Genomic DNA, 57,671 nt, shown 5'->3' on the forward strand with positions numbered 1-57,671 from the left:
CAGACGGTCCATCTGCTCGGTATTCGGTACGGCGCGGGCACGATAGCCCTTGCTGACGAAAAAGCGTTCCAGCAGGCTGCTCAGCCCCGGATCGTCGTCAACGATGAGAATTTTTTCGCCTTCAGCAGTTTGTGCAGTGCTGCTCATTGGATGCTCCTTTTAGCTCGGCGCGCATTATGGCGTAGCTGCCGTTATACGCACCGTGTGCATTGTTAGCAGATTTTTCCTTCACTGCCAGAAAACCGGGGCTTGAGCCTACAGACTGTGTCGCCCCCGAATGACAGAACGCTGGTTATAATGCGCGGCCTTTTGTGTCAGGCAACGTCTGAATCGTTACCGAAGGTGGCCGTCCCTTATTTTCATGGGCGCCGCAGTAATTGTTCGATTTCACGGGTCAATGGGATGCCTTTTGACCCAGGCAGCGGCCAGCATCAAGCCGCCCCACCAGACTCCGGGCCTTCATTTACGCGCCTGCGAGCCTGCTTTCACAATTTGTCAGGTGGTTTTATGGACAGCATCAACAGCCGCATCGCCGAGGAACTCGGCGTACGCCCACAACAGGTCGAAGCGGCCGTCGCGCTACTCGATGAAGGCTCTACCGTTCCCTTCATCGCCCGTTACCGGAAAGAAGTGACCGGCAGCCTCGATGACACCCAACTGCGTCATCTGGAAGAGCGTCTGCGCTACCTGCGAGAACTCGACGAACGGCGCATCAGCATTCTTTCCAGCATTCAGGAGCAGGGCAAACTCACCCCTGAGCTGGAGCGCGAAATCAAACTCGCCGACACCAAGACCCGCCTCGAAGACTTGTACCTGCCGTACAAGCAGAAGCGCCGCACCAAGGGCCAGATCGCCCTGGAAGCCGGCCTCGGCGAACTGGCCGACGGTCTGTTCAACGACCCGTCGCTGGCCCCGGAAGCCGAAGCCGCGCGCTTCATCGACGCTGAAAAAGGCGTGGCCGACGTCAAGGCAGCGCTGGAAGGCGCCAAGTACATCCTCATGGAGCGCTTCGCCGAAGACGCCAACCTGCTGGAAAAACTGCGCACCTACCTGAAACAGGAAGCCACCCTCAGTGCCCGCGTGATCGCCGGCAAGGAAGAGGAAGGCGCCAAGTTCCGTGACTACTTCGAACACGACGAACCGCTGAAAAGCATGCCGTCGCACCGCGCGCTGGCGATTTTCCGTGGCCGCAACGAAGGCATTCTCAGCTCCGCGCTGAAAGTCGGCGAAGAGCTGCCGGGCACCCTGCACCCGTGCGAAGGCATGATCGGCCAGCACGTCGGCATCCAGAACCAGAACCGTCCGGCCGACAAGTGGCTGAGTGAAGTGGTGCGCTGGACCTGGAAGGTCAAGCTCTACACCCACCTGGAAACCGACTTGCTCGGCGAGCTGCGCGACGGCGCCGAAACCGAAGCGATCAACGTGTTCGCCCACAACCTGCACGACCTGCTGCTGGCCGCCCCGGCCGGCCCGCGCGCGACTCTGGGCCTCGACCCGGGCCTGCGCACCGGCTGCAAGGTTGCGGTGGTCGACTCCACCGGCAAGCTGCTGGATCACGCCACGGTTTACCCGCACGTGCCGCACAACAAATGGGATCAGACCATCGCCATCCTGGCCGCCCTGTGCGCCAAGCACTCGGTCGACCTGATCGCCATCGGCAACGGCACCGCCAGCCGTGAGACCGACAAGCTGGCGATCGAACTGATCAAAAAATACCCAGCGATGAAAATGACCAAAGTCATGGTCTCCGAAGCCGGCGCATCGGTGTATTCGGCATCGGAACTGGCAGCCAAGGAATTCCCGGATCTGGACGTGTCGATCCGTGGCGCGGTATCGATCGCCCGTCGTCTGCAGGATCCGCTGGCCGAACTGGTGAAAATCGATCCGAAATCCATCGGTGTCGGCCAGTACCAGCACGACGTGTCGCAGCTGAAACTGGCGCGCGGTCTGGACGCCGTGGTCGAGGACTGCGTGAACGCCGTGGGCGTGGACGTGAACACTGCCTCCGTGGCGCTGCTGGCGCGGATCTCCGGCCTCAACGCGACCCTGGCGCAGAACATCGTGGCCCACCGTGACGAGCACGGCGCGTTCAAGACTCGCGCGGCGCTGAAGAAAGTCGCGCGTCTGGGCGAGAAAACCTTCGAACAGGCCGCCGGCTTCCTGCGTGTGATGAACGGCGACAACCCACTGGATTCCTCGGCCGTTCACCCGGAAGCCTATCCGCTGGTGCAACGCATCGCCGCTGAAACCGACCGCGACATTCGCTCGCTGATCGGCGACGCCGCGTTCCTCAAGCGTCTGGATCCGAAGAAATTCACCGACGAGACCTTCGGTCTGCCAACCGTTACCGACATCCTGCAAGAGCTGGAAAAACCGGGCCGAGACCCGCGTCCGGAGTTCAAGACCGCCGAGTTCCAGGAAGGCGTCGAGGACCTGAAGGACCTGCAACTGGGGATGATCCTCGAAGGCGTGGTGACCAACGTGACCGCGTTCGGTGCATTCGTCGACATCGGCGTGCATCAGGACGGTCTGGTGCACATTTCGGCGCTGTCGGAGAAATTCATCAAGGATCCGCGCGAAGCCGTGAAGGCCGGCGACGTGGTGAAAGTGAAGGTCATGGAAGTCGACATCCCGCGCAAACGCGTCGGCCTGTCGATGCGCATGAGCGACACCCCGGGCGAGAAGATCGACGGTGCCCGTGGCTCGCGTCCGGGCTCGGCACCACGCCAGTCGCAAGGTTCGGCGCCACGCAAGGAAAGCACCCCGGCGGCTCCAGCCAATAACGCGATGGCGTCGTTGTTTGCCAACGCCAAGCAGTTGAAGAAACGCTGATGGATATGCCGGCCGGGCTCGTCGAGAGCGCGTTTTTCAAGCTGTTGGGCTGCCGCCTGCACAGCCTGGAAACCGGGGTGGCGCAAGTCGCCCTGGTGCTGGAACCCGAACTGCGCAACCGCGGTGGCAAGCTGCACGGTGGCGCGTTGTTCAGTCTGGTGGATATCGCCATGGGGCTGGCCTGTTCCAGCACCCACGGCTTCGACCTGCAGAGCGCGACCATCGAGTGCAAGATCAACTACATCCGCGCCGTCTCTGAAGGCGAGGTGATGTGCACGGCGCGGGTGATCCACCCGGGCCGGCGCACGCTGGTGGTCGAAGCCGACGTGATGCAGGGCGACAAACTGGTCGCAAAAGCGCAAGGCACGTTCGCTGTCCTGTAGATGTTGTTCATCATTTTGAGTTAATTTCGGCGCTGTGATCGCAGCGTCGGAGTTTTCCTCGCCCGCGTCTGCCAGATTCAGGGACTGAAGTTGGCGTTTCCAATGGGGCTTTCATGGCCCGAAAACCAGGCGAAAACGCCAGTTTCAACTTCACCCTTGTAGACCGTCCTGCCCACCCCCATATTGGGGCGACTGACGCGTGAAGGAATCCAAATTGAGCGAACTTCTCAACCGCCGCCTGGCTCTGCTCGGCGAGCGCGCTAACCTCTCTCTGCTTGAGCAGTGCCTTCACGGTATCGAACGTGAATGCCTGCGCGTGACCGGCGAAGGCCGCCTGGCCCAAACGCCGCACCCTGAAGCCCTGGGTTCCGCGCTGACCAACGAACAGATCACGACCGACTATTCCGAGTCGCTGCTGGAGTTCATCACGCCCGCCCTGCCAGACCCTGCCGACACCCTGGCGAGCCTGGACAAGATTCATCGCTTCGCCTACAGCAAGCTCGGCAACGAGTACCTGTGGAGTCCATCGATGCCGTGCCCGTTGCCGGCCGAGGAAGACATCCCGATCGCCTATTACGGTACCTCCAACATCGGTCAGCTCAAGTACGTCTACCGCAAGGGTCTGGCCCTGCGTTACGGCAAGACCATGCAGTGCATCGCCGGGATTCACTACAACTTCTCCCTGCCGGAAAAGCTCTGGCCGCTGCTCAAGGAAGCCGAAGGCTTCGTCGGCACCGACCGGGATTTCCAGTCGTCTTCCTATATCGCGCTGATCCGTAACTTCCGCCGCTACAGCTGGCTGCTGATGTACCTGTTCGGTGCTTCGCCGGCGCTGGACGCGGGTTTCCTGCGCGGTCGTGCGCACCAGTTGGAACAGCTGGATCCGGACACCCTGTACCTGCCCTACGCCACCAGCCTGCGCATGAGCGATCTCGGTTACCAGAGCAACGCCCAGGCCGGTCTGACACCTTGCTACAACGACCTGGCGAGCTACACCGACAGCCTGCGCAAAGCGGTGGCGACGCCGTACGCGCCGTATGTCGAAGTCGGCACGCACCAGGATGGCGAGTGGGTGCAACTGAACACCAACATCCTGCAGATCGAAAACGAGTACTACTCGAACATCCGCCCGAAACGCGTGACCTACACCGGCGAGCGTCCGATCCAGGCCCTGATGGCCCGTGGCATCCAGTACGTCGAAGTGCGCTGCCTGGACATCAACCCGTTCCTGCCAATGGGCATCGACCTCACCGAGTCGCGCTTCCTCGACGCGTTCCTGCTGTACTGCGCGCTGAACGAAAGCCCGCTGCTGACCAACAACTCCTGCGGCAACGCCACCTCCAACTTCCTCAGCGTGGTCAAGGAAGGTCGTCGTCCGGGCCTGCAATTGCAGCGCGACGGCCAACCGGTCGAGCTGAAGGAATGGGCCGCCGAACTGCTGGAAAAAATCGCTCCGCTGGCGGCGCTGCTGGATCAAAGCCACGGCGGCGATGCCCACAGCAAGGCACTCGATGCGCAACTGGCCAAGGTTAAGGATTCGTCCCTGACGCCTTCGGCCCAGGTGCTGGCGGCGATGGCAGCGCACAAGGAAAGCTTCGCGCAATTCTCCCTGCGCCAGAGCCAGGCCCATGCCGAGTTCTTCCGCAGCGAGCCGTTGGCGGCTGAGGAACAGGCGAAGTTTGAAGAACTGGCGCGGTCTTCGCTGGCGCAGCAGGCTGAGCTGGAGCAAAACGAAGTTGGCGATTTCGACGTGTTTGTCGGGTCGTATCAGGCGAGCATTCTGGCGATCAGTAACTGATCGCTTCCATCCGTGATCTTTGATCGTTCCCACGCAGAGCGTGGGAACGATCACCTTCTCTCCCAACTATCACGTTCTCTCCCTTAGATTTTTCCGCTCATAAGCTCATTCTAAAAAGTTATTTATTTTTAGATTCTTAGATCATTTAGTCTCCTTTCACGCCGACGCTCGGTCGCCTGATATGGAGCTCTTCAATGAAACTGAATTTCCCGCTTCGCCTGCTGGCCGTGGCCTCTCTGGCCGCTGCGAGTTTCCTGGCTCAGGCCGCCGACCTCACCGTCGCCTACCAGACCACCGTTGACCCGGCGAAAGTCGCCCAGGCCGACGGTGCCTACGAGAAAGCCATCAAGGCTGACATCAACTGGCGCAAATTCGATAACGGCGCCGACATCATTGCCGCCATCGCGTCCGGTGACGTGCAGATCGGCTACCTCGGTTCCAGCCCGCTGACCGCCGCGATCACCCGCAAAGTTCCGGTGGAAACCTTCCTCATCGCCACCCAGATCGGCGCCGCCGAAGCACTGGTCGCCCGTGACGGCTCCGGCATCAAGACGCCGCAGGATCTGGTCGGCAAGAAAATCGCCGTGCCGTTCGTGTCCACCGGTCACTACAGCCTGCTGGCCGCGCTGAAGCACTGGAACATCGATCCATCGAAAGTCACCGTCCTCAACCTCGCCCCGCCAGCGATCATTGCTGCGTGGAAACGCGGTGACATCGACGCCACCTACGTCTGGGATCCAGCGCTGGGTGTGGCCAAGGAAAACGGCAAAGTGCTGATCACTTCCGGTGAACTGGCCAAGTTCGGCGCGCCGACCTTCGACGCCTGGATCGTGCGCAAGGACTTCGCCGAGAAGCACCCGGAAATCGTCACCGCCTTCGCCAAGGTCACCCTCGACGCCTACGCCGACTACCGCAAGGATCCGAAAGCCTGGCTCGCCAACCAGAGCAACGTCGACAAGCTGGTGAAGCTCTCCGGCGCCAAGGCCAGCGACATCCCATTGCTGCTGCAAGGCAACGTCTACCCACTGGCAGCGGATCAAGTCAGCGACCTCGGCGCTCCGACCACCAAAGCCATCACCGACACCGCCACGTTCCTCAAGGAGCAAGGCAAGGTCGAAGCGGTACTGCCGGACTACGCGCCGTACGTCAGCGCCAAGTACATCACCAACTGATCGGGAGTGAATCGCGATGGCCTTGCTACAGCTGGAGCGCATCAGCGCACAGTATCCCGGCAGCCCGGAACCGGTACTGTCCGACATTTCCCTGACCCTCGGCCCTCAGCAATTGCTGGTGGCCCTCGGCCCGTCCGGCAGTGGCAAGACTTCGCTGTTGAACCTGATTGCCGGCTTCGTCGAACCGAGCGCCGGCCGCATCACCCTCGACAACGTGCCGGTCAAAGGCCCGAGCGCCGAACGCGGTGTGGTGTTCCAGGACGACGCTCTGCTGCCCTGGCAGGACGTGCTGGCCAACGTTGCCTTCGGTCTGGAACTGGCCGGTGTGGCCAAGGACAAACGCGAACAGCGCGCCCGGGAAATGCTCGCGCTGGTCGATCTTTCCGGTTTTGAACACCGTCGCATCTGGCAGCTTTCCGGCGGCCAGAAGCAACGTGTCGGCCTGGCCCGCGCCCTCGCGGCGGACCCGCGTGTGTTGCTGATGGACGAGCCCTTCGGCGCCCTCGATGCCTTCACCCGCGAACAGATGCAGGAGCTGTTGCTGCAAGTCTGGCAACGCACCGCCAAGCCGGTGTTCCTGATTACCCACGACATTGAAGAAGCGGTGTTCCTCGCCACTGACCTGATTCTGCTGGCGCCGAATCCGGGGCAGATCGTCGAGCGTCTGCACCTCGACTTCGGCCAGCGCTACGCCGCCGGCGAATCGGCGCGGGCGATCAAGTCCGATCCGCGCTTCATCGAAACCCGCGAGCACGTGCTGGCCAAAGTGTTCTCGCAACGCAGCGCCGTTCAGCGGCAGGAGCGCGCATGAGCAGTTACGACGTTTCCGCCACCGCCGTGAAACCCGCCGCCACGTCGGCGGTGATTCCCGTGCGTCGCAGCCTCAGCACTCGCTGGATCAGCCTGTTGACCCTGTTCGCGTTGCTGGTGATCTGGTGGGCCGTCACGGCCACCGGCCTGATCGAACCGCTGTTCCTGCCGCCACCGTCCGCCGTGCTGCAAAAAGGCTGGTTGCTGGCGACCACGGGTTATATGGATTCGACGTTGTGGCAGCACTTGGGCGCGAGCCTGAGCCGCATCGGTCTGGGCCTGGGTTTTGCGATTTTGACCGCAGTGCCGGTGGGCATTGCCATCGGCGCCAACCGCATCGCCCGTGGCGTGCTGGATCCGCTGATCGAGTTCTACCGGCCGATTCCGCCACTGGCTTATCTGCCGCTGATCGTGATCTGGTGCGGCATCGGTGAGTTGTCGAAAGTGCTGCTGATCTATCTGGCGATTTTCGCTCCGATCGCGATTGCCACCGCCACCGGTGTGCGCACCGTCGACCCGGCCAAATTGCGCGCCGCACAGTCGCTGGGCGCCACTCGCGCACAACTGATCCGCCATGTGATTTTGCCAAGCGCCCTGCCGGACATTCTGACCGGTGTGCGCATTGGCCTGGGTGTGGGTTGGTCGACGCTGGTCGCCGCCGAACTGATCGCGGCCACCAGCGGCCTGGGCTTCATGGTGCAGTCGGCTGCGCAGTTCCTGGTCACCGATGTGGTGGTGCTGGGGATTCTGGTCATCGCCCTGATCGCCTTCGCTATGGAGATGGGCCTGCGCGCCCTGCAACGCAAACTGGTGCCGTGGCACGGCCAGGCCCACTGATTTTTCAGCACTGACTACCCCGACAGTTTCGGGGCCCCGGAATTGAAGAGAACCACCATGAGCAGCCTGAACATCACCCCGTTAAGCTCGGCCCTCGGCGCACAGATCAGCGGCGTCGACATCAGCCAGCCGCTGAACCAGGAACAGCGCGACGCCATCGAGCAGGCGCTGCTCAAGTTTCAAGTGCTGTTCTTTCGCAATCAGCCGATCGAACCTTCGCAACAGGCGCGCTTCGCCCACTATTTCGGCGACTTACACATTCACCCGATCTACCCGAACGTGCCGGAACAACCGGAAGTGCTGATCCTCGACACCGCCGTCACCGACGTGCGCGACAACGCGATCTGGCACACCGACGTGACCTTCCTGCCGACCCCGGCCATGGGTGCGGTGCTCAGCGCCAAGCTGTTGCCGGAGTTTGGTGGCGACACGTTGTGGGCCAGCGGAATTGCTGCGTATGAAGCGCTCTCGGCGCCGATGAAAGCGCTGCTCGAGGGGCTGACCGCGACTCACGACTTCACCCGCTCGTTTCCGCTGGAGCGCTATGGCAACACGCCGCAGGCACTGGCGCAGTGGGAAGAGGCGCGGCGCAAGAATCCACCGCTCTCGCATCCGGTGATTCGCACGCACCCGGTGAGCGGACGGCGTTCGCTGTTCGTCAACGAAGGGTTCACGTCGAAGATCAATGAGCTGTCGGAGACCGAGAGCGAAGCGGTGTTGAAGTTCTTGTTCGCGCATGCGACGCGGCCGGAGTTCACCATTCGCTGGCGCTGGCAGAAGGACGACATTGCGTTCTGGGACAACCGCGTGACGCAACATTACGCGGTGGATGACTACCGGCCGGCGCGGCGGGTGATGCAGCGGGCTACGGTGTTGGGGGATGTGCCGTTTTTTCGCTGAGCCTTTAACGCCAGAGCAAAATCAAGAGCCCCCCTCACCCTAACCCTCTCCCGGAGGGAGAGGGGACTGACCGAGGTGTTTTGTCGCTATACACCGACCTGAAATATCGAATCGAACTCGGGTTTGAAAAGCACGGAGATTTGCTCCCTTTCCCCCTCGCCCCCCCCTTGGGGAGAGGGCTGGGGTGAGGGGGGATCTATCTGACCCGCCCCAGTTTCGATCACTCCGCCGTCGAAGGCTTCTCCCAAAGATTGATCCCGCCCTCCTGGGCAAACCGGTCAATCTCCGCCAGTTCCTCAGCACTGAAGCTCAGATTCTTCAACGCCCCGACGTTCTCGACAATCTGCTCCGGCCGGCTCGCGCCGATCAGCGCCGAAGTCACCCGCGGATCCCGCAGTGTCCACGCCAATGCCAGTTGCGCCAGGCTCTGGCCACGACGCTTGGCGATCTCGTTCAGCGCCCGAACGTGAGCGATGTTGGCCTCGGACAAGTGCGAAGCCTGCAAAGAACCACCGCCCGGACGGTTGACCCGCGCATCCGCCGGCACGCCGTTGAGGTATTTGTCGGTCAGCAGACCCTGCGCCAGCGGGGTGAAGGCAATCACGCCAGTGCCGAGCTCGTCGGTGGTGTCGAGCAGGTCCTTTTCCACCCAGCGGTTGAGCAGGTTGTAGGCCGGTTGGTGGATCAGCAGCGGCACTTTCCACTCTTTGAGCAATGCGGCGATTTCGCGGGTTTTCACTCCGGAGTACGACGAGATGCCGATGTACAGCGCCTTGCCCTGCTGCACCGCCGTGGCAAGGGCGCTGGCGGTTTCTTCCAGTGGCGTGTCCGGGTCGAAGCGGTGCGAATAGAAAATATCCACATAGTCCAGGCCCAGGCGTTGCAGGCTCTGGTCGAGGCTGGCCAGCACGTATTTGCGCGAACCGCCACCCTGGCCGTAAGGGCCGGGCCACATGTCCCAACCGGCCTTGCTGGAGATGATCAGTTCATCGCGGTACTGCTTGAAGTCTTCGCGCAGCAAACGGCCGAAGTTGATCTCGGCGCTGCCGTAGGGCGGGCCATAGTTGTTGGCCAGGTCGAAGTGGTTGATGCCCAGGTCGAACGCCGTGCGCAGCAACGAGCGCTGGGTGTCGATCGGCGTGCTGTCGCCGAAGTTGTGCCACAGGCCCAGGGACAGCGCCGGCAGCACCAGACCGCTGCGTCCGACGCGGCGGTAAGGGATGGAGTCATAGCGGTTTTCGGCAGCGGTGTAAGTCATCGAATCCTCTCTTGTCGGTCTTGAATCAGGTGTCGATTGCTACGCAAATCTGTTGCCGGGCCGGGCGAGGCCAAGGTTCTGGCGCAAGGTCCGGCCCTCGTATTCGGTTCTGAACAGCCCACGCCGTTGCAGTTCCGGGACCACGCCGTTGGCGAAGTCTTCGAGCCCGCCGGGCAGGTGTGGCACCAGCACGTTGAAACCGTCCGCCGCGCCCTGCTCGAACCATTCCTGCAAACGGTCGGCAATCTGCGCCGGTGTACCGACGACGCTGTAATGCCCGCGACCGCCAGCGATTCTGCGGCCCAGTTCGGCCAGGGTCAGATGCTCGCGGCCGGCCAGTTCGGTCAGCAGTTTCTGTCGGCTTTGCTGGCCGCTGTCAGTCAGCGGCAATTCCGGCAGCGGCCCGTCCAGCGGGTACTTCGACAGATCGAAGTTGCCCAGCATACGCCCAAGCAGGGCGATGCCCACCTCGGGTTCGACCAATTGCTGAAACGTTTCACATTTTTCCTGCGCTTCGGCTTCCGTCTGCCCGACCACGACAAACACGCCGGGCATGATTTTCAGCGAATCGGCACTGCGTCCGTACTTCGGCAAGCGTCCCTTGAGATCGGCGTAAAACGCCTGAGCGCTGGCCAGTGAGGTCTGCGCGGTGAACACCACTTCGGCCGTCTGCGCCGCCAGTTCACGCCCGGTTTCCGACGAGCCGGCCTGCACGATCACCGGCTGACCCTGTGGCGAACGCGCGACATTCAGCGGGCCTTTGACCCGGAAGTGCTCGCCAACGTGGTTCAGCACGTGCAGTTTTTCCGGGTCGTAATAGGCGCCGCTGGCCTTGTCGCGAATGAAGGCGTCGTCCTGCCAACTGTCCCAAAGCCCGGTGACCACCTGATGAAATTCCCGGGCGCGGCTGTAGCGTTCGGCATGGCCGATGTGTTCGTCGCGGCCGAAATTCTGCGCTTCGGCGGCGTTGTCGGAGGTCACCAGATTCCACCCCGCCCGCCCGCCGGACAGGTGATCGAGCGAAGCGAATTTACGCGCCACGTGGTACGGCTCGTTGTAGCTGGTGGTGGCGGTGGCGATCAGGCCGATGTGCTCGGTCACTGCGCTCAGTGCCGAGAGCAAGGTCAGCGGCTCGAAATGATCGGAACGGGCCATGCGGCTGGCGATGTCCTGGGTCGGGGCGGCGACGCTGTCGGCGACGAACAAGGTGTCGAACTTCGCCGCCTCGGCAATCTGCGCCAGGCGTTTGTAGTGGGCGAAATCCAGCCCGGCGTTAGCCGGCACATTCGGGTGACGCCACGCGGCGACGTGGTGCCCGGTGGCCATGAGGAACGCGCCGAGTTTCAGCTGTCTGCTCATCTCAGAAGTCCTTGCGCAGTTGCACACCGAAGTAGCGCTCGTCGTCGCGAGGTACGGCGCGGTAGATGTAGTTGCCACCGCTGGCGAGCAATGGCGAATACGACTTGTCGGTGAGGTTCTTGCCCAGCAATGCCACGCGCCAGCCATTGGTGTAATCGGCCAGGGCCACGCTGGCATTCCAGAGACCGTAGGCGCCCTGCTTGGTGTCGGCGTTCTGGCTGATGTCGTACTGCACTTCGCTCTGCCAGCTGTAGTCGGTGCCGAGTTCGATATCCAGGCCGTTATCCAGCGGGATGGTGTAGTCGGCCCGCACGTAGCTTTTCCAGTCCGGGCTGAACGGCAGCGGCTTGCCGTTGACATTGCACGACGCCGCCGCGCCCGCCGGGCAGGCGAACTCGTCGATGCGGGCGCGGGTGTAGGCCAGCGCGCCGGAGAACTTCAGTTGCTGGGTCGCCTGCAGGGCGAAATCAAGTTCCACACCCTCGGTGCTGACGCTGCCGGCGTTGATCAGGCGCGTTACGACTTGCCCGGCGACGGTGTCGAAAAAGTTCGCCTGATAGTTGTCGTAGTCGCTGTGGAAAACCGCCAGGTTGGTTGTCAGGCGATTGTTCCAGGACGAGGCTTTGATCCCCGCCTCCCAGGTGTTGGAGGTTTCCGGTTTCAGCGCTTCGGTATCGCGCGGCTGCATGTTGAAGAACACGTTGTAGGCCGGGCCTTTGTAGCCGCGCGAGTAAGTCAGGTAGGTGGTGACGGTATCGCTCAGGTCGTACTGCAAACCGAGCCGGCCGGACCAGCCGTCCTCGTCCACCGAACCGGAACTGCGGGTGGCCGGTTGAATGCCGCTGACGGTGGTGGCGGACGTGGAGACGCGACGGTGATCGTATTCGAGATCGTCGTGGGTGTAGCGCAGGCCGGCGATGCCACGAAAGTCCGAGGTGAAATTCAGCGTGCTCTCGCCGAACACCGCATAGCTGTCGCTGGTGGTGCTGTAATCGGCGACGCCGCGATCAGTGCGCGTGGTGGTCGTCAGGGTGCGCTGATAGGTTTCCTCGTCCTTGCCGTGCATGTAGAACAGGCCGCCGACGTATTCGAGGAACTCGCCTTTCGGCGACGCCAGCCGCAGCTCCTGCGAGTACTGATCGAAGGCCAGATCGCCCTTGTCCGCCGTGCCGGAGAACGCAGCCGTCACCCTGCCGAGGCGGTCGCCATCCTGATACTGAGTGTTGTCCCAGCCGCGCCACGCGGTAATCGAGGTCAGGGTGTAATCCCCCAGTTGCCAATCGAGCTGGCCGGACAGGCCCTTGTTGGTGTCCTCGACGTGGGAACGGGTGTCGGTGTTGATGTCGCGGTTGTGGCTGGTGGCACTGACCGGGCTCAACGCATTGGCGAAAGCCGGGGTCAGAGCCTTGGTCACGACGCCGTTGGGGCCGTCATCGTGGGACTGCATGTAGTCGGCGATCAGGGTGAAGGTGATGTCGTCGTTCGGGGTGAATTCCAGTTTGCCGCGCACGCCACGATGGTTATAGCCGTTGACCTCCTGACCGTTGTGCTGGTTGTCGACGTTGCCGTCGTACGTGCCGAACAAGGTGCTGATCGAGCCCTTGAGCGTGTCCGGAATCAGACTGCCGCCGATGCCGAAACGGGTGCGGCTTTCGTTGCCGCTGTAGTACGACTGATCGATGTAGCCGTGGGTCTCGGCGGTCGGCGCCTTGCTGGTGATGTTCAGCACGCCGGCCGAAGCGTTCTTGCCGAACAGCGTGCCTTGCGGGCCGCGCAGAACTTCGACGCGTTCCAAGTCCAGCAGATCCAGAGTGGACTGGCCGGGACGGGCATAGACCACGCCATCGATCACCGTGGCCACGGTCGGCTCGACGCCTGGCGAGGTGGAAATCGTCCCCACGCCACGCACGAACAACGAGGTGTCCTTGTTCGATGCGCCGGTGCGGAAATTCAGCGACGGCACTTGCTGGACGATACTCGCCACGCTGTTGCGGTTGTCGCGTTCCAACTGCTCGCCGTCGATCACCGACACCGCCACCGGGACCTTTTGCAGCGACTCTTCGCGGCGGGTGGCGGTGACCGTGACGGACTTGAGTGTCGGCTCCTGATCGGTGCTGTCGGCGGCGAACGCGGCCGGCAGCGGCAGCGCAGCCAGCCCGGTGATTAGCCAGCCCGCAGCGCGGATCGATTGCGCCAGTTTGTGTGTCGCCCCAGGAATGTTGTGCATGTTTGCCCGCTCGGAAAGTTGCCCTGAACCGCTGCCGTTCTGCGACGACAGCGCCTGTCTCGGTGTCTTGGGCATTCGCTCGAGCGAGTAGCAGACAACGCGCATTGTTAGCGCTAACATCGCCAGTATTGGCAAGCCGGACATAGACCGTCCAATACTGAAAAATTACTTTTATATGCGTTTTGGTTTTTAAGAAGGGTCGAGCCTTGAGCGAAGAAAAGCCCCGCAAACGCCGTGGCGCCGGCCGCGTGACCCTCAACGCGGTGGCGCGCCAGGCCGGTGTTTCGGCGATCACCGTGTCGCGCTATTTCAACCAGCCGGAACAGGTCTCGCCCGAGCGTCGCGAACGGATCGCGGCGGTGGTCGCCGAACTGGGTTATGTGCCGAATCTGGTGGCCGGCGGACTCGCCTCTGCACGGGGGAAAATCGTCGGCATGGTGATCCCGAACATCTCCGGGCCGATCTTTGCCAACACCATTCAGGGCTTCAGCGACACCCTCAGCCGTCACGGTTATCAGCTGTTGCTGGCATCGAGTTACTTCAGCACCGAGCAGGAAGAAAACGCCGTGCGGGCGTTCCTCGGCTGGTCGCCGGCGGCGCTGGTGGTCACCAGTCACTTCCACAGCGCGGGCACGGAAAAGATGCTCGCCGAAGCGGATATTCCGGTGGTTGAAACCTGGGATTACCAACCGGATCGCGAGCCGATGCAGATCGGCTTTTCGCACTTTGAAGTGGGGGTCAGTGCCGCTCGTTATCTGCATGACAAAGGCTACCGGCGAATCGCCTTCGTGCAGAACAGCGCACCCGGCGACTTCAGCGCACTGGAGCGCCGCGACGGTTATGCGGCGACCGTGCGTGAGCTAGGACTTGAGCCCTGGGTATTCGCACCCGACACCGATCGAGCCCCGTTCGAGGCCGGCAAGCAAGCGATGCAAGCGCTGATGAACGCCTCACCCCGCCCGGACGCGATCATCTTCGCCAACGACAACCTCGCCGCCGGCGGCCTGCTCGCCGGACAACGCGCCGGCCTTAAGATCCCCGAAGACTGCGCCGTCCTCGGCTTCGGCGACTACCCGTTCGCCGAAATGCTGCTGCCGAGCCTGAGCACCATCAAACCGCCCGCGCTGGAGATCGGTGTACTGGCGGCGACGCGGGTGCTGGAAAGTCTGGGCGTGCTGCCGAGTGATGAGGTGCAGCGGTTGAATCTGCTGCAATGCACAGTCATTGAGCGGGAAAGTATCTGACGAATATGGCGTGGGCGGGTTTGGCTATGCTCTAAATGAAACCGAGGTGGCGCCTTCGCGGGCAAGCCCGCTCCCACAGGTTCTGTGTTGCGTACAGAATCTGTGGAGGACACAGAACCCTTGTGGGAGCGGCGGTGCGACGATTCGACTTGCCCGCGAAGGCGCCCGACCAAACACCGACTATGCCGCAGGCCTCCCCATGCACACCGCAATCATCATCTTCTTCGGCCTGATCCTGCTGGCGCTGATGTTCTACATCGGCGAGCGCATCGGTTTCAGTCGGCAGACGCTGGCCTATGGTTTCGCGGCGTTGTGGCTGGCGTTGACGGTGATCAATGGTGCGGTCGGCGTGGTGCACGCCGGGCAGCCGCTGGGGACGGAGATTGCGATCGGCAGCGCCGTGTATGGCGTGCCGCTGGCGGCGATGGTGTTGTTCATGGTGCTGAGCGCCGAGACCTGAAAGCGTCCCGGCGCCCTGCCCCGATCAACGCACCAGATGCAGGAACTGCATGTGCCGTTCGTACTGGTCGAGGATGTCGTTGATGATCTGCTCTTTGGTGTAACCGACCAGATCGTAGTCCTGACTGCCCTCGCTCAGATGCACTTCGGCGCGGTAGTAGCGGCGATTGTTGAGCTGCTTGGAGCCCATGCCTCCGCGGGCGAACGACGGCGTGAAGTAGCCGCGCATCTGCACCTGATAAATAAACGGGTGCTGCTCGCCGTGTCCGATTTCCAGACTGACGCTGTCGTGCGCCGGATCCGGTTGGGTGACCACGTTCAGGCCTTTCTCGGCAAACACGGCCGTCACTTCTTCGATGGCCGGTTTCACCGTGGTGTCCATGAAGCGGTACACCTCGTCGCGCGACGGGAAGTGCACGGCCTGGCTCAGACGCTGACGCCAGCCGCCCTTGCCACGCCGTGAGCCGGACACCGGCGCCAGGGAATGCAGTTGCGCGATCTGCTTCTGCGACTCCAGATAGAACGCCTTGTGCAGGCCCCACATCATCAGCAGCAGAATCAGCGAGAACGGCAACGAGGTCAGCACCACCGCCGACTTCAGCGCATCGATGCTGCCGGAGAACAGCAGCGCACTGGTCACCAGCGCGGTCATCGCGCCCCAGAACACCCGCAGCCATTTCGGCCCGTCTTCATCCGGGTTGCCGCCCTTGGCCGACAGGGTCGAGAGCACCACGGTGCCGGAGTCGGCGGAGGTGACGAAGAACACGAAGCTGATGAACACCGTCACCGCGATGACGGTCTTGCTCCACGGATAGGTTTCCAGCAGCAGGTAGAGGGTCATCGACGGGTTGTCGAGGGCCGACATGCCCAGCGCCGACATACCGTGGTTGAGCACTTGGTCGATGGCGCTGTTGCCGAAGATCGACATCCACGCCAGGGTGAAACCGAGCGGAATCAGCAGCACGCCGAAGACGAATTCGCGGATTGTCCGGCCACGGGAAATCCGTGCGATGAACAGGCCTACGAACGGCGACCATGCAATCCACCAGGCCCAGTAGAACACCGTCCAGCCGCCGAGCCAGTCGCTCGGTTTGTCGTAGGCGTAGAGGTCGAAACTCTTCATCGGCAACGCGCCGAGGTAGTCGCCCAGATTCTGGATCAGGGTGTTGAGCAAATGCTGGGTGGGGCCGGCGAACAACACGAACAGCAGCAGCGCACAGGCCAGCAGCATGTTGATGTCGGACATGACCCGCACGCCTTTATCCACACCGGAGACGGCGACGATGATCGCTGCGCCCATCATCAGCGTGATCAGGCCGACCTGAATCCACTGGGTGTGGGCGATGCCGAACAGGTAGTCCAGACCGGAGTTGAGATGGAGCACGCCGAAGCCCATGTCCGCACCGAGGCCGAACACCGTGGCGATGATGCCGAAGCCGTCCACCGCGTAGCCGATGGGGCCGTTGATGCGTTTGCCGATCAGCGGGTACAGCGCCGAACGCAGGGCCAGTGGCAGATTGTGCCGATAAGCGAAATACGCCAGCGCCATGCCGACAAAGGCGAACACGCCCCAGCCGTGCAGGCCCCAGTGCAGAAACAGAATCTGCATCGCCTGACGCGCCGCCTCCGGGGTGCCGGCCTCGCCTTGCGGCGGCTGAAGCATGTGGGTCAGCGGCTCGGATACGCAGAAGAAAAACAGCGTGATGCTGATCCCGGCGGCGAACAGCATGCCGGCCCAGGACAGGTAACTGAATTCGGGTTCGTCGTGGTCGGCACCGAGTTTGATCTTGCCGTAGCCCGATAACGCGGTGACCACCACGAAGACCAGATACAGGGTCATCGCGAGCATGTAGTACCAGCCGACCGTATTGGCCGCCCAGTTTTGCGCTTCGAGAAGCCAGGCGCCGGCCTGTTCCGGCATGGCGATGACCGTCAGGCCGAACAGCAGGATCACCGTCGCGGCGAACCAGAACACCGGCGGATTCATGCGCACCAGACCGCTGGCGGGGGTGGACGATGCACTCATGAACGGTGCACCTCAAGGGGTTGGAAAATGGCTGAAATGATCGGACTCAGCAAAGGCAAGCCTCCTGTTGTGAGCGGGCAGCGAACCGCCGGTTTAACTTGAATGAACGTTCAAGTTAAACATGGATAGTACGCTCAGGACTAATCGCAGGGCTCAGCGGTACCTTTCGTACGCTAGCTCAAGAGGGGTTATGACGCTGTGGCGAGGACGATCGTTCCCGCGTTGCGCGGGAACAATCAGACAGAAAAATTACTTCTGCGTCCCGTCATCATGCTGCAGATTGGCCTGGGTCAGGTTGCACCCGGCCGGCACGCTGCGGGTCAGCCACACATTGCCGCCGATGGTCGAGCCTTTGCCGATGGTGATCCGCCCGAGAATCGTCGCCCCGGCGTAGATCACCACATCGTCCTCGACGATCGGATGGCGTGGATGGCCTTTCTGCAACTGGCCGTCCTCGTCCGCCGGGAAGCGTTTGGCGCCGAGGGTCACCGCCTGGTAAATCCTGACGCGCTCGCCGATGATCGCGGTCTCGCCGATCACCACGCCGGTCCCATGGTCGATGAAGAAACTGCGGCCGATCTGCGCGCCCGGGTGAATATCGATGCCGGTCGCCGAGTGGGCGATTTCCGAGCTGATCCGCGCCAGCAGCGGCAGGCCTGCACGATACAAATGGTGGGCCAGACGATGGTGAATCACCGCCAGAATCCCCGGATAGCACAGCAGCACTTCATCGACGCTGCGCGCCGCCGGGTCGCCGTGGTAGGCGGCCAGCACATCGGTGTCGAGCAGGCTGCGCAGGCCCGGCAGTGCGAGGGCGAAATCCTGGATGATCCGGATGGCTTCGGCCTCGACTTCAGTGTCGGCCTGGGCGCTGTGACGGGCGACGTAACGCAGCTCGAGTCGAGCCTGGGTCAGCAGTGCATTCAACGCAACGTCGAGCGTGTGGCCGACATAAAAATCTTCGCTTTCTTCTCGTAGATCAACCGGGCCCAGTCGCATCGGGAACAATGCCCCGCACAGGGCTTCAAGGATCTGCGCCATCGCATCACGGGACGGCAATTCGCGCCCGCCCTGCTCGCCGGAAGCACGGCCATTTTGTGCCCGCCACTGATCCCGCGCGGTACGCAGCTGGCTGACGATGGTCTGCAATTGCCAATGGCTGGAACGCTCGCTCACGGTAAAGACTCCTCACGGGCGGCCGGACTGTCTGGCCGCGTCAACGGCGACTACTTTACGGCAAGCCCACGGGAGCGAATTAAGAACCGATAGTGCTGGCTTAAGCACATTTGGCTATAAGCGATTGGCGGTTGCCCCGGTAAATCGGCGTGCATATAGTCCTGACATCTCCTTGCATCAGTACGGAACCATGGCCACACAACCGATCAAACAACAGCTGCAACGCTTCAACCGCCTCGACCTGCTCGGCCAACCGACCCCACTGGAAAAACTCGAGCGCCTGTCCACCTGGCTCGGCCGCGATGTCTACATCAAACGCGATGACCTGACGCCGCTGGCCATGGGCGGCAACAAGCTGCGCAAGCTCGAATACCTTGCCGCCGATGCCATCGCCCAAGGCGCGGATACGCTGATCACCGCCGGCGCACTGCAATCGAACCACGTTCGCCAGACCGCCGCACTGGCCGCCAAACTGGGCCTGGGCTGCGTGGCGCTGTTGGAAAACCCGCTGGGCACCGACGACAGCAACTACACCGGCAACGGCAACCGCCTGCTGCTGGACCTGTTCGACACCAAGGTCGAACTGGTCGACAACCTCGACAACGCCGACGAACAACTGGCAGCCCTCGCCGTGCGCCTGCGCAGCAACGGCAAGAAGCCGTATCTGGTACCGATCGGTGGCTCCAACGCCCTCGGCGCGCTGGGTTACGTGCGCGCCGGTCTGGAGCTGGCGGAACAGATCAAGGACACCGGGCTGCAATTTTCCGCCGTCGTTTTGGCCTCGGGCAGCGCAGGGACTCACAGCGGTCTGGCGCTGGCCTTGAGCCAAGCCCTGCCACAACTGCCGGTGATCGGCGTGACGGTTTCGCGCAGCGAAGAAGATCAGCGCCCGAAAGTTCAGGGTCTGGCCGAACGCACCGCCGACCTGCTGGGTGTGGCGCTGCCGGACAGCTTCAAGGTCGAGTTGTGGGACGAATACTTCGGCCCGCGCTACGGCGAGCCGAACGCCGGGACACTGGCGGCGGTGAAACTGCTGGCGAGTCAGGACGCCGTGCTGCTCGATCCGGTCTACACCGGCAAGGCCATGGCCGGGCTGCTCGACGGCATCGGTCGCGGGCGTTTCGACGACGGCCCGATCATCTTCCTGCACACCGGCGGCGCCCCGGCGTTGTTCGCGTACAAGGATTTTCTGTAGGCCTGAGCGCGTTCCCGCGCCCGACGTGGGAACGCTCAGCGTCAGCTCGAATATATATTCATTAAAAGAATAACAAATGGAAAATTCATTATTTTCCATTCTAAAAGAACCGTCATATAGTCTCGCCGCAGGCGAATTTCGCGAGAGACGCATAAGCTGCATTAAGGCAGGATAGCGCTGTCGTCCAATTCCCGGATTCGCCAACTTTCCTAAAGCGTCTTCCATAAGAAAACACAGGGGCTTGTCATGATTCTTTCCGCACTACGTCGAAATCTGCTGGTAGGTTCGCTGGGCCTGGCACTGAGCGCCGGTCTGATCAGCAGCGCCGTTGCCGGTGAGCAACTGCAACAGATCAAGGACAAAGGCGTTATCAACGTCGGCCTGGAAGGCACTTACCCACCGTTCAGCTTCGTCGATGCCGACGGCAAGCTGTCGGGTTTCGAAGTCGAACTGTCCGAAGCCCTGGCCAAGAAGCTGGGCGTGAAGGCCAAGATTCAGCCGACCAAATGGGACGGCATCCTCGCAGCCCTGGAATCCAAGCGTCTGGACGTCGTGGTTAACCAGGTGACCATCTCCGAAGAGCGTAAGAAGAAGTACGACTTCTCCGAGCCGTACACCGTTTCCGGGATTCAGGCACTGGTACTGAAAGACAAGGCAGCCGCGCTGAACATCAAATCCGCCGCCGACCTGTCCGGCAAGAAAGTCGGCGTCGGTCTGGGCACCAACTATGAACAGTGGGTCCGCGCCAACGTGCCGGGTGCCGACGTGCGCACCTACGACGATGATCCGACCAAGTTCGCCGACCTGAACAACGGCCGTACCGACGCGATCCTGATCGACCGTCTGGCTGCGCTGGAATACGCCCAGAAAGCGCCAAAAACCGTCGCTGCCGGTGAAGCCTTCTCGCGTCAGGAAGCGGGTATTGCCCTGCGCAAAGGCGAACCTGAACTGCTGGCCGCCGTGAACAAGGCCCTCGACGAACTGCGTGCCGACGGCACCCTTGAGAAGCTGTCCAAGAAATACTTCAACGCTGACGTCACCCAATAATGGAAGAAGCTTTCCAACTCGCACTGGACTCCGCGCCCTTCCTGTTGAAGGGCGCGTACTACACGGTAATCCTTAGCCTGGGCGGCATGTTCTTCGGCCTGCTGCTGGGCTTTGGCCTGGCGTTGATGCGCCTGTCGCGCTTCAAGTCGGTCAGCTGGCTGGCCCGCATCTACGTGTCGTTCTTTCGCGGCACGCCGTTGCTGGTGCAACTGTTCGTGATCTATTACGGCTTGCCGCAATTGGGCATGGAACTCGACCCGCTGCCGGCGGCGCTGATCGGCTTCTCGCTGAACATGGCCGCCTACGCCTGTGAAATCCTGCGGTCCGCGATCGGCTCGATTGAACGCGGCCAGTGGGAAGCGGCTGCGAGCATCGGCATGACCCGCGCGCAGACCCTGCGCCGGGCCATCCTGCCGCAGGCGATGCGCACGGCGTTGCCGCCGCTGGGCAACAGCTTCATTTCGCTGGTCAAGGACACCGCACTGGCCGCCACCATTCAGGTGCCGGAGTTGTTCCGTCAGGCACAGCTGATTACCGCCCGGACTTTCGAAGTCTTCACCATGTATCTTGCCGCCGCGCTGATCTACTGGATTCTGGCCACGGTGCTGTCGCACTTCCAGAACAAGTTGGAAGAGCGGGTCAATCGGCACGACCAGGAGTCCTGACCCCATGATTGTCGTGGAAAAACTGACAAAGCAGTTCAAGGGTCAAGTCGTGCTCAACGGCATTGACCTGGAGGTGAAGGAAGGCGAGGTCGTGGCAATCATCGGGCCCAGCGGCTCGGGCAAGACCACGTTCCTGCGTTGCCTGAACTTCCTCGAGGAACCCACCAGCGGCCGGATCAAGGTCGGCGAGATCGAGATCAATACCAGCCGCCCGCTGAACCAGCAGCAGAGCCTGGTGCGCAACCTGCGCCAGCATGTGGGCTTCGTGTTCCAGAACTTCAACCTGTTCCCGCACCGCACCGCCCTGGAAAACGTCATCGAAGGCCCGATCGTGGTCAAGAAGACGCCTCGCGATGCAGCCATTGCCCTGGGCAAGAAGCTGCTGGCCAAGGTTGGCCTGGCGGGCAAGGAAGACGCCTACCCACGGCGCCTGTCCGGTGGCCAGCAACAGCGCGTGGCGATTGCCCGGGCGCTGGCGATGGAGCCGGAAGTGATCCTGTTCGACGAGCCGACCTCGGCCCTCGATCCGGAACTGGTAGGTGAAGTGCTGGCGACCATCCGCGGCCTCGCCGAGGAGAAACGCACCATGGTGATCGTCACCCACGAAATGGCGTTCGCCCGTGACGTGGCCAACCGCGTGGTGTTTTTCGATAAAGGCGTGATCGTCGAACAAGGCGAAGCGAAAGCGTTGTTTGCCAATCCGAAAGAAGAACGCACTCGACAGTTCCTCAGCAAGTTCAGAAACAACGGCTGATCCGTAAACTTTCCTGAATATAAACTTCCATGGATGGAAGTTTGCCTTACGCCCTCCCGAATAAAAACTTAATCAAGTGACCGCATTACATATATATGTCCTGCAACAGTCTCGGCGCGATTAAAGTTTGCCCCCTCCAAGTTTCCAGCCGTATAAACAGACCGACGACAGAACAATAAAATCCGGCAAAAGCTGTGGCCCGATTCGCCAGGTGGAATAGGTAGAGCGCCTTATCTGCGTAGGAAGCTTCTGATAAATCCGTAATTCTTCAATTAACTAACGCTGTCCGTTGACACGCCATTCAGCGAACTTTTATCTAGTCACTCATCACGCCCCACAACATGACCAAGACCCGATAACGAATGGCCGAACGACCCTGTTTTTATTACCGGACAATTAACGCCATTTTAACTTTCAGAAACGGATTTCGCTGCAAGGCTTCAAGGAGAGGACTTCATGACCCGCACTTCGCACATCCCCGAACTGGCCGCGCCGAGCCTGGCGCCATCCCGAAACAATGGCATCAACCTCGCGGCAGCGGCTCATCTGCTGGTCGATGTGCCGCCTTACCCGGAGATGGACACCGGCGACCTGATCGAACTGTTCTGGAACAACTGCTATGTCGCTTCTCACCTGCTGACAGCACAGGACGTCGCGGCCCCAATCAGCCTGCGAGTGCCGGAAAGCTTCATCGCCAGCGGTTCGTCTCGCATCCACTATCGGGTCATGCGGGTCGGGCACGGGCCATCGCTGTCGGCGGCGGCGCGCGTCACGGTGAAACTCGACTGCCCCGGCGGGCAGCCCCCCGCGGTGTGTGGTGACGAAAACCAGCAACTGGCCCCTGTGACCCTGCCCGAGACCATTCGCCGTCAGGGGGTCAACGCGAACCAGATCAAGCGTGGCGTACCACTGACCATCGAGCCGTACCTGAACATGGCTGACGGCGATGCCATCACCCTGCGCTGGGGCGATGTGCGGATGGACCTGGCGCGCATCACCCCTGCCGATGTCGGCCAGCCGATTCAGGTCTGGGTGCCGCCGGCGATCATCACCGAGGCCGGCGAGGATCTGCGGCTGGACGTGACCTACTGCATCCTCGACCGGGTCGGCAACAACTCGCGCTGGGCGCCGCCGCGAACGCTGAAGATCGGTTGCGTGAATCCCTACCTCAAGGTGCCGCTCAAGGAAACGCCGAAGGCAGCAGAGCCGCAAAAAAAATGAGCATCGACGGCCGGTGAGGGACGACTTCCCTCGCCGCCGCACGCTTAACCAGACGGACCACGCCCCCTTCTATACATATTCCTAAAAGTTAGTTTATTTAAATTTTATACGCGCTTAGGGTATATGAACCGGACCACCGGACATTCTTTCGTTCGCCGCACTGTTGCGGCGTTTTTCATGAGATGTGAGGTAGGTAACATGGTCCGGAACACAATCACCCCAGTGCAGATCGCCAGGGCATTGCGTGCAGCCAGGGAGCGGCACTGATGTCCAGTCTGGCAGACGCAAACGTCCAGAGTGACCTGGACATCGCCCCGTTGTTGTTGCCTGCACAAGTGCTGCGCAACGACGCTCAAGCCATGAAGGCCGCCCATGAGCTGGCGCAAGTCGCCCGCGTGCAGGCCGCCAGACGTGATCGCCAGCGCAAGCTGCCGTGGTCGGAAATCGAACAGTTCACCCGCAGCGGCCTCGGCAGCATCGCGATTCCGCGCGAATACGGCGGTCCGCAGGTTTCCTTCGTGACCCTGGCCGAGGTGTTCGCGATCATTTCGGCAGCCGACCCGGCATTGGGGCAGATCCCGCAGAACCAGTTCGGCATCATCAACCTGATCCTCGGCAGCGCCACCGAACAGCAGAAAAAACATTTGCTACAGAGTGTGCTCGAAGGCTGGCGCATCGGTAATGCCGGGCCGGAGCGTGGCACCAAGAACACCCTGGAATTGAAAGCGCGCATCACCGCCGACGGCGATGACTACGTGATCAATGGCCAGAAGTTCTACTCCACCGGCGCCCTGTTCGCCCACTGGGTCGCGGTCAAGGCGCTGAACGATGACGGTAAACAGGTTTTGGCCTTCGTCCGTCGGGGCACGCCGGGCCTGCGCATCGTCGATGACTGGTCCGGTTTCGGCCAGCGCACCACCGCCAGTGGCACGATCCTGTTGAACAACGTGCGGGTCGACGCCGGTCTCGTGGTGGACAACTGGAAGATCAACGAAAAGCCCAACACCCAGGGCGCGGTGTCGCAGCTGATTCAAGCGGCGATCGACGCCGGCATCGCCCGTGGCGCCATCGATGACGCCATTGAGTTCGTCAAGACTCGCGCCCGGCCGTGGATCGACGCTAACGTCGAACGGGCCAGCGATGACCTCTACGTCATCGCCGACATCGGCAAACTGAAAATCGAACTGCACGCCGCCGAAGCGCTGCTGCGCAAGGCCGGGCAGGTACTGGATCAGGTGCACGCCGCACCGCTGACTGCCGAGTCCGCCGCCCGCGCCTCGATTGCCGTGGCCGAAGCCAAGGTGCTGACCACCGAGATCTCGCTGCTGGCCAGCGAAAAACTCTTCGAACTGGCCGGCAGCCGCGCGACCCTCGCCGAATTCAACCTCGACCGTCACTGGCGCAACGCCCGGGTGCACACCCTGCACGACCCGGTGCGCTGGAAGTACCACGCGGTCGGCGCTTATCGCCTCAACGGCAAGTTGCCGGCTCGCCATTCCTGGATCTGACGACCCGAACACTTTTGACCAGATCTCTGGAGAAATACATGACTTTTTCCCATCCCGTCGCGGTCATCACCAGCGACGAGCAAGCCCTGATCGTCGCCAGCGACCTGGCCGAAGATTTCCAGCGCGACAGCAACCTGCGCGACCGCGAACGCCGGCTGCCGCTGCCGGAGCTCGACGTGTTTTCCCGTTCCGGCCTGTGGGGCATCAGCGTGCCCAAGGAGTACGGTGGCGCCGGCGTATCCAACGTGACCCTGGCCAAAGTCATCGCTTTGATCGCCAGGGCCGATGGCTCGCTCGGGCAGATTCCACAGAACCATTTTTATGCCCTGGAAGTGCTCCGGGTGAACGGCAGCCACGAGCAGAAACAACGTCTGTACGCCGAAGTCCTCGCCGGCCAGCGTTTTGGCAATGCCCTGGCAGAACTGGGCACCAGGACCGCCCACGACCGTGTCACCCGCCTCGAACGCGACGGCAGCGGTTATCGCATCAACGGTCGCAAGTTCTATGCGACCGGCGCCATTTACGCCCAACGGATTCCAACGTCCGTGGTCGATGAAAACGGCGTGCAGCAACTGGCGTTCGTCCCGCGCGACAGCAAAGGTCTGACCGTGATCGACGACTGGAGCGGCTTCGGCCAGCGCACCACTGGCAGCGGTTCGGTGGTGTTCGAAAACGTGTACGTCGCCGCCGAAGACGTCATTCCGTTCCAGAGCGCTTTCGAGCGCCCGACCCCGGTCGGCCCGTTGGCGCAGATCCTTCACGCCGCCATCGACACCGGCATCGCCCGCGCCGCTTACGAAGACGCGTTGCACTTCGTGCGCAGCAAGACCCGTCCATGGATCGATTCGGGCAACGACAAAGCCACCGAAGACCCGCTGACCCTCAAGAGCTTCGGCCACTTGAGCATTCGCCTGCACGCCACCGAAGCCCTACTCGAACGTGCCGGCGAATTCCTCGACGCGGCCCAGGCCGAGACTAACGCCGAGACCGTTGCGGCAGCCTCGATTGCCGTCGCCGAAGCACGGGCAATCAGCACCGAAATCTCCCTGGCCGCCGGTAGCACCCTGTTCGAACTGGCCGGCAGCCAGGCCACCCTGATCGAGCACGGCCTCGACCGCCACTGGCGCAACGCCCGGGTACACACCCTGCACGACCCGGTGCGCTGGAAGTATCACGCGGTGGGCAATTACTACCTCAACGATGAAAACCCGCCGCTGCGAGGGACCATCTGATGAGCAAGAAAAAGATCCTGCTCAATGCGTTCAACATGAACTGCATCGGCCACATCAACCACGGGTTGTGGACCCATCCCCGCGACACCTCGACCCGATACAAGACCCTCGAGTACTGGACCGAACTGGCACAGTTGCTGGAGCGCGGGCTGTTCGACGGGCTGTTCATCGCCGACATCGTCGGCGTGTACGACGTCTATCAGAACTCGGTGGACGTCACCCTGAAGGAGTCGATCCAGCTGCCGGTCAACGACCCGCTGCTGCTGGTATCGGCGATATCCGCGGTGACCAAAAACCTCGGTTTCGGCCTGACCGCCAACCTCACCTACGAGCCGCCATATTTGTTCGCCCGACGCATGTCGACCCTCGATCACCTGAGCCGTGGACGGGTGGGCTGGAACATTGTCACCGGCTATCTGGACAGCGCCGCCAAGGCCATGGGCCTCAGTGAACAGGTCGAGCACGACCGGCGTTACGACCAGGCCGACGAGTACCTCGAAGTGCTCTACAAACTCTGGGAAGGCAGCTGGGAAAACGGTGCGGTGCTCAACGATCCACAGCAGCGGATCTACGCGCAGCCGGACAAGGTGCACAAGGTCGAACACAAGGGCGAGTTCTATCAGGTCGAGGGTTATCACCTGTGCGAACCGTCACCGCAGCGCACGCCAGTGCTGTTTCAGGCCGGCAGTTCGGATCGCGGTCTGCTGTTCGCCGGGCGCCATGCCGAGTGCGTGTTCATCAGCGGCCAGAACAAGCCGTCGACCAAGGCGCAGGTGGACAAGGTCCGGGCCAGCGCCGTCGAAGCCGGGCGCAATCCCGAGGACATCAAGGTGTTCATGGGCCTCAACGTGATCGTCGGCGAGACCGAGGAAGCGGCCTGGGCCAAGCACGCTGAATACCTGAGCTACGCCAGCGCCGAAGCGGGCGTGGCGCATTTTTCGGCCTCCACCGGGATCGATTTTTCCCAGTACGAAATCGACGAACCGATCCAGTACGTGAAGAGCAACGCGATCCAGTCCGCCACCAAGAACTTGCAGAACAACGACTGGACCCGGCGCAAATTGCTCGACCAGCACGCCCTCGGCGGGCGCTACATCACCGTGGTCGGTTCGCCGCAGCAAGTGGCGGATGAACTGGAATCGTGGATCGCCGAAACCGGCCTCGACGGCTTCAACCTGACCCGCATCGTCACCCCGGAAAGCTATGTGGATTTCATCGATCTGGTGATTCCGGAACTGCAACGGCGCGGCTCGTACAAGACCGCGTACGACAGCGGCAGCCTGCGGGAAAAACTGTTTCACGGCGAAGCGCATTTGCCGCCGCAACACACCGGCGCCCACTTCCGACACACCTCCTCGCACTGACTGGAAAACCACCATGACCAAGAAACTGCTGTCCCACCCAGTCAAAGCACTGGCCCTGGCCTTCGGCCTGTTCAGCTCGGCTGTTTTCGCCGCCGATGCCCCGTTGAAAATCGGCACTACCGCCGCCTTCGCGATTCCGCTGGAAGCCGCAGTCGAAGAGGCCTCCAAACAAGGCCTGAAAGTCGAGCTGGTGGAATTCACCGACTGGATCGCGCCGAACGTCAGCCTCGCCGCCGGTGACATCGACGTGAACTACTTCCAGCACATTCCGTTCCTGGAAAACGCCAAGGCCGCCTCCGGTTTCGACCTGGTGCCGTTCGCCCCGGGGATCATCAACAACGTCGGCCTGTATTCGAAGAAATACAAAAGCTTCGACGAGCTGCCGGAAGGCGCCAGCGTCGCCATTGCCAACGACCCGATCAACAGCGGTCGCGGTCTGCAACTGCTGGCCAAAGCCGGTCTGATCACCCTCAAACCAGGCGTCGGCTACAAGGCTACCGAAGACGACATCGTCGCCAACCCGAAGAAAATCAAGATCCTGCAGGTCGAAGCGGTGCAACTGGTGCGCGCCTACGATGACGCCGATCTGGTCCAGGGCTATCCGGCCTACATTCGTCTGGCGAAGACTTTCGATGCCGGCTCCGCACTGCTGTTCGACGGCCTCGACCACAAGGAATACGTGATCCAGTTCGTGATCCAGCCGAAGAGCAAGACCGACCCGCGCCTGATCAAGTTCGTCGACATTTACCAACATTCGCCAGCCGTTCGCGCCGCACTGGATAAGGCCCACGGCAAGCTGTACCAGGCCGGTTGGGAAAGCTGAGGATGACCGCAGCCATCCAACGGCGACTGGACCTTTCAGAGCCACCTGCGCTTGCGCAACGCACCGAACTGCATCCGGAACTGAACCGCGCTCATGTGCGTTTCGTCGGGCTCGGCAAAACCTACGACGGCAAACAAGGCACGGTCGCTGCCCTGCAAGGCATCGACCTGGCGATCCAGCGCGGTGAAGTGTTCGGCATCATCGGCCGCAGCGGCGCCGGCAAGTCGTCGCTGATCCGCACCATCAACCGCCTCGAACAACCGACCTCGGGCCGGGTGCTGATCGACCAGGTGGACATCGGCGAATACGACGAGGATCGCCTCGTCGCCCTGCGGCGGCGGATCGGCATGATCTTCCAGCACTTCAACCTGATGTCGGCGAAAACGGTGTGGCAAAACGTCGAACTGCCGCTGAAAGTCGCTGGCGTTCCGAAGGAACAGCGGGAGAAAAAGGTTCGCGAACTGCTGGAACTGGTGGGCCTGCAAGCCAAGCACACGGCGTATCCGGCGCAGCTGTCCGGCGGGCAGAAACAGCGTGTCGGCATCGCCCGCGCGCTGGTGCATGACCCGGACATTCTGCTCTGCGACGAAGCCACTTCGGCACTGGATCCGGAAACCACCCAGTCGATCCTCGGCCTGCTGCGCGAGATCAACAAACGCCTGGGCCTGACCATCGTGCTGATCACCCACGAGATGGCGGTGATCCGGGAAATCTGCGACCGCGTCGTCGTACTGGAACATGGCCGCATCGTCGAGCAAGGCCCGGTGTGGGAAGTGTTTGGCAATCCACAGCACGAAGTCAGCCAGACCTTGCTCGCACCGTTGCAGCACGCTTTGCCCGAAGAATTGCAGAGCCGTTTGCAGGTGCAGCCGTCGTCGTCCGATGCGTCAGTTGTGCTGCGTTTGCAGTTCACCGGCAGCCAGCAGGATGAGCCGGATCTGGCCGCGCTGTTCGCCGCGCTTGGTGGCCGGGTGAAATTGCTCCAGGGCGGCGTGGAACGGATCCAGGGCCACGCGCTCGGGCAACTGTTGCTGGCGGTCGCTGGTTCACAGCTGAATGCCGAGCAATTGCGTGAGCGTGCCGGCCAATGGGCACAACGCACGGAGGTGTTGGGTTATGTGGTTTGATCGCTTGCTGCAGGGTTTCATCGACACGTTTCTGATGGTCGGCGTGTCGTCGCTGATCGCATTGCTCGCCGGGATTCCGATGGCGGTGATTCTAGTCACCAGCGACAAGGGCGGCATCTACGAAGCGCCGGTGCTCAATCGCGCGTTGGGTGCGTTCGTGAACCTGTTTCGTTCGATCCCGTTTCTGATCCTGATGGTCGCGCTGATCCCGTTCACCCGGCTAATCGTCGGCACCACCTACGGCGTGTGGGCGGCCGTCGTACCGCTGACCATCGCGGCCACGCCGTTCTTTGCGCGCATTGCCGAGGTGAGCCTGCGTGAAGTCGATTACGGCCTGATCGAAGCCGCGCAGGCCATGGGCTGCCGACGCTGGCACATCGTCTGGCACGTGCTGTTGCCCGAGGCCCTGCCGGGGATTGTCGGCGGGTTCACCATCACCCTGGTGACGATGATCAACTCCTCGGCGATGGCCGGAGCGATTGGCGCTGGCGGTCTGGGCGACATCGCCTATCGCTACGGCTATCAGCGCTTCGACAGCCAGATCATGTTGACCGTGATCGTGTTGCTGGTGGCGCTGGTGGCGCTGATTCAGCTGGGTGGAGATCGTCTGGCACGGGGGCTGAACAAGCGCTGAGATAGTCAACGGTTCAACAGGCTTTCAAGCAGCTGGCTGTCTGCGATTCTGGCCAGATGCAGAGCCTGCAGACTCGTGGCGGCGTAGATAATGCTGTCGGCATTGCTTGAGGCTAGCGATGTCCGAACGGTCGGGTGGGCATTGAACAGGTCGACAGCCGTCTGGACATCCAACTTCTCTGCCAGTCCCAGAGCCTCTCTGACTCCGGCGGTGAAACGGCTGTGGTCGCTCGTGAACCCATCCAGGTATGCCACCGTCATGCCGCCCTGCATGATGACTTCCGAAACACCGCGCTCGGCCATGTCGTAAACCGGCACAGGACGACTTAGGGCATTTCCCATGCGCGCGTCCAGATAAAAGAAATCCAGCGCGCCTGGCCCAACGCTCTTGAATCGGTTGACCCTGTTCGTGTGCAGCATCTCATGACCCAGAACGGCCGCAAAATCCCCGGTTTGCAGGTGATTGAGACTGATAAATAAACGGCCATGAAAATCGAACTGGAACATCCACGCCCGGCGATCCTGGTCAAACGCCACACCCACGAACTTTTCCATCCCCCATGGCCCCTGATACTCCTTTGACAGCGCCTCGCCTCGCGACAGGCAATCGGCGAACTTCGCCTTGATCAGTGCATGCTGCGTGCCGAAAAATCCCTGAAAAATACCTGCGACCTCGGCGTAGTTCGCCGCGAGCCCATTGCGAGCATCGGAAAATATCTGGTGCGTCGCGTGCAACTCGGTTCGCAGGGTGGCTGCGTGCCGGGGTTCAAACTGACTCAGTCCACGGGCAACGATCGTCACGGCGAGAGAGGTTTGACGCTCGAACCGGTCATCCCGGCCTTCATACAGTCGGCCCTGCGCAGCTGTTGCATCCCTGCCGATTGAAGGCTTGAGGCCGATAAGCTCGGAATCGGATCGGGCGCTCATGGCGTTGCCGATGTCAGCCAGAATCGACAGTTGTTCGGCTTTCCAGATCATCGTCCGCTGATCAAGAACAAGTCTCGGCCCTGAGGCGGACTGTTCCGACGGGAGCGTCGCACGGTATTCACCCGTTACGACGTCCTGCCGGACCTGCACGATTTCACCCGCAGCGATATCGACAAACTCGCGGCCCTTGAAACGCCTGATGCCCTGGGTATCGGCAGCCGGGAGGCCACGCGGCAGTCTGAGGCGATACTTTTCAAGCGACATCACTACGGACCGGATAGAAGTATTTTCCGCCAGGGGCATCCCGGTAATCGTGACCGCGGCGTCAGCAGGAACCGGCATCGCCGGATCTTTTTCCAGCGCTGGAGAGGTTCGCGCAACCTTGATTGCCGGGGCCTCGATGGAAAGGGTATCGCCTGGCCTTGTACGGGGCCGCGTGGCATCCGGTGCAAAACGGGCAGGTGATGGCGTGACGTGGGGCTTGCGACCGATGACCATAGGAAATCCTGTTTCTGAAGAGGTCGCCCGAGACGGGGCGGCATCGCGACAATCATCTGTCGCACAGGCGTTATTTCATCCGTTTCGGGATTGCTCAGTGCGGTACAGGGTTATTGCCTGCGCACCCGCCTGAACCTGTATGGCGTATATTCACCAAACCCGAATGCCACCGCAGTCCGACCATGAAACAGACCCCCACCGATCTTGAGCAGATCACTTCGACCACGCTCGGCCACTACAACGCGGTGGCCGAAGATTTTCGTGAAGGCACCCGCGATCACGATGTCAGCCAGAACATCGACGCCCTGTTGCGGCACATCCAGGGTACGGCGCCGTTTTCCATCCTCGATTTCGGCTGCGGGCCGGGGCGGGACTTACAGACATTTACCCGGATGGGACACGTCGCCGTCGGCCTCGACGGTGCGGAAAAATTCGCGCAGATGGCTCGCGAGGACAGCGGTTGCGAGGTGTGGTGTCAGGACTTTCTGAAGCTGGATCTGCCGCCAGAACGCTTCGACGGGATCTTCGCCAACGCGGTGCTGTTTCATGTGCCGTTGCAGGAGCTGCCTCGGGTTCTGAAGCAACTGCACGGGACATTGAAACCGGGTGGCGTGTTGTTCAGCTCCAATCCGCGCGGGGATAACCGCGAGGGCTGGAACGGGCCGCGTTATGGCTCGTATCACGATCTGGAGGCCTGGCGCGGATTGTTGACCGCTGCCGGGTTCGTCGAACTGGAACATTACTACCGGCCGGCGGGGCTGCCGCGTGAGCAGCAGCCCTGGCTGGCGAGTGTCTGGCGCAAAGCCGTGTAGTTGGCGATGAACACAAGGCGCTCGCCTTACTGCGCCTCTTTCTTCGGCTCGCGAATCTTGTACCAGGCGACATACAGCGCCGGCAGAAACAGCAGCGTCAGCAGGGTCGCAATCACGATCCCGCCGATCATTGCGTAGGCCATCGGCCCCCAGAACACTTCCCGGGCGATCGGGATCATGCCCATGCTCGCCGCCGCGGCCGTCAGCAGGATCGGGCGACGTCGGTGCTCGGTGGCTTCCACCACCGCATCCCACGGCGCATAGCCCTTGCGTTCGAACTCGTCGATCTGGGTCACGAGGATCACCGAGTTGCGGATGATGATGCCGATCAACGCCAGAATCCCGAGGATCGCCACGAAGCCCATCGGCGTACCGGTCGGCACCAGCGCCAGCACCACACCGATCAACCCCAGCGGCGCAACACTGGCCACCAGGAACAGCTTCTGCACGCTGTGCAGCTGGATCATCAGGAACGTCGCCATCAGGAACAGCATCAGCGGTAATACCTTGGCAATCGGTCCCTGCGCCTTGCCACTTTCCTCGACCGTACCGCCGGTGGCGACCTTGTAGCCCACAGGCAGTTTTTCGGCGAAGGCATCAATGGACGGCTTGAGGATTTTCACCAGATCGGTCGGCTGAATCTCGTCACGCACCGACGCCTTGATGGTGATGGTCGGCAAGCGGTCACGACGCCATACCAGCGGCTGCTCCAGCTCATAACGAACCGTGGCGAAGGCCAGCAAGGGGATCGACGTGCCGTTGGGCGTGACGATCTGCAGGTTCTGCAGGGTTTCCGGCGTACCGCGTTCCGAACTCACCGCGCGACCGACCACGTTGATCAGGTAGATGTCGTCGTTGACCTGGGTCAGCGGCGCCCCGCTGACGATGCTGTTCATCAGGTTCGCCACGTCTTCGGACGACAGCCCGAGCTGGCGCGCCTTGTCCTGGGCGATGTCGATGCGCAGGACTTTGCCCGGCTCGTTCCAGTCGTAAATGATCTCGCCGATGTGCGGGTTCTTGTCCAGTTCAGTCGCCAGGTCGATGGCATGCTTGCGCACTTGGTCGATGTCCTTGCCGCTGATCCGGTACTGGATCGGGCGCCCCACCGGCGGCCCCATTTCCAGCGCCTGCACATAACTGCCGATGCCGACGAAGTCCTTGTGCAGACGTTCGCGCAGGCGCTGACTCAGGGCCTCGCGGGCTTCGAAGTCTTTGCTGACGATCACCAGTTGCGCGTAATACGGGTTCTGCAATTGTTGGTCGAGTGGCAGGTAGAAACGGATCGCACCCTGACCGATGTAGGTGCTCCAGCGCACGATGTCCGCATCGCCCTTGAGCGTGGCCTCGAGTTTGTCGACGGCCTTGCGGGTTTCGTCGATCGAGGCGTTTTGCGGCAGGTTGAGGTCGACCAGAATTTCCGGTCGATCCGAAGACGGGAAAAACTGATTCTGCACAAACCGCATGCAGAACACTGCCAGCACAAACAACAGCACGGTGATGCCGATGGCCCACCAGCGATTGCGCATGCACCACAGCAAACCTCCATTGAACGCCCGACCAACGCGCCCCGGTTCGGCCTCATGGGATTTCACGTTGGTACTCAGAATATGTACGCCGATCACCGGGGCGAAGAACACCGCCACAATCCAGGACACGATCATCGCCACGGCAATCACCGCGAACAGCGTGTAGGTGTACTCGCCGGCAGAACTGGCGTTGAGGCCGATGGGGACAAAACCGGCGACCGTCACCAGCGTACCGGTGAGCATCGGGAACGCGGTCGAGGTGTAGGCGAACGTCGCAGCCTCCTCCTTGCTCTCGCCCATTTCCAGGCGCGTGACCATCATTTCCACGGTGATCATCGCATCGTCCACCAACAGGCCGAGGGCAATGATCAGAGCGCCGAGGGAAATCCGCTGCATGGTGATGCCGCTGTATTCCATGAACACAAACACCATCGCCAGCACCAGCGGGATCGAGCACGCCACCACCAGCCCGGCGCGCACGCCCAGGCTGATGAAGCTGACCACCAGCACGATAACCACCGCCTCGAACAAGGCACTGGTGAATCCGCCAACGGCCTCCTCCACCACCACCGCCTGATCGGACACCGTGTGCACACCCACGCCAACCGGCAGATCCGCGGTCAGTTCATCGATGCGTTTGTGCAGGGCCTTGCCGAATTCCTGAACGTTGCCGCCCTTCTGCATGGCAATCGCCAGCCCGATCGCCGGTTTGCCGTCGAAACGGAATTCCGGCGTCGCCGGATCAGTGTAACCACGAGTGATGTCGGCGATATCCGCCAGACGATAGAAGCGGTCGTTGAGCTTGAGATTGACCTCGGCCAGGTCTTTCTCCGAAGCGAACTGCCCCGAAGTCCGCACGGAAATCCGCTCGGGCCCCGCCTCGATGACACCGGCCGGGGTCACGGCGTTCTGCGATTGCAGGCTCTGCACCACCTGACGCTGATCGATGCCCAGCGCCGCCAGTTTGCGGGTCGAGAAGTTCAGGTAAATCACTTCGTCCTGCTGGCCGATCATTTCGATCTTGCCCAGCCCCGGCACATTGCGGATCTCGGCCCGCGCCTGTTCCACATAATCGCGCAACTGGCGCATGGTCAGGCCGTCGGCGGTGAAGGCGTACACCGAGCCGAACACGTCACCGAATTCGTCGTTGAATCCCGGCCCCTGAATCCCTTGAGGAAACTGCCCGCGAATGTCGTCGATCTTCTTGCGCACCTGGTACCAGATTTCCGGAATGTCCTTGGCGCTGGTGGTGTCGCGCAGGTACACGTACACCGTCGATTCGCCGGGGCGCGTGTAGCTTTTCACATAGTCGAGGGAATCGAGTTCTTCGAGTTTTTTCTCGATGCGATCGGTGACCTGCTTGAGGGTTTCCTCCTGGGTCGCGCCCGGCCATTTGGTCTGGATCACCATGGTCTTGATGGTGAACGACGGGTCTTCCTCGCGCCCCAGATTGAAGTAGGAGAACACCCCCATGAGCAACGCGACGAACATCAGATACCAGACGAAAGACTGATGCTTGAGGGCCCATTCGGAGAGATTGAAAGACCCTTTCATTGACTGTCCTCGTCAAGTTTCACGGATTGTCCGGGTTTGAGACTGTTGACGCCGGCGCTGACCACGCGCTCGCCGTTCTTCACGCCACCCGCAAGTACAACGCTGCTGTCGGTGCGGCTGATCACGCTGACGTCGCGCGGGTTGACGGTTTTGCTTTGGGTGTCGATGACCCAGATCCGCTGTTTGCCATCGGCCTCCTGCAACGCCGTAGCTGGCAATTCGATACGTGGTTTGATCGCCGAGCTGAGGGTGACGCTGATCGCCGTGCCGAGGCGAAAGCCGTCGGGCGTATTGGCCAGGGTCAACCGTGCACGGCGGGTGCGCGTGGCACTTTGTGCCTGCGGTTCGATCTCGCGCAGGGTGGCCGTGGTGTTGATGTTCGGGTCGAGCTGGCCGGCCACCAGAAACACCACGTCGGACGGGATCTCATCGACCAGGGTGTCCGGCAGATCGATCACCGCTTCCTTGATGTCCGGTTGCGCCAAAGTCACCACTTGCTGGCCCGCCGTCACCACTTGCCCGGCCTCGGCGTTCCACGCGGTGACCACGGCTTTGTGATCGGAGCGCAGCTGGGTGTAATCGAGTTGATCCTTGCTTTGATTGACCGCCGCGCGTGCCTGATCCAGCGAGGCCTGGGTGGTTTTCAGGTCCGTCATGGCAATGTCCAGTTGCGCCTGCGCACCCACGCCCCGGTCGAACAGCGCTTGCTGACGGCGGGCGTTGGCCTGGGCGTTGATCAGTTGTGCCTGAACCCTCGCCAGATCGCCCTGGGCCGAACGCAACTGGTTCTGCTGATCGGTCGGATCGAGCGTAGCGAGCAGCGTGCCCTTCTGCACCTCGGTACCGACGTCGACGTTGCGGCTGGCAATGCGCCCGCCGACACGAAAACCGGTATTGCTTTCATAGCGCGCCTGAATGCTGCCGGCGAAACGCCCGAGGTTTTCCTCGCTCAACGCTTCGACCTTGACCGACAACACCGGCCGTACCGGCTCCGGCGGTGGCTCGCTTTTCGAGCAGGCGGCCAGCAACACGCCAATGGATAACAGCCCCAGACGCTTCATGGCTGTGCTCCCGGCTGCAGATCCTTGTAGGTGTTTTCGGCAATTTCGACCTTCATGCCCGGATGCAGCAACTGCCCACCCGCGACGATGACTTTTTCCCCGCCCTTGAGGCCCTCGCTGATGATGACCTTGCCGATCAGGTAGCGGCTGACGGTGACGTTGTGCAACTGCGCTTCACCTTTGTCGTCGACCATCCACACCGCCGGATCGCTGACGTTCTTGGTCAGCGCCGACCACGGCAATTCAACGGCCGATTTGCCGGTACCCTTGGCCGTGGCGCTCACCACCGAGCCCAGTTGCATCCCTTGCGGCAGGCTGTCGAGGCTGACTTTGACCTGCACCGTGCCGGACTGCGCGGACACCGCCGGGGTGATTTCGCGCACGGTGCCGGTGGTCTTGATGGCGGGGTTGTCGAGCAGGCTGACGACAATCGAACGCTCCGCCGGCCGTTCGGCCAGCAGGGATTCGTAGACGTTGAACACGGCGTCGCGGTCGCCGTCCCGGGCCAGGCTGAAAATCGGTGCCGTGGCCTGAACCACCTGGCCGACTTCGGCCTGACGCTCGGTGATGACGCCGGGCGCATCGGCGATCAGCGCGGTATAGCTCAATTGATCCTTGGCGTTGGCCAACTGCGCCTGCGCTGCACTCAAGGCACTCTGGCTGCTGCGCAATGCAGCCTGCGCGGAATCGTATTCGCTCTGGCTGGTGTAGCCCTTGGGCAACAGTTTCTGCTGGCGGACGAACGCGGCGGCGCTCTGTTTGACCCGCGCCTGCTCGGCCACTACCTGAGCCTGAGCGGAATCGACATTGGTCTGCAAATCCTTCGGATCGAGCTTGGCCAGCACTTGTTTGGCCGAGACACGGTCACCGACATCGACCATGCGCTGGATGATCTTGCCGCCGACCCGGAACGACAGTTCGGTCTGCACCCGTGCCTGAACATCGCCGGTGAGGGTCACGGCGGCGGCGTAATTGGCGGGGTTCACCTCCTGCACGAAGACCCGGGGCAGGTATTCCGCAGGGGCCTTTTTCTCGCCGCAGGCGCTCAATAAAGCGAACAGACTGAGCATGACCGCTGTTTTCAATCCGGGACTCGCCATGCAGACTCCTTCCTGTGTACGAACGTGCAAGTGACGATACGACTGTGAGCTTAGAACAGGGTTCAACCTTCGTCCGGGCGATATATGCATTTCTGTGCGGCGAGTATCCTTATCCGGATTTCGGGGCACCCAGGAAGGATTTTCATGCTCAAGACCCTCGCGGTGGCCAATTACCGCTCGATCAATAAATTGGTGATTCCGCTGGGCCGTCTGAACCTGATCACTGGCCCCAACGGCAGCGGCAAGTCCAACCTGTACCGGGCGCTGCGGCTGCTGGCGGAAACCGCTCAGGGCGGCGTGGTCAATGCGCTGGCCCGTGAGGGCGGGCTAGACTCGACGTTCTGGGCCGGGCCGGAAACCATCAGCCGGCGCATGCGCAACGGTGAAGTGCCGATCCAGTCCACCGTGCGCCAGGGCGTCAAACGCCTGCGTCTGGGCTTTGCCGGGGAGGATTTCAGTTATTCGATCGCCCTGGGATTGCCTGAGCCGAGCCTCTCGTACTTTTCCCTCGACCCGGAAATCAAAAAGGAATGCATCTGGGCCGGGCCGCTTTATCGTCCGGCCAGCCTGCTGGTGGATCGCGACGGGCCGATGATCCGTACCCGCGACGGTCGCAGTTGGGACGTGCTGGCCCAGCACACGCCGAACTTCGACAGCCTGTTCGATCAGGTCGGCAGCCTGCGCACCTCGCCGGAAGTGTTCCAGATGCGTGAGTTCATCCGCCGCTGGCGCTTCTACGACCACTTTCGCAGCGACGCCGACGCCCCGGTGCGCCAGCCGCAACTGGGCACGCGCACGCCGGTGCTGCATCACGACGGGCGCGATCTGGCGGCGGCGTTGCAGACCATCCGCGAGATCGGCGATCCCGAGGCGCTGCAGGCGGCGATCAGTGATGCGTTTCCCGGTGCACGCCTGAACATTGCGCCGCTGGCGGGCGGACGCTTCGCCATCGAGTTCTTTCAGGAAGGGTTGTTGCGGCCGTTGTCGGCGGCGGAACTGTCGGATGGCACGTTGCGCTATCTGCTGCTGGTCGCCGCGCTCCTGACGCCACGCCCGCCATCGCTGATGGTGCTGAACGAGCCGGAAACCAGCCTGCATCCGGACCTGCTGCCGGCGCTGGCACGCTTGATCATCCGGGTGTCGGAGCAGTGTCAGGTGTGGGTGGTGTCCCATGCCCGACGATTGATTTCGGCGTTGCAGGAGGACCCGGAATGCAATTGCATCGTGCTGGAAAAAACCCTCGGCCAGACCGGAATAGTCGGGCAGAGGGTTCTGGATGAGCCGGCGTGGAATTGGCCTGATTAGCCCTGCCACTTCCCGCCTTCGACAATCACGCTCTCTGGCTTGGTGTCATCGCTCAGCTCTTTGCGCACGTATTGGTCATACAGCTTGAGCAGGTATTTCTCTTCACCCAGCTTGGCCAATTCCGCATTCACCCAATCGCGCAATTCGATATTGCCCTTCTTCACCGCCGGCGCAATCGGCGCTTCGGCGCCAAGTTTTTCGTCCAGCACGCGGTAGCCCGGGTTCTGCTTGGCCCAGCTGAACAGCACCAGATTGTCCTGCGCGTAGGCATCGCCACGGCCGTTGGCCAGGGCTTGCAGGGACTCGGAGTTTTTCTCGAACTTCAGCAGTTTCCAGTCCGGGTGGTTCTTGGTCAGCCAGATATCGGCGGTGGTGCCGGTGGTGACGATGGTGGTGCGGGTCGCCAGGTCATCCAGCTTTTTCACCTCGCTGCCTTGGGGCACCAGCGCCTGCACCGCGACCTTGAGGTTCGGGTTGGTGAATTCCACCGCTTCCTTGCGCTCCGGGGTCACGGTCATGTTGGCGAGGATCAGGTCGACCTTGTCGCTTTGCAGGAACGGAATGCGGCTCGCCGGTTCCACGGCCACGAACTCGACCTTGTTTTCATCGCCCAGCAGATCCTTGGCGAATTGACGGCCGATGTCGGTATCGAAGCCGACGTAACGCCCCGCTTCGTTGACGAAACCGAACGGCGGTTTGTCGGTGAACACGCCGACGATCAGTTTGTCGCGGGCCTTTATCTTGTCCAGATAACCGGCCGGCGCGGTGCTTTCGCTGGCGACTTTGGGCTTGGCCGGTTCTTCGGTCTTGTTGCAGCCGGCCAGCAGCGCAAGGCTGATCAGCGGGAGTGCGAATAGGGCTTTGGCAGTTTTCATGGCAGTTCCAGTTCCTTGGTTTGAGACGTTGTGGGCGAAGTCGTTGAAGTCAGCGCTTCGACGTAGGAGAACTTCTCCAGGAACTGCTGCGCGCGTGCGGTTTGCGGGTTCGTAAAGAAAAGCTCGGGCGGGTTCTGTTCAAGGATGCGCCCGGCATCCATGAACACGATGCGATCGGCCACCGCGCGGGCGAAGGCCATCTCGTGGGTGACGATCAACAGGGTCATGCCTTCGCGGGCCAGCCCCTGAATCACTTCCAGCACTTCCTTGACCATCTCTGGGTCGAGGGCGGCGGTGACTTCGTCGAAGAGCATGACCCGCGGGTTCATGCACAGCGAGCGGACAATGGCGATGCGTTGCTGCTGGCCGCCGGAGAGCTGGCGCGGGAAAGCGTCGCACTTGTCCGCCAGGCCCACGCGCTCAAGCAACGCTTCGGCTTGTTGCTGTGCTTCGCGGCGTTCGCGCTTCTGCACCTTGAGCGGGCCGAGCAGCAAATTGTCGAGCACGCTCATGTGCGGAAACAGGTGATAACTCTGGAACACCATGCCGATCTGCTGACGCACTTCGCGCCAGTCGGTGGCCTTGTCCAGCAATTCGCGGCCGGCGAATTTCAGAGAGCCACTGTGGGCGGTTTCCAGGCCGTTCAGACAACGCAGCAGAGTGCTTTTGCCGCAGCCGCTGGGGCCGAGGACGACGATGACTTCGCCGGATTTCACTTGCAGGTCGATGCCCTTGAGCACCTGCTGTTCACCGAAGAATTTGTTGAAGCCCTGAAACTCGATCAATGCGCTCATGCTTGCGTCCAGCGCCGCTCCAGCACGCGCGAAGCGGCCGACAGCGGGTAGCAGATGAAAAAGAAAAACAGGAACAGCGCGCCGTAGATCAGCACCGATTCGTAGGTGCGTTCGATGATCTGCTGGCCGACCTTGATCACATCGACGACGCCGATCAGCACCGCCAGGGAACTGGTCTTGATGATCCGCGTGTAGACGTTGATGGTCGGCGGCGTCATGCGTTTCAGCGCCTGGGGCAACAGCACGTAGCCGTAGAGCTGCGCCGCGTTCAGGCCGATCGACAACCCCGCCTCACGCTGCCCGCGCGGCAACGAATGCAACGCACCGCGCGCCACTTCGCCGACCTCGCTGGCGCCCCACAGCGACAGCACCAGCACCGCGCACCAGAAGCTCGGCAGGCTCAGGCCGAAGAAAATCGGCAGGCCGAAAAACAGCAGGTATAACCAGACCAGCACCGGGATCGCCCGGAACAGCTCCAGATAGATCCGCAGCAGCGCGTTCAGCCACCGTACGTTGAGTGTGCGCAGCACGCCGTAGAGCACGCCGCCGACGGTGCTGATGGCGATACTGAGGAACGAGATCGACAGGGTTTGCCCGGCGCCTTTGGCCAATTGCGGCAACGACACCCAGAGCAGTTCAAGACCCGAACTGGCCATGCTGGAGCCTCCTTTCCAGACGGCTCAACAGCAGCGACAGCGGCAGGAACAGCAGCACGCAGATCAGCGTCAGCACGGCGAGCATTTCGTAGGTCTTGTAGTAGAGCGCGATGTAGCTCTTGGTGGTGTAGAGAATCTCCGGCACCGCCACGGCCGAGACCACGGTGGTCTCCTTGAGCAGGAAAATGAAATTGGCGAACAGCGACGGCAGGCTGAGAATCCCGGCCTGCGGCAGGATCACGTAGCGCAGCAACTGGCCGTGGGACAAACCGATGGAGCGCACAGACTCCAGTTGCGCCTGAGGCACCGCATCGACGCCGGCACGCAGCACTTCGGTGAGGTAGGCACCGCCAAGAAAAGTCATGGTGATGATCGCCGCGGTGAATCCGGAAACCTTGATCCCCAGTGCCGGCAGCGCGAAGTAGACGAAGAACAACTGGATCAGCAGCGGCGTGTTGCGCGCCAGTTCCACATACAGCCCGACCAGTTTTTGCAGGTAAGGCGTGCGGAACACCAGAATCGTCGCATTGAGCAGCGCCACCAGCAGCGAGGTGCCAATGGCGATCAAACCGACCTGCAGCGTCACGCCCACGGCCTTGAGAAACGCCGGCAGGGTGCTGAGGATAAATGCGTAATCGAAGGTCATGAAACATCCTGACGCCGCTCGGTAAGCGACGGTGGTGCAGTCCATGGACAGCGGGTAACTGTCCGGCAGGCACCGACTTTAAAGGTATAAGAAAAAGAATTTAAATACCGTTAAAGCATATTGATATCACGCAAAAAACTATCCTGCGGGTTTGCTCCGACAGAATAAGAAGGCTATTTTTCCTTTCGCTGTAGGACGGATCTTTTTTTCGTAAAAGCCCTCCAAGGACGAACAGCTTTTGGCCAGACTCCCCCGGCCAACCCCATAACAAGGAAGAGAACATGGACGTAAAAGTGCCGCAGCGACCGGACCCGCAGGATTTCGTGAAATGGCTGGTGGCCTTGCGCAGAGCGCTGAAAACCAGCGCTGCCTGAGTCAGCCACACGCAAGAAAAAACGCCGATGACCATCGCGGGTCATCGGCGTTTTTTTCAACCTTGAAGGGGGTTGCTGCTGCGTCGGATCAGAACGCCGGCAGTACCGCGCCGTTGTACTTCTTCTCGATGAACGCTTTGACTTCAGGGCTGGTCAGGGCAGCGGCCAGTTTTTTGATGGCATCGCTGTTCTTGTTGTCTTCACGGGCAACCAGGAAGTTCACGTAAGGCGAATCCGCGCCTTCGATCACCAGGGCGTCCTTGGTCGGGTTCAACTTGGCTTCCAGCGCGTAGTTGGTGTTGATCATGTCCAGATCGACTTCTTTCAGAACACGCGGCAGCAGGGCCGACTCCAGTTCCTTGAACTTGAAGTTGTGCGGGTTCTTGGCGATGTCTTTTGGCGTGGCCAGGGCGTTCTTCGGATCTTTCAGTTCGATCAGGCCAGCCTTCTGCAGCAGGATCAGTGCGCGACCGCTGTTGCTGCCTTCGTTCGGAATGGCGATGGTGGCGCCGTCCGGCAGTTCAGCCAGGGTCTTGTACTTGCTCGAGTAGCCACCGAACGGTTCAACGTGCACGCCTTGCACGGTCACCAGGTACTTGGCCTTGTCATCCTTGTATTTGCCGGCGTTGAAGCTGTCCAGGTAAGGCTTGGTCTGGAAGTAGTTGGCATCCAGACGCTTCTCGCCCACCTGTACGTTCGGCTGTACGTAGTCGGTGAAGACCTTGATTTCCAGATCCACGCCTTCTTTGGCGAGGGTCGGCTTGATCAGCTCGAGGATCTCGGCGTGCGGCACCGGCGTCGCGGCCACCACCAGTTTCTCGCCAGCCTGGGCCAGGGAAGCCGTCAGAGCAGCCGCCAATGCGGTAAACAACAGAACCTTTTTCATGCAGTGTCCTTATCGAAAATCGGTCGTCATCGACGACGGCATTAATACGTGTGCCAGCGATGTGCTACTGCTGGCGTGAAGCGGACAATACCGGGATTTTTTATTCCCGGACAATAACGTTTATTCAGCTTCATATTCCATTTTGTTCATGTTGAGCAAAAGGGTTACAACGCCTCGCTCAAGCTCAACAGCCATTCTTTCAATGCCTTACGTTCGTCGACGGTGCCGTTGAGGCTGACGCTCGCCACCTGACGCTCGATCTGAACCTGCGGCCCAGACACCTCGGGCAGGTTCAGGTGCTCCGGCAGGATTTCGTCGCCGGTGCTCACCAGCAACGCAAAATGAATGACGTTTTCCAGCTCCCGGGTGTTGCCCGGCCAACTGTGCTGTTCCAGCACCTGCTGCGCCGCTTCGCTGATCAAAGGCACCGGCAGATCCAGACGCTGGCTGTAAATGCCGAGGAAGTACTCGGCCAACGACAGAATGTCGCCAACCCGCGCGCGCAACGCTGGCAGTTCCAGATGCCCTTCGCTGAGATAGTGATAAAGCCGCTCGTGGAATTTCCCTGCCGCCACCGCTTGCGCCAGATCGATGCTGGTCGCCGCTACCAGGCGCACGTCCACCGGGCTCGGCTGATGCGCACCGACGCGGGTGACTTCGTGGTTTTCCAGTGCGGAAAGCAACTTGATCTGGATCGGCAACGGCAGGTCGCCGATCTCGTCCAAGTACAAGGTGCCGCCGTTGGCTGAACCGAACCAACCGGCGCGACTGCTGGCCGAACCGCTGTAGCTGCCGGCGGCATAACCGAACAATTCCGCATCGGCGTAGGTCGGGCTGATCGCGCCGCAATTGACCGAGACAAACAATCCGCTGCGATCACTGGCGCGATGGATATGGCGAGCGAGTAATTCCTTGCCGGTGCCGGTCTCGCCGCGAATCAACACCGAGATCGAGCGCGGTGCGAGTTGGGCCATTTCTTCGCGCAACTGGCGCGAGCGTGGATCGACGAACACCAGCGCCTTGGCGCGAATGCTCAGGGGACTTTTTTCCGCATCGGGAAAGGTCAGCAACGGCTGACCGAAGGTTTCAAGACTCATGGCAGACTCCCGCCCCAAATCGCCGGGAGACGGGGGCGTTGAACAAATAAAAGTGATCAGGCACGGCGCCGGGCGTGGTGTTCCATGCGGTTTTGCAGGCGATACAGATAAGCGAATCCCTGCTCCCAGCGTTGATGCCCGGACTTCACGTTGATATGGCCGGCGCCCGCGAGAACCCCCGCCTCGGCGCCCCAGTTGCGCGCCAGCTCCAGCGCACGCGGCGCACTGACGGCGGCGTCGTTGTCGGAGCTGACGACCTGGCTCGGGAAGGGCAGCAGATCGGTCGGGATCGGCGCGAAATTGCGCAGCGCCGGCACGCAGGCCGGGCGCTCGACATCTGCCGGCGCCACCAGCAATGCCCCGCGCACTTGACGCAAATGATGCAGCGGCGCGGTGGCCGCCCAGTGCGCCACGGTGATGCAGCCCAGGCTGTGCGCGATGAGAATCACCGGCGAGCTGTCGGCGGCAATCGCCTCGGCCAGCGCCGCGACCCAGTCTTCACGACGCGGCGTCAGCCAGTCGGCCTGCTCTACCCGCGCGCTGTTGGGCAGGCTGTTCTGCCAGTGGGTTTGCCAATGATCTTCTGGCGATCCTTGCCAGCCCGGCACAATCAGATAGCGGATTGATTCGTTGCGCATGGGGGAGCTCTCCTGCGTCGTGTCTGTTCCTGAACGAGTATAGGGACGGGATTTATATTCGTTAAGGAATAAGAAGCTATTTATTAAGACCTGAAAAGAATATTAAGCATTGAGCAAAAAAAGGGGCCGCACCCTGCCAAGGAGACGGCCCCGGAAAAACGTGAAACCCTTATCGTGCAGTGATCACCGACAGCTTGGTGATGCCCGCCCGCTCAATCGAAGCCATGGCTCGCGCCACTTCGCCGTAATTCACCCCGTCGTCGGCCTGCAATTGCACGCGCACTTCCGGGTCCTTGGCCTTGGCCGACTTGAGGTTGAACTCCAGCAGATCCGGCTGGATTTCGTCCTTGTTGATAAACAGTTTTCCAGCACCGTCGATACTCACCACCAACGGGTCTTTCTGCTCGACCGGCGCCACCGCTTCGGTCTTCGGCAGGTTGATCGGTATCGCGTTGGTCAAAAGCGGCGCGGTGACGATAAACACCACAAGCAACACCAGCATCACGTCCACCAGCGGCGTCACGTTGATCTCGCTCAGCACCTCGTCGCTGTCTTGCGTGGAGAAGGCCATATCAGGACGCCTCCTTCACTTTTGTTGCGTTGCCCTGGGCCGCAGCCTTGTGCGCGGTCGGGTGAATCAGCACACGGAACGAACTCTTTTGCGCCAGGCTGTAGAAGTCGTGGGCAAAGTCATCCAGGTCCGCCGCCGTCAGTTTCAGACGGCGCAAAAAGTAGTTGTAAACCAGCACCGCCGGCACCGCGACCGCGATCCCCACACCGGTGGCGACCAGCGCTGCACCGATCGGTCCTGCGACCGTTTCCAGGCTCGCCGAGCCCGCCGCGCTGATGCCTTTCAACGCTTCCATGATTCCCCACACCGTGCCGAACAGACCAATGAACGGCGAGGTGCTGCCAATACTCGCGACCACCGCCAGACCGGTTTCCAGCGAACGCCGCTCGCGAACGATCTGCTGACGCAAGGCACGTTCGAGGCGATCCTGATGGTTGATCGCCTGGCTCAGGTCATTGGCCTGCGGCGCCTCGCCCACTTGTATCGCCGCATAACCGGCCTGTGCCACCCGCGCTGCCGCGCCGGGCTGGGTTTCGCTCAACTCGGCGGCGGAGTCCAGACTCGACGCCGCCCAGAAGCGCTTGTGAAATTTGCGATCCTGCGCCTTCAACCGGCCAAACTGCACAGCCTTGAGCAATGCCAGGCCCCAGGTGGCGACAGAGAAGACCACCAGCAGCCAGATCACCGCGCTTTCGATGGATTCCAGTGGAGATGCCAGTAACGTCATGATGTGTTCCCTCGTGTAAACGTTTAGCGCGAAATTGGTTTCGGTTTAATGAATCTTGAAATCGATGGGCACGCTGACCCAGCCGTCCTGGGCGACATCACCCTGCTTGGCCGGCACGAAGCTCCAGCGCTTCACAGCGTCCAGCGCCGCGTCGTCGAGCTGTTGCCGGCCACTGCTTTTCTGAATCTGGATTTCGCCCGGTTTGCCGCTGGCCAGAACGTGCACCCGGAGCAACACCGTGCCTTCCCAACCGCGACGCTGGGCCAGCGACGGATACTCCGGCGCCGGGTTCTTCAGGTACGCCGCGTTGGCCGAGGCCGGCGTCACCGGCGCAGGTGCCGGTGGTGCAGGTGGCGCGGGCGCGGCGACCGGGGCGGCCGGTTGTGGCGGAGCCGGTGGTTGCTCGACCGCTTTTGGCGCCGGTTTCGGTACGGGTTTGGCGACCGGTTTCGGTTTTGGAATCGGCTTTGGTTTCGGTGGCGGCTTGGTTGCCAGTTCGTCCTCCACCGGGGGCGGAGGCTCAACCACAGGTGCCGGTGGCGGCGGCACAACTACAGGTGGTGCCGGTGGCGCCGGGCGAGAAAACTCGATGGTCATCGGTGGAATTTCCGGCGGCACGATCGGCAGCGCCGGCGTCGGATGCTGGTTGATCCAGTAGATCACCGCGCCATGCACCACCAGCGCCAGAACGCCGAGCAGAATCGTTTCGCGGCGGCTCAAAATGCCCTTGGGGGCGCGCTGCAAACGCAGCTGCCCCAACGGCACGCGATGGGGCCGGCCGAGATCGACCAACTCGCCGCTCGGCGCCTGGCGCCACAGCACCTCCTGTGCGCTGGCGGCGGTCTGGACATTGCCCATTGATTTACTCCCTGCGGTCTCTTTGCGAAAAGCCCGAAGCGTCATGCCTGACATCCCCCGCACAACGTTTCAGTTGGTGAATCATTGATACAGACACTTATTTCTTAAAGTATTTTTTATGACAAAGTATATAACCAAAAAGAATATAAATACCGATTGGTTTTCTGAAAGCCTTGCCTTACAAGGGCTCTGGCCAACATAGCTCTAACCACATGCTTTTAAGGCATGGAAAATATTCGTCAAAGGCAGCTTGAACGATAGAAAAAGAAAATCAGGAATTAGAAGTTGGTCATTATTCCAAAAGATTATTGAAAATCTTCAAAACCTGTAATTTCTGACAGTATCGCCACTGTCAAAAACATCATCAAATGAGGGCGTATTACCTACTACGTTGAGAAACCCTTATGAAACTCAATAATTTCGTTATAGCCCTCGCTCTGCTTTCATCGACCCTGCTGCACGCAGCCGAAGAATCAAAATCTGCCGATTTCAAAACGGATTTCAAGAACGCTTCCCAAGCTCTAACACTTATAGCTAAAATCTACGGACACCCCGATACGAATTTATTACCCGGAGAAAATATCTCTATACCATTCTTACCTGTCGCAGGCGCCATTATTAATGCCTCCGCGAGCGGCAAAATCCAGCACATTTCGATTTCCCGGGTGGGGTGCCCTCAAGAACTGTGCGTTGTCCTGTCTGACTCTAAAAAATCTAATTCATCGTTGAACAAGACTGCGGCTCAACGTCGCATAACCCCTGATTTCGAGATCATCAACAAAGGAACATCAAACATTACGGCTCGTAAAGTAGACGATTTGTCTTGGGTAACCATTCCACCCGGAGGATCAGCGAAAATTGGCAACATCAATGATTCAGGATTTCATATAGATGGGTATATGAAGATAATCCAAATTGACAAGCAAAAGTGCACTCTCGAACACTGCTTTTGGGTTCTAGAGTAGCCAAATCCATTCAAAGCATACTTCAGCCTTACTTATGCCGACCTTCTATGTTAATACTTCCTCGAAATATGCCCTTTCTTAATACATATCAGATACTTGAATGATGATGTCTGTTGTACGTCGTGATACATCTACACGTAATATTCGGCCCCCCCTTTCTGGCAGGCGTAACAGGCGCCCTGCCAGAAAGTGCATTTCAAACCACCTTTAAAAGTCGTATCGACCACTCACACCTAACGTTCTAGGCGTACCGAGCAGGCCTTCATAGCCGCCGTTGCCGCCGGTCCACAGGGTCGTGTAGTAGGTTTTGTCGAAGGCGTTTTTCAGCCACAGCGAGACGTCCCACTGACCCTGATTGAAATCGCCGCGCAGGCCAGTGGAGAGATTGACCACCGCGTAACTCGGGATCTGGCCGTAGTCGGAATCCTCGACCGTGCCCACCGCTTTGGAGCGGAACGCGTAGCTGCCGGTGACATAAGGTTGCAGCCCGTTATCCAGATTCCATTCGTACTTGCCGTTGGCGTTGCCGATCCATTTCGAGGCGCCGACCACCTGATGACCGCTGAGGTCGCACGAGGCCGGAGCACCCGGTGCCTGGCTGACTTCAGGCGGGCACGGCGCGTCCTTGTAGGAGAGATAGCTGACGTCGTTGTACGAGCCGTTGAAGTTCAGCGTCAGGCCACGCAGCGGGATCACGGTGCTTTCGAACTCCACGCCACGTGAGCGCACTGAACCGGCGTTGGTCAGGTATTGCACGCGGTTGACGTCGTCGTAGGCGTTGGTCTGGTAAGCGTTGACCTGGGTCCAGAACACGTTGGCGTTGAGCTGCAAACGGCGATCCCACAGCGTGCTCTTGAAGCCGAGTTCGGCGTTGTTGGCGCGCTCGGTGCCGATCAGCAACGAGTCGGCACCAGCGGTCGGGGCCGAGCCGACCACGAGGTTGACCCCGCCGGATTTTTCGCCGTGAGACAACGTGGCGTAGCCGAGCAGATCATCGGTGAAGCGATAGCTGAGGTTGAGCAATCCGGACGGGCTGGAGCTGTACTGGTTCAGGTCGCCGGAATCGTAGGCGCCAGTCCGGCCGCGTCGCGCGGTGGCTGCGGCACCCGTGACAGCGGCGCCACCGACCGGCGCATCACGATTGACCCAGGCGTTCTTCTCTTCATAGGTGCCACGCACCCCGGCGGTGAAATCCAGACGTGGGGTCAGGTGCCAGGTGCCTTGGGCGAACAACGCGAAACTGTCGGTCTTGATATGACCACGGCCGACGCTATTGACGTTGGCCAGCGCGCCCCGTGGCGTGCCGTTCCAGATGTCGGCCTGCGGGCCGTAATAGGCGAAGGATTTGTTGTCCAGGTCCGATCCGAAATAGTAGGCGCCGAGGACGTAATCGAAGAACTCGCCCTTGGGCGACGCGAGGCGAAATTCCTGGGAATACTGTTTGTCCTCAACCGACACCCCGGCGTTGTAGGTGGCCGGCACATTGAGGCCGTCGTCGTTGCGCGGGGTGAAATTCCAGAAGCGATAGGAGCTGACCGAGGTCAGGGTGAAGTCGCTCGGCAGGGTCCAGTTGGCCTCCACCGAGGTGCCGCCCTGATGCACGGTGACGTGCTGATCGTTGTCCAGGTTGACCTTGCGGTGCGAGCCGTTGACCAGCGTCGCGCCGGCAGCGGCGGCGCGGGCCGAGTAGAGATTGACGCCATTGATGGTCGGTCCGGTGTTGTACAGCACCCGGGTGCCGGCGCTGGAATCCTCTTCGTTGTAGTCACCGATCCAGCGCAGGTTGAAATTCTCGTTGGGCTTGAACAGCAACTGCGCCCGGAAGCCGTCGCGGGAACCACCGTTCAGGTCATGGCCGTTGAATTCGTTCTTGATGTCGCCATCGCTGCGGGTGCGATAGGCCGACAAACGCCCGGCCAGCACATCGTTGAGGGGCCCGGAAATGGTGCCCTTGGTCTGGAAATAACCGTCCTCGCCGACCGAGGTTTCGATGCTGCGCTCCGGGGTGAAACTCGGCGCGCGGGTGCTGATGTTGATCACCCCGGCGGTGGTGTTCTTGCCGAACAACGTCCCTTGCGGCCCGCGCAGGACTTCGAGCTGCTCGATGTCCATCAGGTCGAACACCGCCATTCCCGGACGGCCCAGATAAACGTTATCGATGTACAGCCCGACGCTGCCTTCCAGACCATCGCTGGCCGGGTTGTTGCCCAGACCCCGGATCGACACGCTGGACTGACGCGCATGCATGTAGGCGACGTTGACGCTGGGCACCAGTTGCTGAAGATCCTGGATTCGGTAGACCCGTTGCGTCTCCAAAGTCGTGCCGCTCACCACGCTCATTGGCGTCGGCACATCCTGAGAGCTTTCTTCGCGACGGCGGGTGGTGACGGTCACGGTTTCCAGTTGCGAAGTGGCGGTCGCGGTCTTGCCTGCCGGTGCCGGCACAGGGGTTTCGGTTTCCGCAGCGTAGCCGTGGGTCCAACTGGCACTCCCCGCCAGCAACAGGGCCAAGGGCAGACGTTTGAGCCGTCGTGGCGGCGGCGGTGAAGCGAGGTTCAACGGACTCATGGGACTGCTCCTGGTCAAAAAACACGCAGACATCTTCCGTGCCGCATATTCTTTTAAGTTATTTATTTATGTTTTTACAAAGATTTACTGCATAAGAGATTGCCTTTATAAGGAGTCGACCTAATGCATATCCAATGCATTTCCCGGATATTTTTTATGTGAAAAATGCATATCGACTTGCGCCAGCTCAGACACTTCATCGCCCTCGCCGAACAACGCAGTTTCGTCGCCGGCGCGCAGGCGGTGAACCTGTCGCAGTCGGCGTTCAGCCGCAGCATTCAGGCGCTGGAGCACAGCGTCGGTTGTCAGTTGGTGGATCGCGGGCGCAAGGAATTGCCGCCGACCAAACAGGGCCAGGTGCTGCTTGAACATGCGCGGCGCCTGGTCAGCGGTGCGCAGCAGATGGCCAACGAGATCAGCCAGTTCAACGGGCTGGAGGCTGGGGAATTGCGCTTCGGTTGTGGCCCGGCGCCGGCAGCGGGATTAATCCCGCGAGCGATCGGCAGCTTCATCGGCCGCTACCCGAAAGCGCGGGTGCATTACCAGGTCGATGACTGGCAGAGCCTGAGCAAACGGCTGCTGAGCGAAGAGTTCGAATTCTTCGTTGCCGACACCCGACATTTCGAGGCCGACCCGGATTATCTGACCCACCGCTTGCGGCCACGCAAATGGCATTTCTGCTGTCGCGCCGGGCATCCGCTGGGCGCTTTCGAGCGAGTCACGGCAGAGCAATTGATGAGTTATCCACTGGCCGTCAGCATTCGTCCGCCAAACCTGCGCAAGGTCATCGTTGACCTCAGTGGCCGGCCGGATTTCGTCCCGAATGTGGAATGTGAAAACAGCGCCAGCCTGCTCGGCGTGGTGCTGCGCTCCGATGCGATCGGCATCGTCGGTGCCTATTCAGATGCACTGCATCAAGCCCGGGGTGAACTGGTTTGCTTGAAGGTCGAAGGGTTAGCGGATGATCTGGAGGAGCTTTACACCCGTTACGGAATTGTCAGCCGCGCCGGGTATCGGCTGTCGCCGTTGGCCGAGGCGATGATCGAGCAGATCAAGGCGATCGATGCGGTGGAAGAAGAGGTGTGCTCACTGGCGAACCTCGCCGTCTGAGCCCATGCGTTTCATGCATGGCAAGCATTCCCCGAATGCACTTGCCGAACACCCTCGCCGAAAGCGAAAAACCTCGCCTGTCTTTCTGACTGGTGAACCCCATGTCCAACCCGCAAAACCCCGTGCGCAACGTGCTGTACATCATGTGCGATCAACTGCGCCGCGATTACCTGTCCTGCTACGGCCACCCGCACCTGCACACCCCGAACATCGATCGCCTGGCTGCGGCCGGCGTGCGCTTCAGCCGTGCCTACACACAGGGCACGATCTGCGGGCCGTCGCGGATGTCGGCCTATACCGGGCGCTATGTCAGCAGCCATCAAGTGGCGTGGAACGCCGTGCCGCTGCCGCTGGAAGAGCTGACCATCGGCGATTACCTGCGCCCCCACGGCATTCGTACTGCACTGGTCGGCAAGACCCACGCCACGGCCAACGTGGATGCCTTGCAGCGGTTGGCGATCAACCCGGAAAGCGCTCAGGCCGAAGTGCTCAACGAAGTCGGCTTTGAGGCGTACTTCCGTCACGACGGTATCTTTCCCGACGACCCGCTGTTCGATGACAAACGCGAATCCGCGCCATACACCCACTACCTGCGCGAACAGGGTTTCGAAGGGCGTAACCCCTGGCACGACTGGGCCAACGCGGCCGAAGGCGACAACGGCGAAATCCTCAGTGGCTGGAAGATGCGCAATGCCCATTTGCCGGCGCGAATTCCCGAGCAACATTCAGAGACTGTCTACACTACCAATCGGGCCATCGACTTCATCGGTGAGCAAGGTGAAAAACCGTGGTTTTTACACCTGTCCTATATCAAACCCCACTGGCCCTACATCGTACCGGCGCCGTACCACACTTTGTACAGTACGAAATCGATTCTCGAACCGGTACGTAATGCATCTCCCAGCGACCACCCGGTCTATCAGGCCTTTCGCCAGCATGAGGAAAGCCTGAATTTCTCCAAAGATCCGGTAAGACTGAATGTGATCCCGACGTACATGGGCCTGGTCAAACAGGTCGATGATCAGTTGGGGCGGCTCTTCGATTTCCTGCAAAGCAACGGCCGCTGGGAAGACACGCTGATCGTGTTCACCAGTGATCACGGCGACTTTCTGGGCGATCACTGGCTGGGCGAGAAGGAGTTTTTGCTGGAACAGGCGGTGGGCGTGCCATTGATCGTGCGCGACCCGCGTGCGGCGGCGGATGTCACACGGGGCACGGTGGACGAACGTCTGGCGGAAACCATCGACGGCGTGCCGACCTTTCTCGAAGCGCTGGGCGTGACGGGGGCGGAGCATCGCCTGGAAGGTCGCTCGTTGATTCCACTGCTGCATGGTGAAAACCCTGACTGGCGCCGCTATTCGATCAGCGAATACGACTACGCCTTTCAGGCCCCGGCACGGGAGCGGCTGGGCCAGCCGATCGACCGTTGCCGCATGACCATGGTGCGCAGCGAGCGCTGGAAATACCTGGCGTACGACGGCTTCCGGCCGCAGCTTTTCGATCTGCTGAATGACCCGCAGGAGCTGCAGGATCTGGGCGCTGATCCGGCGTATGCAGCGGTGCGCGAGGAGCATGCGGGGTATCTGTTCGAGTGGGTGCGCGGGCTGAAGCGGCGCACGACGATCAGTCATCAGGAGATTGATTTGCGTGGGCAGCGGTTTCGTTATGGGGAGCCGGAGACCGAGAAGCTCGTTCAGATTGGCGTCTGGTGATCGAGATTGGTGTTGATCGTTCCCACGCTCCGCGTGGGAATGCAGCCCGGGACGCTCCGCGTCCCAAAGCGGACGCAGAGCGTCCATTGAGGCATTCCCACGCAGACGGTTCGACGCCTCGACGTGGGAACGATCAGTTATCAAACGCCGACGATCTCAGCCCCTTTGATGGTCTGGCTACGCTGCCCATTCGCCCCGACCGGCACTTCCCCTTTGAGCGTTACCCGACGCACCACCCGATCCTGAGTGCCGTAATCATCAATCGCGTAATGCTGGGTCGAGCGGTTATCCCAGATCGCCACATCACCGGCCTTCCAGCGCCAGCGCACGACGTTCTCCTGACGGATCACATGACTTTGCAGCAAGCCGAACAGGTGCGCCGAATCGGCCTGGGAATAGCCCTTGATGCGTTTGACGAAATGCCCCAGCAGCAAGCTCTTTTCGCCGCTGATCGGGTGCACGCGGACCACCGGGTGCTCGGTTTCGTAGACGGTAGAGGTGAAGATCTTGCGATAGCGCTCAAGCTTCTCCGCCGACACGTCCGGCTTCACGGCGGCGTAGTCGTATTCGTTGCTGTGCACAGCCACCAGTTTGTCTGCCAGCTCGCGCAACTCGGTCGGCAGTTCGTTGTACGCGGTCGCGGTGTTCGCCCACAGCGTGTCGCCACCGAACGCCGGGGCCACCACCGAGCGCAGGATCGAGGCTTTCGGGTAGGCATCGACGAAGGTCACGTCGGTGTGCCACGAGTTGGCGCGCTGCCCTTCGGCGCCGTCCAGTTCCAGGAGGTAACGGGTACCCTCGCGGGACGGCACGGTCGGGTGCGCCACGGGCTCGCCGAGCAGATGCGCGAAGGCTTCCTGACGTTGATCGTCGAGCTGGGTCTGCTCGCGGAAGAACACGACCTTGTACTGGATCAGCGCCTGTTGAATGGCTTCAACCGTCGCGGCATCCAGCTCACCGGACAAGTGCACGCCACGGATTTCGGCGCCGATACGGCCGGCCACCGGATGAATGTCCAGCGCGTGGACAGCGGGTTTTACAGCGAGTGCGGCATTGCTCATGGATAGACCCTCATCGACTGCTTGCGGTTGGACGGCAGCGAAACAACGCTCTATCTATATTCCATTTACATCTAATAGATATTGACATGCTTCGTTGACGGAATAAGAGCTTGCATTTAAAACCTCAAGCAACCTCGTCGCAAATGCCTTCGAGCTATTTTTAGGATGCCGGAAAAGCATATGGATCTTCGCCAGTTGCGCTACTTCATCGCCCTCAACGAACACCGCAGTTTTGTCCGCGCGGCCGACGCCATGGGCATCACTCAACCGGCGTTCAGCCGCAGTATTCAGGGGCTGGAGCAGGAGTTCGGCTGCGTGCTGGTGGATCGCGGCAACAAGGATCTGCGCCCGACACCCGAAGGCCAGGTGGTGCTTCAGCACGCCCTGACCCTGGTGCAGGGCGCGGCATTACTCAGCGCCGAAGTGACGCAGATGACCAAGCTCGATGCCGGCGAACTGCACTTCGGTTGCGGTCCGGCACCAGCGGTGAAACTGGTGCCGGACGCGGTGGCGCAATTCATCAATGCGCACCCGAAAGTACGCACCTGCTTTCAGGTGGATAACTGGGAAAAACTCAGCCGCGCCCTGAGCCGCGAGGAGATCGAATTCTTCATCGCCGACATCCGCCATTTCGAATCCGACCCGAACTTCCAGACCCAGCCGCTGACACCCAAGCGCGGGGTGTTTTTCTGCCGGCCGGGGCATCCGCTGCTGGCCAAGGAAAGCCTGTCGACCAACGACATGTTCGACTACCCGCTGGCGACCACGTTGATCCCGCCGGGCATTCGCAAACTGCTGGCGAATCTCAGCGGCCGGATCGATTTTTCACCGACCATCGAGACCGAGCATTTTCCGGCGCTGGTGAAAGTGGTGCTGCAATCCAACGCGATTGGCGTCGGCACTGAAGAGGCGTTTGTCGAGGACATCGCCCAAGGCTCGCTGGCGCTGCTGCACTGGCGCAATCTGCCGCAGAACCTAGAGAGCATGAATGCGCGGTGCGGGATTGTGAGCCGCACGGGGTTCCGGCTGTCACCGGCGGCGCGGGCGATGATCGAGACGTTGGTGGCGGTGGATAAGCAGGCGATCAGCGTCGCGGTATGAGGGTCATTCCCACGCCTTGCGCGGGAATGACCGCATGACTCAGAGCTTCGCAGCTGCCAGCTCAGGCGCCACCCACTCGTTGACCTTGAACGGCTTGCGAATCAGCTTCTGCTGCGCCGCCAGATCCACCTTGCCCTGCAGGTTTTCGAGGAACAGCGGATCCAGTGTCGAAGGGAAGACTTCGCTCAGGTTCTGATCCTTCAGATCCTGGGTGAGGATCACCGGTGGATAGCTCGCCAGCCCCGACACAAGCTGCACATAGGCGTCCTTGTTGCTGTCCTGCGTCAACCACTCCACCGCCTGCTGCTGCGCCTTGAGCAGCTTCGCCACGGCTTCCGGATGCCCGTCGACAAACTTGCCGGTGCCCACCAGAACCGACTGCACACTGCCGGCGCCACCGAGATCCTTGGTATTCAATGGCAGCTCAGCCAGTCCTTTGGCCTGCAACGCGGTCAGCCCGGAACTGCCCCACGATGCATCGATCTGCTTCGCCGCCAGCGCCGCTACCGCTGCGTTGAAATCGAGGTTGATCACCTTCACGTCCTTCTCGCTCAAACCCACGCTGGCCAGCGCCGCATCGAACGACAACTGGGTCGCAGTGCCCCGGAAGATCGCTACGCGCTTGCCTTTGAGATCCTGCAGCGTCTTGATCCCCGAACCCGGCACGACGCCGAGATATTGCTTCACACCCCGGGCGCTGGCGCTGAGCAGACGCGTGTCCAGACCGTTGGACTTGCCGATGATGGCCGCCAGATCTCCGAGATAGGCCAGATCCACCTGGCCGTTGGCGAATGCCTCGTTGATCACAGGTCCGGCGCCCTTGAAGAAGCTCCACTGAATCTTGATGCCTTGATCGGCGAAGGCCTTTTCAAAGATCTGCTGATCGCGCAGCACGTCCACGATGCCCCCGCCGCTGTGCTGGGTACCGGCGCTCAGATCAGGCACGGCAATCCTGATTTCCTTGAGCTCGTCGGCCTGGGCAGAGAACGCCAGCAGACCCGCCAGTGCCGGCGCGGCAAACAGACTGATGACACGTTTGAAGGGAAGGTTCATGGGTGCGGCTCCTGATCACGGCGGGCATTGAGGAGCCGAAAGTAGGCGCAATCCGTATCAGCGCTTAAATACTTAAAAAGCACATTTTTATAGCTTTTCAAGCTAAGCCAGCAAAGTCGGGACATGCAGAGCCGTATGCATGGAGAGCATCGAAAATATTCTTCGAATGCATTGGATGCGCGCAGGGCTGGAGGCCTTAAATGGCGCTGCTTATCTCCAAAATGATTATTTTCTAACTCACTTATAACAATTGGTTTTTAGCTAATTCCGCTGACTCGATCCAACCCGACAACGGAGGTCACCCATGGCCCGTGAATCCCTGCTCAGCCTGCCACTGGCCGCACCGCCGTTGAAAAGCCGGCGTACCTGGCCAAGCCTGAGCCACCGCGTTTTACCCTGGATATTACCGCTTGGACTGTTCGCCCTGTGGTGGCTGGCGGCGCGTAATCAATGGATGAGCGAACAGATCCTGCCGGCGCCGTCACTGGTGTGGAACAGCGCGATCGAGCTGTCCCAGGGCGAGTTGTGGAGTCATTTGTGGATTAGCCTGCAACGGTTGTTCTGGGGCCTGCTGGCGGGTGTTAGCGCCGGCGCGATGCTCGGCGCGGCGCTGGGCTTCAGCCGTCGCCTCGAACGCCTGATCTTCCCGACGTTCGCCGGCCTGGCCCAGGTGCCGACGCTGGCGTGGATTCCGCTGTTCATGGTGTTTTTCGGCATCGGCGAAACGCTGAAACTGGTGGTGCTGGTCAAAGCCATCGTGGTGCCGGTGACCTTGCATACGCTGGTCGGCGTGCGCGATGCGCAACCCAAGCTGCGCGAAGCCGCCGCTGTTTTACGTTTGCCTCCACGACTGTTGATCCGCCGACTGGTGCTGCCCGCCGCCCTCCCGGCGTTCATGGCTGGCGTGCGTCTGGCGCTGGCCGCTGGCTGGACCTCGTTGCTTGCGGTCGAGCTGCTGGCCTCCAGCGAAGGCATCGGTTACCTGATGGTCTGGGCGCGACAGCTGTTCATGCTCGACATCGTCTTCGTGTGCATCGTGGTGATCGGCCTGATCGGCGTGGCGATGGATCGCGGCATCGGTCTGCTGGACAAAAAACTGGTGCACTGGCCGCACCCGGCCACGGCGGAAATTCGTCGCGGCCCACG

General features: G+C 61.1%; 50 protein-coding genes (2 of these 50 only partly in view). 27 read left to right on the top strand and 23 right to left on the bottom strand.

Going from position 1 to position 57,671, the window contains the following annotated elements; all coding sequences use genetic code 11:
* Positions 1-147: the 5' portion of an osmolarity response regulator transcription factor OmpR gene (gene ompR / locus JKA62_RS12285; protein WP_007952694.1), read on the bottom strand. The gene continues 594 nt to the left of window position 1, outside the view; the window shows 147 of its 741 coding nt (coding positions 1-147); its start codon is at positions 145-147; its stop codon lies off the left edge, out of view.
* A 360-nt stretch (positions 148-507) separates the two neighbouring features.
* Between ompR and JKA62_RS12290 the strand changes: the two genes are divergently transcribed.
* The 7 genes from JKA62_RS12290 (at position 508) to tauD (ending at position 8,732) form a co-directional block, all read left to right on the top strand.
* On the top strand, positions 508-2,832 hold the full coding sequence (locus tag JKA62_RS12290; protein WP_011331963.1) for a Tex family protein: 2,325 nt from the start codon (positions 508-510) through the stop codon (positions 2,830-2,832).
* Entirely contained in the window at positions 2,832-3,215 is a 384-nt protein-coding gene (locus tag JKA62_RS12295; RefSeq protein ID WP_201817938.1) for a PaaI family thioesterase, read from the top strand. Before JKA62_RS12290 ends, JKA62_RS12295 begins: the two co-directional genes overlap by 1 nt.
* Positions 3,216-3,429: 214 nt before the next feature.
* A complete protein-coding gene (gshA, locus tag JKA62_RS12300; protein ID WP_007952700.1) occupies positions 3,430-5,013 on the top strand; it encodes a glutamate--cysteine ligase in 1,584 nt (527 codons plus the stop codon).
* A gap of 194 nt (positions 5,014-5,207) precedes the next feature.
* Positions 5,208-6,185: a taurine ABC transporter substrate-binding protein gene (tauA, locus tag JKA62_RS12305; RefSeq protein WP_201817939.1), complete on the top strand. Its 978-nt coding sequence runs from the start codon at positions 5,208-5,210 to the stop codon at positions 6,183-6,185.
* Positions 6,186-6,201: 16 nt separating this feature from the next.
* The gene (gene tauB, locus JKA62_RS12310; protein ID WP_011331959.1) at positions 6,202-6,996 is read left to right on the top strand and encodes a taurine ABC transporter ATP-binding subunit; all 795 of its coding nucleotides are present in this window, start codon (positions 6,202-6,204) and stop codon (positions 6,994-6,996) included.
* Positions 6,993-7,832 carry a taurine ABC transporter permease TauC gene (gene tauC, locus JKA62_RS12315; protein ID WP_169428394.1) on the top strand — a complete coding sequence of 280 codons (840 nt, stop codon included), beginning with the start codon at positions 6,993-6,995 and terminating at the stop codon, positions 7,830-7,832. The genes tauB and tauC overlap by 4 nt, the downstream gene beginning before the upstream one ends.
* 57 nt (positions 7,833-7,889) lie before the next feature.
* A complete protein-coding gene (gene tauD / locus JKA62_RS12320; RefSeq protein WP_011331957.1) occupies positions 7,890-8,732 on the top strand; it encodes a taurine dioxygenase in 843 nt (280 codons plus the stop codon).
* A 220-nt stretch (positions 8,733-8,952) separates the two neighbouring features.
* Here tauD and mgrA read toward each other — a convergent pair whose 3' ends face one another.
* From mgrA to JKA62_RS12335, 3 genes are read right to left on the bottom strand one after another with little or no spacing between them, the layout of a single operon-like run.
* Positions 8,953-9,990 (bottom strand): L-glyceraldehyde 3-phosphate reductase, encoded by a 1,038-nt coding sequence (gene mgrA / locus JKA62_RS12325; RefSeq protein ID WP_011331956.1) that lies wholly within the window; start codon positions 9,988-9,990, stop codon positions 8,953-8,955.
* A 39-nt stretch (positions 9,991-10,029) separates the two neighbouring features.
* A complete protein-coding gene (locus JKA62_RS12330) occupies positions 10,030-11,349 on the bottom strand; it encodes an LLM class flavin-dependent oxidoreductase (protein ID WP_201817940.1) in 1,320 nt (439 codons plus the stop codon).
* Position 11,350: 1 nt separating this feature from the next.
* Positions 11,351-13,576: a TonB-dependent receptor gene (locus JKA62_RS12335; RefSeq protein ID WP_011331954.1), complete on the bottom strand. Its 2,226-nt coding sequence runs from the start codon at positions 13,574-13,576 to the stop codon at positions 11,351-11,353.
* Between the two features lie 206 nt (positions 13,577-13,782).
* On the opposite strand from JKA62_RS12335, the gene JKA62_RS12340 reads away from it, so the two are divergent.
* Positions 13,783-14,820, top strand: a complete 1,038-nt coding sequence (locus tag JKA62_RS12340) for a LacI family DNA-binding transcriptional regulator (RefSeq protein ID WP_011331953.1) — start codon at positions 13,783-13,785, stop codon at positions 14,818-14,820.
* 199 nt (positions 14,821-15,019) lie between these two features.
* Positions 15,020-15,280 carry a hypothetical protein gene (locus tag JKA62_RS12345; RefSeq protein ID WP_201817942.1) on the top strand — a complete coding sequence of 87 codons (261 nt, stop codon included), beginning with the start codon at positions 15,020-15,022 and terminating at the stop codon, positions 15,278-15,280.
* 24 nt (positions 15,281-15,304) lie between these two features.
* Here the strand turns inward: JKA62_RS12345 and betT are convergent, their stop codons facing one another.
* Positions 15,305-17,266 (bottom strand): choline transporter BetT, encoded by a 1,962-nt coding sequence (gene betT / locus JKA62_RS12350; protein WP_181457854.1) that lies wholly within the window; start codon positions 17,264-17,266, stop codon positions 15,305-15,307.
* Positions 17,267-17,554: 288 nt separating this feature from the next.
* Complete coding sequence (gene epsC / locus JKA62_RS12355) at positions 17,555-18,481, bottom strand: serine O-acetyltransferase EpsC (protein ID WP_201817944.1); 927 nt, start codon at positions 18,479-18,481, stop codon at positions 17,555-17,557.
* A gap of 190 nt (positions 18,482-18,671) precedes the next feature.
* On the opposite strand from epsC, the gene JKA62_RS12360 reads away from it, so the two are divergent.
* From JKA62_RS12360 to JKA62_RS12410, 11 genes are all read left to right on the top strand, one after another.
* Complete coding sequence (locus tag JKA62_RS12360) at positions 18,672-19,676, top strand: D-cysteine desulfhydrase (protein WP_201817947.1); 1,005 nt, start codon at positions 18,672-18,674, stop codon at positions 19,674-19,676.
* A gap of 246 nt (positions 19,677-19,922) precedes the next feature.
* The gene (gene tcyJ / locus JKA62_RS12365) at positions 19,923-20,723 is read left to right on the top strand and encodes a cystine ABC transporter substrate-binding protein (RefSeq protein WP_201817951.1); all 801 of its coding nucleotides are present in this window, start codon (positions 19,923-19,925) and stop codon (positions 20,721-20,723) included.
* On the top strand, positions 20,723-21,388 hold the full coding sequence (gene tcyL, locus JKA62_RS12370) for a cystine ABC transporter permease (RefSeq protein ID WP_007952735.1): 666 nt from the start codon (positions 20,723-20,725) through the stop codon (positions 21,386-21,388). The genes tcyJ and tcyL overlap by 1 nt, the downstream gene beginning before the upstream one ends.
* A gap of 4 nt (positions 21,389-21,392) precedes the next feature.
* Positions 21,393-22,142, top strand: coding sequence for an L-cystine ABC transporter ATP-binding protein TcyN (gene tcyN / locus JKA62_RS12375; RefSeq protein ID WP_201817954.1), 750 nt, complete (start codon positions 21,393-21,395; stop codon positions 22,140-22,142).
* A 456-nt stretch (positions 22,143-22,598) separates the two neighbouring features.
* Positions 22,599-23,363 carry a hypothetical protein gene (locus JKA62_RS12380; RefSeq protein WP_011331945.1) on the top strand — a complete coding sequence of 255 codons (765 nt, stop codon included), beginning with the start codon at positions 22,599-22,601 and terminating at the stop codon, positions 23,361-23,363.
* A 266-nt stretch (positions 23,364-23,629) separates the two neighbouring features.
* Positions 23,630-24,871: an SfnB family sulfur acquisition oxidoreductase gene (locus JKA62_RS12385; RefSeq protein WP_201817957.1), complete on the top strand. Its 1,242-nt coding sequence runs from the start codon at positions 23,630-23,632 to the stop codon at positions 24,869-24,871.
* Between the two features lie 38 nt (positions 24,872-24,909).
* Complete coding sequence (locus JKA62_RS12390; protein WP_011331943.1) at positions 24,910-26,103, top strand: SfnB family sulfur acquisition oxidoreductase; 1,194 nt, start codon at positions 24,910-24,912, stop codon at positions 26,101-26,103.
* Positions 26,103-27,467 carry an LLM class flavin-dependent oxidoreductase gene (locus tag JKA62_RS12395; protein WP_201817960.1) on the top strand — a complete coding sequence of 455 codons (1,365 nt, stop codon included), beginning with the start codon at positions 26,103-26,105 and terminating at the stop codon, positions 27,465-27,467. Before JKA62_RS12390 ends, JKA62_RS12395 begins: the two co-directional genes overlap by 1 nt.
* 13 nt (positions 27,468-27,480) lie before the next feature.
* The gene (locus JKA62_RS12400; protein ID WP_007952748.1) at positions 27,481-28,290 is read left to right on the top strand and encodes a MetQ/NlpA family ABC transporter substrate-binding protein; all 810 of its coding nucleotides are present in this window, start codon (positions 27,481-27,483) and stop codon (positions 28,288-28,290) included.
* Between the two features lie 2 nt (positions 28,291-28,292).
* Positions 28,293-29,417, top strand: a complete 1,125-nt coding sequence (locus JKA62_RS12405) for a methionine ABC transporter ATP-binding protein (protein ID WP_201817966.1) — start codon at positions 28,293-28,295, stop codon at positions 29,415-29,417.
* Positions 29,407-30,051 carry a methionine ABC transporter permease gene (locus JKA62_RS12410; RefSeq protein WP_007952752.1) on the top strand — a complete coding sequence of 215 codons (645 nt, stop codon included), beginning with the start codon at positions 29,407-29,409 and terminating at the stop codon, positions 30,049-30,051. The genes JKA62_RS12405 and JKA62_RS12410 overlap by 11 nt, the downstream gene beginning before the upstream one ends.
* 5 nt (positions 30,052-30,056) lie before the next feature.
* Here the strand turns inward: JKA62_RS12410 and JKA62_RS12415 are convergent, their stop codons facing one another.
* The gene (locus tag JKA62_RS12415; RefSeq protein ID WP_011331940.1) at positions 30,057-31,475 is read right to left on the bottom strand and encodes a hypothetical protein; all 1,419 of its coding nucleotides are present in this window, start codon (positions 31,473-31,475) and stop codon (positions 30,057-30,059) included.
* 182 nt (positions 31,476-31,657) lie between these two features.
* Between JKA62_RS12415 and JKA62_RS12420 the strand changes: the two genes are divergently transcribed.
* Positions 31,658-32,287, top strand: a complete 630-nt coding sequence (locus JKA62_RS12420) for a class I SAM-dependent methyltransferase (RefSeq protein ID WP_011331939.1) — start codon at positions 31,658-31,660, stop codon at positions 32,285-32,287.
* A 26-nt stretch (positions 32,288-32,313) separates the two neighbouring features.
* On the opposite strand, the gene JKA62_RS12425 is transcribed toward JKA62_RS12420, so the two are convergent.
* The 3 genes from JKA62_RS12425 to JKA62_RS12435 are packed head-to-tail and all read right to left on the bottom strand — an operon-like array spanning position 32,314 to position 37,528.
* A complete protein-coding gene (locus tag JKA62_RS12425) occupies positions 32,314-35,367 on the bottom strand; it encodes an efflux RND transporter permease subunit (protein WP_011331938.1) in 3,054 nt (1,017 codons plus the stop codon).
* Positions 35,364-36,428 (bottom strand): efflux RND transporter periplasmic adaptor subunit, encoded by a 1,065-nt coding sequence (locus JKA62_RS12430; RefSeq protein WP_011331937.1) that lies wholly within the window; start codon positions 36,426-36,428, stop codon positions 35,364-35,366. Before JKA62_RS12430 ends, JKA62_RS12425 begins: the two co-directional genes overlap by 4 nt.
* Positions 36,425-37,528: an efflux RND transporter periplasmic adaptor subunit gene (locus JKA62_RS12435; RefSeq protein WP_011331936.1), complete on the bottom strand. Its 1,104-nt coding sequence runs from the start codon at positions 37,526-37,528 to the stop codon at positions 36,425-36,427. The genes JKA62_RS12430 and JKA62_RS12435 overlap by 4 nt, the downstream gene beginning before the upstream one ends.
* 144 nt (positions 37,529-37,672) lie before the next feature.
* Between JKA62_RS12435 and JKA62_RS12440 the strand changes: the two genes are divergently transcribed.
* Positions 37,673-38,833, top strand: a complete 1,161-nt coding sequence (locus JKA62_RS12440; protein ID WP_011331935.1) for an AAA family ATPase — start codon at positions 37,673-37,675, stop codon at positions 38,831-38,833.
* Here the strand turns inward: JKA62_RS12440 and JKA62_RS12445 are convergent.
* The 10 genes from JKA62_RS12445 to JKA62_RS12490 form a co-directional block, all read right to left on the bottom strand.
* Positions 38,830-39,708: a transporter substrate-binding domain-containing protein gene (locus JKA62_RS12445; RefSeq protein WP_011331934.1), complete on the bottom strand. Its 879-nt coding sequence runs from the start codon at positions 39,706-39,708 to the stop codon at positions 38,830-38,832. The two genes, JKA62_RS12440 and JKA62_RS12445, sit on opposite strands and share 4 nt — an antisense overlap.
* The gene (locus JKA62_RS12450; RefSeq protein WP_011331933.1) at positions 39,705-40,502 is read right to left on the bottom strand and encodes an amino acid ABC transporter ATP-binding protein; all 798 of its coding nucleotides are present in this window, start codon (positions 40,500-40,502) and stop codon (positions 39,705-39,707) included. Before JKA62_RS12450 ends, JKA62_RS12445 begins: the two co-directional genes overlap by 4 nt.
* Positions 40,499-41,158, bottom strand: a complete 660-nt coding sequence (locus JKA62_RS12455; RefSeq protein ID WP_041475107.1) for an amino acid ABC transporter permease — start codon at positions 41,156-41,158, stop codon at positions 40,499-40,501. Before JKA62_RS12455 ends, JKA62_RS12450 begins: the two co-directional genes overlap by 4 nt.
* Positions 41,139-41,804: an amino acid ABC transporter permease gene (locus JKA62_RS12460; RefSeq protein WP_201817968.1), complete on the bottom strand. Its 666-nt coding sequence runs from the start codon at positions 41,802-41,804 to the stop codon at positions 41,139-41,141. The genes JKA62_RS12455 and JKA62_RS12460 overlap by 20 nt, the downstream gene beginning before the upstream one ends.
* A gap of 462 nt (positions 41,805-42,266) precedes the next feature.
* A complete protein-coding gene (locus JKA62_RS12465; RefSeq protein WP_011331930.1) occupies positions 42,267-43,064 on the bottom strand; it encodes a MetQ/NlpA family ABC transporter substrate-binding protein in 798 nt (265 codons plus the stop codon).
* Between the two features lie 164 nt (positions 43,065-43,228).
* A complete protein-coding gene (locus tag JKA62_RS12470; RefSeq protein ID WP_011331929.1) occupies positions 43,229-44,161 on the bottom strand; it encodes a sigma 54-interacting transcriptional regulator in 933 nt (310 codons plus the stop codon).
* A 56-nt stretch (positions 44,162-44,217) separates the two neighbouring features.
* The gene (locus JKA62_RS12475) at positions 44,218-44,799 is read right to left on the bottom strand and encodes an alpha/beta hydrolase (RefSeq protein ID WP_011331928.1); all 582 of its coding nucleotides are present in this window, start codon (positions 44,797-44,799) and stop codon (positions 44,218-44,220) included.
* A 169-nt stretch (positions 44,800-44,968) separates the two neighbouring features.
* Positions 44,969-45,370 carry an ExbD/TolR family protein gene (locus JKA62_RS12480; protein ID WP_003220570.1) on the bottom strand — a complete coding sequence of 134 codons (402 nt, stop codon included), beginning with the start codon at positions 45,368-45,370 and terminating at the stop codon, positions 44,969-44,971.
* A gap of 1 nt (position 45,371) precedes the next feature.
* Positions 45,372-46,097, bottom strand: coding sequence for a MotA/TolQ/ExbB proton channel family protein (locus tag JKA62_RS12485; RefSeq protein ID WP_011331927.1), 726 nt, complete (start codon positions 46,095-46,097; stop codon positions 45,372-45,374).
* A gap of 45 nt (positions 46,098-46,142) precedes the next feature.
* Positions 46,143-46,955 (bottom strand): energy transducer TonB, encoded by an 813-nt coding sequence (locus JKA62_RS12490; RefSeq protein ID WP_041475106.1) that lies wholly within the window; start codon positions 46,953-46,955, stop codon positions 46,143-46,145.
* Positions 46,956-47,359: 404 nt separating this feature from the next.
* Between JKA62_RS12490 and JKA62_RS12495 the strand changes: the two genes are divergently transcribed.
* Positions 47,360-47,920, top strand: a complete 561-nt coding sequence (locus tag JKA62_RS12495; RefSeq protein WP_011331925.1) for a hypothetical protein — start codon at positions 47,360-47,362, stop codon at positions 47,918-47,920.
* A gap of 207 nt (positions 47,921-48,127) precedes the next feature.
* Here JKA62_RS12495 and JKA62_RS12500 read toward each other — a convergent pair whose 3' ends face one another.
* Complete coding sequence (locus JKA62_RS12500; RefSeq protein WP_011331924.1) at positions 48,128-50,488, bottom strand: TonB-dependent receptor; 2,361 nt, start codon at positions 50,486-50,488, stop codon at positions 48,128-48,130.
* Between the two features lie 165 nt (positions 50,489-50,653).
* Here JKA62_RS12500 and JKA62_RS12505 point away from each other — a divergent pair, with 165 nt between their 5' ends.
* Together JKA62_RS12505 and JKA62_RS12510 are read left to right on the top strand one after the other, a co-directional pair.
* Positions 50,654-51,598, top strand: a complete 945-nt coding sequence (locus tag JKA62_RS12505; protein ID WP_011331923.1) for a LysR family transcriptional regulator — start codon at positions 50,654-50,656, stop codon at positions 51,596-51,598.
* A gap of 101 nt (positions 51,599-51,699) precedes the next feature.
* On the top strand, positions 51,700-53,310 hold the full coding sequence (locus JKA62_RS12510; protein ID WP_201817970.1) for an alkaline phosphatase family protein: 1,611 nt from the start codon (positions 51,700-51,702) through the stop codon (positions 53,308-53,310).
* Between the two features lie 140 nt (positions 53,311-53,450).
* On the opposite strand, the gene JKA62_RS12515 is transcribed toward JKA62_RS12510, so the two are convergent.
* On the bottom strand, positions 53,451-54,371 hold the full coding sequence (locus JKA62_RS12515; RefSeq protein WP_007952791.1) for a TauD/TfdA dioxygenase family protein: 921 nt from the start codon (positions 54,369-54,371) through the stop codon (positions 53,451-53,453).
* 180 nt (positions 54,372-54,551) lie between these two features.
* On the opposite strand from JKA62_RS12515, the gene JKA62_RS12520 reads away from it, so the two are divergent.
* Positions 54,552-55,472 (top strand): LysR family transcriptional regulator, encoded by a 921-nt coding sequence (locus JKA62_RS12520; RefSeq protein WP_041475105.1) that lies wholly within the window; start codon positions 54,552-54,554, stop codon positions 55,470-55,472.
* Positions 55,473-55,511: 39 nt separating this feature from the next.
* On the opposite strand, the gene JKA62_RS12525 is transcribed toward JKA62_RS12520, so the two are convergent.
* Entirely contained in the window at positions 55,512-56,525 is a 1,014-nt protein-coding gene (locus JKA62_RS12525) for an ABC transporter substrate-binding protein (protein WP_011331920.1), read from the bottom strand.
* A 304-nt stretch (positions 56,526-56,829) separates the two neighbouring features.
* On the opposite strand from JKA62_RS12525, the gene JKA62_RS12530 reads away from it, so the two are divergent.
* Positions 56,830-57,671, top strand: partial view of an ABC transporter permease gene (locus tag JKA62_RS12530; RefSeq protein ID WP_201817972.1) — the 5' portion only. It continues 757 nt past the right edge of the window; the window shows 842 of its 1,599 coding nt (coding positions 1-842); its start codon is at positions 56,830-56,832; the stop codon falls past the right edge of the window.

The organism is Pseudomonas sp. B7 (assembly GCF_016735645.1).
Lineage (GTDB): Bacteria > Pseudomonadota > Gammaproteobacteria > Pseudomonadales > Pseudomonadaceae > Aquipseudomonas > Aquipseudomonas glycinae.

Bases quoted from the DNA above. Each gene is read 5' to 3' on its own strand.
- JKA62_RS12290 (WP_011331963.1), top strand. From the start codon at position 508: ATGGACAGCATCAACAGCCGCATCGCCGAGGAACTCGGCGTACGCCCA.
- JKA62_RS12295 (WP_201817938.1), top strand. From the start codon at position 2,832: ATGGATATGCCGGCCGGGCTCGTCGAGAGCGCGTTTTTCAAGCTGTTG.
- tauA (WP_201817939.1), top strand. From the start codon at position 5,208: ATGAAACTGAATTTCCCGCTTCGCCTGCTGGCCGTGGCCTCTCTGGCC.
- tauB (WP_011331959.1), top strand. From the start codon at position 6,202: ATGGCCTTGCTACAGCTGGAGCGCATCAGCGCACAGTATCCCGGCAGC.
- tauC (WP_169428394.1), top strand. From the start codon at position 6,993: ATGAGCAGTTACGACGTTTCCGCCACCGCCGTGAAACCCGCCGCCACG.
- tauD (WP_011331957.1), top strand. From the start codon at position 7,890: ATGAGCAGCCTGAACATCACCCCGTTAAGCTCGGCCCTCGGCGCACAG.
- mgrA (WP_011331956.1), bottom strand. From the start codon at position 9,990: ATGACTTACACCGCTGCCGAAAACCGCTATGACTCCATCCCTTACCGC.
- JKA62_RS12330 (WP_201817940.1), bottom strand. From the start codon at position 11,349: ATGAGCAGACAGCTGAAACTCGGCGCGTTCCTCATGGCCACCGGGCAC.
- JKA62_RS12335 (WP_011331954.1), bottom strand. From the start codon at position 13,576: ATGCACAACATTCCTGGGGCGACACACAAACTGGCGCAATCGATCCGC.
- JKA62_RS12345 (WP_201817942.1), top strand. From the start codon at position 15,020: ATGCACACCGCAATCATCATCTTCTTCGGCCTGATCCTGCTGGCGCTG.
- betT (WP_181457854.1), bottom strand. From the start codon at position 17,266: ATGAATCCGCCGGTGTTCTGGTTCGCCGCGACGGTGATCCTGCTGTTC.
- JKA62_RS12360 (WP_201817947.1), top strand. From the start codon at position 18,672: ATGGCCACACAACCGATCAAACAACAGCTGCAACGCTTCAACCGCCTC.
- tcyJ (WP_201817951.1), top strand. From the start codon at position 19,923: ATGATTCTTTCCGCACTACGTCGAAATCTGCTGGTAGGTTCGCTGGGC.
- tcyL (WP_007952735.1), top strand. From the start codon at position 20,723: ATGGAAGAAGCTTTCCAACTCGCACTGGACTCCGCGCCCTTCCTGTTG.
- tcyN (WP_201817954.1), top strand. From the start codon at position 21,393: ATGATTGTCGTGGAAAAACTGACAAAGCAGTTCAAGGGTCAAGTCGTG.
- JKA62_RS12380 (WP_011331945.1), top strand. From the start codon at position 22,599: ATGACCCGCACTTCGCACATCCCCGAACTGGCCGCGCCGAGCCTGGCG.
- JKA62_RS12385 (WP_201817957.1), top strand. From the start codon at position 23,630: ATGTCCAGTCTGGCAGACGCAAACGTCCAGAGTGACCTGGACATCGCC.
- JKA62_RS12390 (WP_011331943.1), top strand. From the start codon at position 24,910: ATGACTTTTTCCCATCCCGTCGCGGTCATCACCAGCGACGAGCAAGCC.
- JKA62_RS12395 (WP_201817960.1), top strand. From the start codon at position 26,103: ATGAGCAAGAAAAAGATCCTGCTCAATGCGTTCAACATGAACTGCATC.
- JKA62_RS12400 (WP_007952748.1), top strand. From the start codon at position 27,481: ATGACCAAGAAACTGCTGTCCCACCCAGTCAAAGCACTGGCCCTGGCC.
- JKA62_RS12405 (WP_201817966.1), top strand. From the start codon at position 28,293: ATGACCGCAGCCATCCAACGGCGACTGGACCTTTCAGAGCCACCTGCG.
- JKA62_RS12410 (WP_007952752.1), top strand. From the start codon at position 29,407: ATGTGGTTTGATCGCTTGCTGCAGGGTTTCATCGACACGTTTCTGATG.
- JKA62_RS12415 (WP_011331940.1), bottom strand. From the start codon at position 31,475: ATGGTCATCGGTCGCAAGCCCCACGTCACGCCATCACCTGCCCGTTTT.
- JKA62_RS12420 (WP_011331939.1), top strand. From the start codon at position 31,658: ATGAAACAGACCCCCACCGATCTTGAGCAGATCACTTCGACCACGCTC.
- JKA62_RS12425 (WP_011331938.1), bottom strand. From the start codon at position 35,367: ATGAAAGGGTCTTTCAATCTCTCCGAATGGGCCCTCAAGCATCAGTCT.
- JKA62_RS12430 (WP_011331937.1), bottom strand. From the start codon at position 36,428: ATGAAGCGTCTGGGGCTGTTATCCATTGGCGTGTTGCTGGCCGCCTGC.
- JKA62_RS12435 (WP_011331936.1), bottom strand. From the start codon at position 37,528: ATGGCGAGTCCCGGATTGAAAACAGCGGTCATGCTCAGTCTGTTCGCT.
- JKA62_RS12440 (WP_011331935.1), top strand. From the start codon at position 37,673: ATGCTCAAGACCCTCGCGGTGGCCAATTACCGCTCGATCAATAAATTG.
- JKA62_RS12445 (WP_011331934.1), bottom strand. From the start codon at position 39,708: ATGAAAACTGCCAAAGCCCTATTCGCACTCCCGCTGATCAGCCTTGCG.
- JKA62_RS12450 (WP_011331933.1), bottom strand. From the start codon at position 40,502: ATGAGCGCATTGATCGAGTTTCAGGGCTTCAACAAATTCTTCGGTGAA.
- JKA62_RS12455 (WP_041475107.1), bottom strand. From the start codon at position 41,158: ATGGCCAGTTCGGGTCTTGAACTGCTCTGGGTGTCGTTGCCGCAATTG.
- JKA62_RS12460 (WP_201817968.1), bottom strand. From the start codon at position 41,804: ATGACCTTCGATTACGCATTTATCCTCAGCACCCTGCCGGCGTTTCTC.
- JKA62_RS12465 (WP_011331930.1), bottom strand. From the start codon at position 43,064: ATGAAAAAGGTTCTGTTGTTTACCGCATTGGCGGCTGCTCTGACGGCT.
- JKA62_RS12470 (WP_011331929.1), bottom strand. From the start codon at position 44,161: ATGAGTCTTGAAACCTTCGGTCAGCCGTTGCTGACCTTTCCCGATGCG.
- JKA62_RS12475 (WP_011331928.1), bottom strand. From the start codon at position 44,799: ATGCGCAACGAATCAATCCGCTATCTGATTGTGCCGGGCTGGCAAGGA.
- JKA62_RS12480 (WP_003220570.1), bottom strand. From the start codon at position 45,370: ATGGCCTTCTCCACGCAAGACAGCGACGAGGTGCTGAGCGAGATCAAC.
- JKA62_RS12485 (WP_011331927.1), bottom strand. From the start codon at position 46,097: ATGACGTTACTGGCATCTCCACTGGAATCCATCGAAAGCGCGGTGATC.
- JKA62_RS12490 (WP_041475106.1), bottom strand. From the start codon at position 46,955: ATGGGCAATGTCCAGACCGCCGCCAGCGCACAGGAGGTGCTGTGGCGC.
- JKA62_RS12495 (WP_011331925.1), top strand. From the start codon at position 47,360: ATGAAACTCAATAATTTCGTTATAGCCCTCGCTCTGCTTTCATCGACC.
- JKA62_RS12500 (WP_011331924.1), bottom strand. From the start codon at position 50,488: ATGAGTCCGTTGAACCTCGCTTCACCGCCGCCGCCACGACGGCTCAAA.
- JKA62_RS12505 (WP_011331923.1), top strand. From the start codon at position 50,654: ATGCATATCGACTTGCGCCAGCTCAGACACTTCATCGCCCTCGCCGAA.
- JKA62_RS12510 (WP_201817970.1), top strand. From the start codon at position 51,700: ATGTCCAACCCGCAAAACCCCGTGCGCAACGTGCTGTACATCATGTGC.
- JKA62_RS12515 (WP_007952791.1), bottom strand. From the start codon at position 54,371: ATGAGCAATGCCGCACTCGCTGTAAAACCCGCTGTCCACGCGCTGGAC.
- JKA62_RS12520 (WP_041475105.1), top strand. From the start codon at position 54,552: ATGGATCTTCGCCAGTTGCGCTACTTCATCGCCCTCAACGAACACCGC.
- JKA62_RS12525 (WP_011331920.1), bottom strand. From the start codon at position 56,525: ATGAACCTTCCCTTCAAACGTGTCATCAGTCTGTTTGCCGCGCCGGCA.